Genomic DNA, 55981 nt, shown 5'->3' with positions numbered 1-55981 from the left:
ACTCGCCACGGGGCAGGACGCGCACCATCTCCTGGGCCTCGGCGCGGCCCAGTTCGCCGTCGAGGCCGCGGACGACCAGGGCGGGGCACCTGACCTGGGTGAGCTCCTCCCAGTGGGCGTCGTAGACCCAGGTCTCGCGGGAGGACAGCATCTGCTCGGGCTCGAAGACGGGGCGCCAGCCGTCGGGGGACTCGGCCATCACCTCGGCGTAGAACTCGCCGCGCGCCGGGTTGGGCCGCTCCACCCAGGGGTCGTCCTCGCCGAACCACTTGCGTACGTCGGCGAGCGTGGCGAACGGGACGGGCCAGGCCTTGAACCACTCGCCCCACTCCCGCTGCGAGGCGGCGCCGAGGGCGGAGGCCCGCATGTCGCAGATGATCACCCCGCGGACCAGGTCGGGCCGCCGCGCGGCGAGCTGCCAGGCGGTGAGGGCGCCCATGGCATGGCCGATCAGGACGGTCGGGGCGAGAGCGAGCTGCTCGAGGGCGGCCTCGGCGTCCTCGACGTACGCGTCACGGGTGAAAGCGGCCCGAGGGGGCTTGTCGCTCTGGCCGTGACCGCGCTGGTCGAGCGCGACGGCGCGGTAGCGCTCGGAGAGCCAGCGGGCGGTGGACGCCCAGTGCGAGGCTCGGCCCATCAGGCCGTGCAGTAACAGCACCCCGGGTGATCGTTTCTCCGGGGCTTGCGTGAGCTCCCTCGCCGGATCCGTCGGATCGGTCGGATCGGTTGGATCGCTTGGATCGGTCTTGGGAGGGTCACCGAACTCCCAGGCCGCAAGACGTACGCCGCCCGCCCCGGTCACGTCGATGCGCCGCGCCATTGGCACCCCCCTAGCTCCGCCCGGACCGCCCGCTCCCGCTCGAGCCGCCCTGTGAACCGTGTCCTGACTGCCGTGCCTGTCCTGTCTGTCGGTGCTGTGCCGTACATCTGTGCAGCGCACGTCCCGTGCGTCCCGTCACTCGCAGATTATCGAATGAGCATTCGACATTGGGCCTTCGGAACGGCAACACCCCTCGTTCGAGTGACCACGCTCAAGGAATGATCGCCGCCGCCAAGGGGAGATCTTCAGCGGGAGGCGGACCGCTCGGGGAAATCGGTCCGAGGGGAATGACCCTGAGAGCTCGGGGCTCCGGGTCAGCACAGGGGAGGACCGGCCCCGGCACCGAAAGGTGCCGGGGCCATCCATACGCCTACGGCACATCCGCCCGCCCCCTCAGGTCATATGCCCCACGCGACAGCCTCGCACGGGAAGCGTCGTAGCGCTGCGATTCCGCACAGTGAATCCTGGACCGACGGAGCCCCGGAAGAGACTCGGACAAGCCACAACTGCCCCACAGCTCCCGACAATCTGAGCCCCCGGCGACCGTCAGCGCTTGGCCACGAACACATGCGAGGCGACATCCGACTCCAGCTCCGCGGCCTCGCCACCGCTGCCCACCAGCACCCCGCCCGCCGACTCCGTCACACTCACCACCGAACCGGGCTGCACACCCGCCCGACGCAACGTGTACATCAGCTGCGCGTCCGTCTGGATCGGCTCACCGATACGGCGCACGACGACCGTCTTGCCGTCGAGACCCGGATCCAGCTCGGCCAGCGACACCATGCCCTCGTCCAGGAACGGATCGGCACCGTCCTTCTCACCCAGCTCCTCCAGACCCGGGATCGGGTTGCCGTACGGCGACTCGGTGGGGTGACGCAGCAGCTCCAGCACCCGGCGCTCCACCGCCTCACTCATCACATGCTCCCAGCGACACGCCTCCGCGTGGACCTGCTCCCACTCCAGACCGATCACATCGACCAGCAGACACTCCGCGAGCCGGTGCTTGCGCATCACACGCGTGGCCAGCCGCCGGCCCTCGTCCGTCAGCTCCAGATGCCGGTCACTGGCGACCGACACCAGCCCGTCACGCTCCATCCGCGCCACCGTCTGACTGACCGTCGGCCCGCTCTGGTCGAGCCGCTCGGCGATCCGGGCGCGCATGGGGACCACACCTTCCTCCTCCAGCTCGAGGATGGTGCGGAGATACATCTCCGTGGTGTCGATCAGTCCGGACATACGTGCCCCTTGATGAGATCGCCGGAAGCACGACAGCTTCCCGGCTCGTGCGCTGGCCCTGGCATCAATTCTGCCGGATACCACTGACAAGCGTGCCGCGCCGTTGAAACCAAGCGGTTACGACCAGGCGCGCGGCCGTATTGACATCCCACTGGTCCAGACCGCACGGTGATCCGCGACACGGCGACGAAGGGTTGGACGACGCATGGGCGAGACGGGCTCCGCGAGCGCTGACGGCAAGCTGTCCGGGCAGTTCTTCGACGCCGCGATCGGGCTGCTGCAACGGGTCCGGGACGAGGAGGCCGAGGCCGTCGCGACAGCCGGTGAGCTCCTCGCCGACACCGTCGCCGCCGGTGGCCGCCTCTTCGCCTTCGGCGCCGGGCACTCCTCGCTCGCCGCGCAGGACCTCGTCTACCGGGCCGGCGGACTCGCCCTCATGAACCTGCTGACCGTCCCGGGGGTCGTGGGCGTCGACGTCATGCCGGCCACCCTCGGCTCCGCCCTCGAACGCGTCGACGGCCTCGCGAGCGCCGTCCTGAGCTGCTCGCCCCTCCGCGCGGGCGACGCCCTCGTGATCATCTCCCTCTCCGGCCGCAATGCCCTCCCCGTGGAAATGGCCCTGACCGCGCGCTCCCTGGGCGTGAAGGTCATCGGCGTCACGTCGGTCGCCTATACGACGGAGACGCAGCCCCGCCACAGCTCCGGCACCTTCCTCAAGGACCACTGCGACGTCGTCCTCGACTCCAAGATCGCCGTAGGCGACGCGGAACTCACCCTGGACACCATCCCGGCCCCCTTCGCCCCCGCCTCCACGGTCGTGACCTCGGCACTGCTCCAGGCGGTGATGGCCACGGCGGCGGGAGCGCTGGCGCAGCGGGGGATCGAGCCGCCGCTGCTGCGGTCGGGGAACGTGGACGGCGGGCTGGAGTGGAACGACCGAGTGTTCGAGGAGTACGGGGACCGGATCTTCTACCGGCAGTAGTCAGAACGCAGACGACCCGCGAGCTCTGGTCCCTCCGCCTTGCGGCGAGGGAGCCGGCCGGACGTACCGGCGAGCTCGCGGGTCGGGTGACTGCGTTGAATTGGCCGGCTGCGTGCATCTCGTACACGCGGGTCCGGCACCGCACTGAATGTGGTGGCAGGCCGCTAGCCCGCAGCCACCTCGCGCGTCCGGGTTTCAGTCATTTACCCGATCACCTCCCTTCATGCGTAGACCACACCCTAGGAAGCAGTCGGGCCTCGATCAACCGGTTTTCCGGGATATTGACTCCGAGGTTTCCGACCGAGTGCTCCGGCCGTATCCGTCGCCTCGTGCCAGCAGAGTCCGACAGCGATTAGCGTTCCGTGCATGACAAAGCGACGAGCGATCATGAGTGGTTCCTCCTTCGAGGAACACATCGGGTACGCGCGCGCCGTAGTCGACGGGGACCGGGTGCACGTGTCCGGGACGACCGGGTTCGACTACGCCGCGATGACGATCTCGGACGACGTGGTGGAGCAGGCCGAGCAGTGTCTGCGGAACATCGGGGCCGCTCTGGCCGATGCGGGGTGCACCTTGGCGGACGTGGTGCGGGTGCGCTACCTGTTGCCCGACCGGGACGACTTCGAGCCCTGCTGGCCGGTCCTGCGCCGCCACTTCGGCGATGTCCGGCCGGCCGCCACGATGCTCGTGTGCGGCCTCGCCGATCCCCGGATGAAGATCGAGATAGAGGTGGACGCGCGGAGGGGAAGTGGTGACCGTGACTGATCTGCGGATAGAGCCCGTCGTGGGGGACGGCATGCTCGAGCAGTGGCGGTATGTGCACAACGTGATCGTTCCGCCGGCTGCCATGAGCGCCGAGGACGTACGTGAGCGCGGCCGGCGGTACCGGCTGGAGAACGCGTATCTCGGGGACACGCTCGTGGGGTGCTCGACCGTGCGGCCGCCGGACGGAGAGGAGGCTGTGGCGACGGTCATCGCGCGCGTGCTGCCCGATTACCGTCGGCGGGGTTTCGGGACGGCACTCTACGAGAAGGGTCTTGATCATGCGCGTGTGCTCGGCGCCCGGGTGATCGAGACATGTGTGCTGGCCGTCAATGGGGACGGGGCGCGGTTCGCGCTGGCGCGTGGGTTCGTCGAGGTCGACCGGTACGTGCTGGACGGCGAGAGCGACGAGTGGGTCGATCTGCGGCTGGAGCCGGACCGGAGAGCTGTTTAAGGGGATTCGGAGCGTTTCCGGCGTACAACGATTCCTTCAATCTTGCGGGAACCAGGTGTGTGCTGCGTCACGTTCGAGTTGAATGATTGTTAGTGAGTGAAGCAGCCGGCAGGGGGTCCAGGTGAGTGCTTCCCGGCGTAGTGGGACCACCGACGAGCTGGGGCCGGACGGTCCCGGGCCGGACGGTCCTGAGGGATCGGACGGCGGCTCGGATCTGCTCGCCGCGCTCCTCGACGGGATGGACGCGGCACTGTGTGCCTTTGACGCGGACGGTGTCGTCACCCATTGGAATCGTGAGGCGGAGCGGATCCTCGGCTGGACCGCGGCCGAGGCCGTGGGGCGGCACGGGTTCGCCGGGTGGGCGGTGCGGCGGGCGGACGCCGTGGAGGTCGAGGCGCGGCTGATGTCCGCCATGCAGGCCCCCGGGCGGCAGGTGCACGAGTTCGCGCTGCTGACCAAGGACGGCGGCCGGGTGCTCGTACGTACCCAGTCCGCGGCCGTACGCGGGCCCGACGGGAAGCCGGCCGGGGTGTACTGCGCCTTCAGCGAGGTGCACACGCAGATCGATCTGGAGCGGTCGATCGCGCTGAGCGAGGCGCTGTTCGAGGACGCCTCGTGGGGTGTCGTGCTCGTCGACGCCGATCTGCGGCCCGCCGTGGTCAACGCGCACGCGGCCCGGTCGTTGGGCATCGGGCGTACGTCGGTGCTGGGGCGGCCCCTCGGGGAGCTCCTCGCGCAGGGCGTGGAGGAGCTGGAGAGCGCGCTCACCCATGTGCTGGCCGAGGGCGCGCCACCGGCGCCGGCCGAGATCTGGGTGGGGGTGCGGACTCCGGACGGCGAGAAGCGGCGCTGCTGGCGCTGCGGGTTCGTACGGCTGGCCTCGCCGCTCGCGGAGGAGCCGGTGCCGTTGGGTGTCGGCTGGCTGTTCCAGGACGTCACCGAGGCCAAGCAGAGCGAGCAGGAGGCCTCGCTGCTGCGGTTCCGGACGAACCAGCTGCACCGGGCGGCCCGGGCGGCCGCGGAGTGCGAGGATCCGGTCGAGGCTGCAGTGGTGCATCTGGACTTCGCCCTCGCCGGGTTCGCCGACCACGCGCTGATCGACCGGGTGGCCGGGGGCGCGGTGGCCGACGGCGAGGAGACGGATCCGGTACGTCTCGTACGGGTCGCCGCGACGCCCTCCGGGGCACCTGGGCCGAGTCTGCAGGCGTCGGGCAAGGCCGGGTTGCCCGTGCGGTACGGGGAGGGGCATCCGGCGCTGCAGTGCGTGGACCGGATCGGTTCGGTGCGGGCGAGTGTGGGGTCGGTGTCGGGTGAACGGGCCCGTGAGTGGGCCGAGGCCCGGCAGTGGCCCCCGGATGTGGTGCACGCGTTGTGCGCGGTGCTGCGGAGCCGGGGGCGGACGCTGGGCGTCGTGACGTTCTTGCGGGGGTCCGGTAGGGGGCAGTTCGAGCGGGGCGACGCGGTGTACGCGGAGGACGTGGCGGTGCGGATCGCCGCGGCGCTGGATCTGGGCGGGGTGGTGGGGCGGGCGTAGGGCTGTGTCGAGCCGCTTCTTCAGGGACTCAGCCGCTCCACCCGCCAGCTCCCGTCCGCTTCCGCCACGTACCGCAGTCGGTCGTGGAGGCGGTTCTCGCGGCCCTGCCAGAACTCGATCTTGTCCGGTGCCACTCGGAAGCCGCCCCAGTTCGGGGGGACCGGGACCTGTTCGCCCTCGGGGTAGCGGGCGGTCAGTTCGGCGTAGGCGGTGTCGACCTGGTCGCGTGTGTCGATCACCGAGGACTGGGCGCTGGCCCAGGCGCCGAGCTGGGAGCCGTGGGGGCGGGTGCGGAAGTAGGCGGCGGTCTCGTCGCGGCCGGTGCGGCGGGCGATGCCGGTGACGATGACCTGGCGGCCCATGGGGTGCCAGGGGAAGAGCAGGCAGACGTACGGGTTCTGTGCGAGGTCCCTGGCCTTGCGGGAGTCGTAGTTCGTGTAGAAGACGAAGCCCCGTTCGTCGAACTGCTTGAGGAGCACCGTGCGGGAGCTGGGGCGGCCCTCGGCGTCCGCGGTGGAGACGACCATGGCGTTGGGCTCGAAGAGGTGCGCCTCGGTCGCCGCCTGCTTGAACCAGCGCGCGAACTGTTCGACGGGGGTGGCGGCCAGGTCGGTCTCGGCGAGACCTTCCATGCGGTACTGGCGGCGCATGGAGGCGGGGTCCGGGGCGGCGGCGTCTGCTGCTTCGGTCACGCGGTCATCTTGCCGTACGGATGACTCACCCACCGTTGGTGGCACTGAGTGCCGCAGACACTCCCCAAAGGTGGCACTCGGGGATATCGTGAAGTCATCCGTCGTCCACATCATGAGGAGCCGCCTGATGTCCGACTTCGACCCCGGCTTTGTCCCTGGCCTCGAAGGAGTCATCGCGTTCGAGACGGAGATCGCCGAACCGGACAAGGAGGGCGGCGCGCTGCGGTACCGGGGCGTCGACATCGAGGATCTGGTCGGTCATGTCTCGTTCGGCAACGTGTGGGGGCTGCTGGTCGACGGCGCCTTCAATCCGGGTCTGCCGCCCGCCGAGCCGTTCCCGATCCCGGTGCATTCCGGGGACATCCGCGTGGACGTCCAGTCGGCGCTCGCCATGCTCGCCCCGGTGTGGGGGCTCAAGCCGCTGCTCGACATCGATGCCGGGCAGGCGCGTGCCGACCTGGCCCGGGCCGCCGTGATGGCTCTTTCCTACGTCGCCCAGTCCGCGCGCGGGCAGGGGTTGCCGATGGTGCCGCAGCGGGAGATCGACAAGGCGCAGTCCGTCGTCGAGCGGTTCATGATCCGCTGGCGGGGGGAGCCGGATCCCAAGCATGTGGCCGCGGTGGACGCCTACTGGACGTCGGCCGCGGAGCACGGGATGAACGCGTCGACGTTCACCGCGCGCGTGATCGCCTCCACGGGTGCCGATGTGGCCGCCGCGCTGTCCGGGGCGGTGGGTGCCATGTCCGGGCCGCTGCACGGCGGGGCGCCCTCGCGGGTGCTCGGGATGATCGAGGAGATCGAGCGGACCGGGGACGCCGAGGCGTATGTCAGGCAGGCGCTGGACCGGGGTGAGCGGCTGATGGGGTTCGGGCACCGGGTGTACCGGGCCGAGGATCCCCGCGCGCGGGTGTTGCGGCGGACCGCGCGGGAGCTGGGGGCGCCGCGGTTCGAGATCGCGGAGGCGCTGGAGAAGGCGGCGCTGGCGGAGTTGCATGCGCGGCGGCCGGACCGGGTGCTGGCCACGAACGTGGAGTTCTGGGCGGCCATCGTGCTCGACTTCGCGGAGGTGCCGGCGCACATGTTCACGTCGATGTTCACGTGTGCGCGTACGGCGGGGTGGTCGGCGCACATTCTGGAGCAGAAGCGGACGGGGCGGCTGGTGCGGCCTTCCGCGCGCTATGTGGGGCCCTCGGCTCGGGATCCCCGGGACATCGAGGGATACGGGGACATCGCCGACTAGGCCAGTGTCTCGTTCAGCAGTACGGCCCATTGCGTCACGACGCGGTCCCGTCTGGCCGCGTCGTCCGTGAGGAGGTTGGCCAGGCCCAGGCCTCTTGCCATGTCCAGGAGGCCCTGGACCGTTTCCCGGACGCCGGGGCGTGACTCGTCCGCGCCGAGCAGGTCCACGGCGATCCGATGGGTCTCCCGGCCTACGCGCGCCTCCAGTTCGGTGACCTGGGGGCGCAGTTGTTCCTCGTTGGAGGCGGCGACCCAGAGGTGGAGGGCGGCGCGGAACAGCGGGCCGGTGTAGAGGTCCACGAGGGCTGAGACCACCGCGCGGCGGTCTTGTGCCGCGCCCTGCGGGAACAGGGCGCGCAGGGCGGTGGAGCGTTCCTCGGCCACGTATTCGACCGCCGCCGTGAAGAGGTCCTCCCGCGTCGGGAAGTGGTGCTGGGCGGCGCCTCGGGAGACGCCGGCGCGTTCGGCGACGACGGTGACCGTGGAGCCGGCCCAGCCGTGTTCGGCGAGGCAGGCCACGGCGGCTTCGAGGAGGCGCTGCCGGGTGGCCCGGCTGCGGTCCTGCTTGGGCACGCGTTCGGCGCGGTCGCCGATGGTGGTCACAGAAGCCATGAGGGATCCCGTCGTTCCAGGAAGGCCGTCATGCCCTCGCGCGCGTGCGGTGAGGCGAACAGCCGGGCCGAGAGCGCGGTCAGGTCGGCCGCGTCCCGGTCGAAGGTCTCCAGCACCTTAGCCGTGAGCAGCCGTTTCGTCTCGGCCAGGGCCTCGGGGGCGGCCCGGCGCAGGCCGTCCAGGATCGGTTCGAGTACGGCGTCCACGTCGTCGCCCGCCGCCGTCACGAGGCCGATGCGGGCGGCCTCGGCGGCGTCGAAGCGCTCGCCGGTGAGGTAGTGGCGGGCGAGGGCGCGGGGGTCGGTGCGGGGCAGCAGCGTCAGTGAGATGACCGCGGGGGCGAGACCGATCCGTACCTCGGTGAAGGCGAAGGTCGACTCCGTGGACGCGGCCGCGATGTCGCAGGCGGCGAGGAGGCCGAGGCCGCCCGCGCGGACGTGGCCGGTGACGCGTGCGACGACCGGCTTGTCCAGCTCCACGATCTGCCGCAGGAGCCCCACCAGGGCGGCCGGGTCCGGGGGGTCCTTCAGATCGGCGCCGGCGGAGAAGGTGTTGCCTGTGTGGGTGAGGACGATCGCGCGTACGGCGTCCTCCTTGGCGCAGTCCGCCAGGCAGGAGGCCAGCTCTCCGACCAGCGCCGCCGACAGGGCGTTGCGGTTGTGCGGGGAGTCGAGGGTGAGGGTTTCGATGCCACGCGCGCGTGTGCGGGCGATCAGTGTCATGCGCGCTCCCTGAGCTGTCGTCGGAGGATCTTGCCGGAGGCGGCCCGGGGCACCGCGTCGATGAAGGTGACCTGGCGGACGCGTTTGTAGGGGGCGACGCGCTCGGCGACGTACATCATGACCTCCCCTTCGGAGAGCTCGGTGGCGGTCGGCTGGCGGACGACGAAGGCCTGCGGGACCTCGTTGCCGTCGTCGTTGTAGACGCCGATGACGGCCGCGTCGGCGATGCCGGGGTGGGTGAGCAGGAGGGCCTCCAGTTCGGCGGGGGCCACCTGGAAGCCCTTGTACTTGATGAGTTCCTTGACCCGGTCGACGACGAACAGCCAGCCGCCGGCGTCGACATGGCCGACGTCTCCTGTGTGCAGCCAGCCGTCGGGGTCGATCATCGCGGCGGTGTCGTCGGGGCGGCCGAGGTAGCCCTTCATGATCTGCGGGCCGCGGATCAGGATCTCGCCGGGCTCGCCGACGTCGAGGTCCTTGTCGGGGTCGTCGAGGGAGACGATCCGCATCTCGGTGCCGGCGATGAGCTTGCCCACCGTCCCGGGGGGTGCCTGGCGCATGGCGGACAGGGGGACGACGTGGGTGCCGGGCGAGAGTTCCGTCATGCCGTACGCCTGGCCGACGGGTGGGAGGCCGAGCCGGGCCGAGCAGGCGGCGGCGAGCCGGGCGTCCAGGGGGGCGGCGGCGCTGACGATGTAGCGCAGGGACGACAGGTCGTAGTGCTCGACGAGGGGGTGTTTGGCGAGGGCGAGGACGATCGGCGGGGCCACGTACAGGCCGGTGATGCGGTGGTTCTGGATCGCCGCGAGGAAGGTCTCCAGGTCGAAGCGGGGCAGGACGACGACGGAGGCGCCGAGGCGCAGGGGTGCGTTCATGAGGGCCGTGAGGCCGTAGATGTGGAAGAAGGGCAGGACCGCGAGGATGCGGTCCTCGGGGCCGGCCGCCATCAGTGGTTCGAGCTGGGCGAGGTTGGTGGCGATCTGCCGGTGGGTGAGCATCACGCCCTTGGGGGTGCCGGTGGTGCCCGAGGAGTACGGCAGTGCCGCCACGTCCGTCACCGGGTCGATGGCGAGGTCCGGCTCGGGGGCCGTCGAGGACAGCATGTCGATCAGGGAGCGGTGGCCGGGTGCGCTGTCGCAGACGAAGATCTCCCGTACCCCGCCCGCGAGTTCGGCGGCCCGGCGTGCCGTCTCCAGGAGTGGGGAGACGGTGACGATCCAGCGGGCCGCGGAGTCACTGAGCTGCTTGGCGAACTCCTCGGGGGTGGAGAGCGGGTGCACGGTCGTGACGGAGGCACCCGCGCGGGTGGCGGCGTAGAACGCGGCCGGGAAGGCGATCGTGTTGGGGCTGTGCAGCGCGAGCACGTCCCCCTTGGTGACGCCCGCCTCCGCGAGACCGGCGGCGACCCGGCGGTGGAACCGGTCGAGCTGTCCGTAGGTGAGGGTGGCCCCGTCGGTCCCGTCGATCAGGGCGGGCGCGTCACCGAACTCGGCGGCGCGCGCCAACACCGCGTCGTGGATGGGGAGTTCTACGGGCTGGACGTCTGCGTACTCGCTGCGGAACACGGTTCCTCCATGGCGGCCTAGTACGACTTGGGCAGGCCCAGGGTCTGGTGGGAGACGTAGTTGAGAATCATCTCCCTGCTCACCGGTGCGATACGAGCCACGCGCGCGGCCGTTATCAACGAGGCGAGCCCGAACTCACGGGTGAGGCCGTTGCCGCCGAGGGTGTGGACCGCCTGGTCCACCGCTTTCACACAGGCCTCCCCCGCGGCGTACTTCGCCATGTTGGCGGCCTCTCCCGCGGCCACGTCGTCTCCCGCGTCGTAGAGGTGGGCGGCCTTCTGCATCATCAGGCGGGCGAGTTCGAGGTCGATGTGGGCCTGGGCGAGGGGGTGGGCGATGGCCTGGTGGGCGCCGATGGGGGTGTTCCAGACCGTGCGGTCCCTGGCGTAGGTGATCGCCTGCGAGAGGGCGTAGCGGCCCATGCCGATCGCGAAGGCCGCCGTCATGATGCGTTCGGGGTTGAGGCCGGCGAAGAGCTGGAGGAGGCCCGCGTCCTCGTCTCCCACGAGGGCCTCGGCGGGGAGGCGTACGTCGTCGAGGGTCAGCTCGAACTGCTTTTCCGCCGCCTGGAGTTCCATGTCTATCTGTCGGCGTGTGAAGCCTTCGGCGTCTCGGGGGACGATGAAGAGGCAGGGCTTGAGGCGGCCGGTGCGGGAGTCCTCCGTACGGCCGACTATGAGGGTGGCGTCGGCTATGTCCACGCCTGAGATGAAGACCTTGCGTCCGGTGAGCAGCCAGTCGGCTCCGTCACGGTGGGCCGTGGTGGTGATGCGGTGGGAGTTGGAACCGGCGTCCGGCTCGGTGATGCCGAAGGCCATGGTGCGGGTGCCGTCGGCGAGGGCGGGGAGCCACTCCTGTTTCTGGGCTTCCGTGCCGAAGCGGGCGATCACTGTGCCGCAGATCGCTGGGGAGACGACCATCATGAGGAGGGGGCAGCCGGCTGTGCCCAACTCTTCGAGAACTATGGACAGTTCGGCGATTCCGCCGCCTCCGCCTCCGTACTCCTCGGGGAGGTTGACTCCCAGGTAGCCGAGTTTGGCTGCCTCGGACCAGAGTTCTTCTCGGTTGAAGTCGCGGCCGTGGCGTTTGCCGAGGGCGGCTACTGCTTCTCGTAGTGACTTGTGCTCATCGGGTTCGATCGTGGGCATGTGGCTCCTTCGTGGGGGCTGGGCGCGCAGTTCGCCGCGCCCCTAGGCGGGTTGGACTACTGCCAGCAGTTCACCGACCGTCACCTGCTGGCCGGGCGATGCGTGAAGCTCACTCAGCGTTCCTGCTGCCGGCGCCGTGATCTTGTGTTCCATCTTCATCGCCTCCAGCCACAGAAGCGGCTGGCCCGCTTCCACGGCGGATCCCTTCGCCAGGCCGTCCGCGACCCGTACGACCGTTCCCGGCATGGGGGCCAGCAGGGAGCCCGGGGCGAGCTGGGCCGTCGGGTCCGGGAAGCGGGGCAGAGCCGTCAGGGCTGTGCCTCCCACGTACACCTGGTCGCCGTACCGCGTCACCTCGAACTTCCGCTGCACACCGTCCACTTCGAGTACGACCCGGCTGGCCTCCGCGTGGAGCACCCGGACCCCGTCCGCCTCCAGGCCCTCGCGCGTGTGGCGGTAGCGGACCTCGTGTTCCTCCCCCGCCATCGCGTACCGCTTCGTCTGCGGGGCCGAGTGCAGGTTGCGCCAGCCGCCGAAGCGGGAGCGGTCGACCGCGTCGGCGAGGGCCGCGGCCAGGGGGGCGTACGGGTCGGGGTGCGGCTGGGTGAGTTCGGGCAGGTGACGGTCGTAGAAGCCGGTGTCCATGCGGGCCGTCGTGAACTCCTTGTGGCGCAGGGAGTTCACCAGCAGGTCCCTGTTCGTGGCCGGGCCGTGGATCGTCGCCCTTTCCAGGGCGCCCGCCAGTTTGCGTACCGCCTCCGCGCGCGTGGGGGCGTACGCGACGACCTTGGCGAGCATCGGGTCGTAGTGGACGCCGATGTCGTCGCCGTTCTCGTAGCCCGTGTCCAGGCGGACGGACGGGGGGATCGAGAGGTGGTGCAGGGTGCCGGTCTGGGGGGTCCAGTCCCGCGCGGGGTCCTCGGCGTAGAGGCGCGCTTCGACGGCGTGGCCACGCGCGCGTGGGGGCTCGTCGGGCAGCGGGGTCCCTTCGGCGACGCGGATCTGTTCCGCCACCAGGTCGATGCCGAACACCGCCTCCGTCACCGGGTGTTCGACCTGGAGGCGGGTGTTCATCTCCAGGAAGTGGGCCTTGGTGCCGGAGACCAGGAACTCGACCGTGCCCGCGCCGACGTAGTCCACCGCGCGCGCCGCTCGTACCGCAAGTTCGTGCAGTTCCTCCCTGAGGTCCTGCGGGAGTCCGGGGGCCGGGGCCTCCTCGATCACCTTCTGGTGGCGGCGCTGGAGGGAGCAGTCGCGGGTGCCCAGGGCCCAGACCGTGCCGTGGGTGTCGGCGAGGATCTGGACCTCGACGTGGCGGCCGTCCTCGACGTACGGCTCGACGAACACCTCGCCGTCGCCGAAGGCGCTAGCGGCCTCGGCGCGTGCGCTCTCCAGGGCCGCGGCCAGGTCCTCGATACGGCGGACGACGCGCATTCCGCGGCCTCCACCGCCCGCGGCCGCCTTCACCAGCACCGGCAGGTCGGCCGGTGTCACGTCCCCGAGGGGCGCAAGACCCATCAGTTCCTTCGCACGTGTCTTGGACGCCATCGCCTCGATCGCGGACGGTGGCGGGCCGATCCAGACCAGGCCCGCGGCCAGGACCGCCCGTGCGAAGTCGGCGTTCTCGGAGAGGAAGCCGTAGCCTGGGTGCACGGCGTCGGCGCCGGAGGCGATCGCCGCCTTCACGATCAGGTCGGCGCGCAGGTAGGTGTCGGCGGGGGCCGCTCCCGGGAGTCGTACGGCCGTGTCCGCCACGCGCGTGTGGAGGGCGTTCGCGTCCGGGTCCGAGTGCACCGCGACGGTTCGGATTCCCGACTCGGCACAGGTGCGGAAGATCCGGCAGGCGATCTCGCCCCGGTTGGCGACGAGCACAGAAGTGATCACTGAAGGGTTCCTCACATCCGGAAGACGCCGAAGCCGCCGCGGGCGCCCTCGTAGGGCGCGGTGTGGATCGCGGACAGGCACATTCCCAGTACCGTCCGGGTGTCGCGGGGGTCGATGACGCCGTCGTCGTAGAGCCGCCCGGACAGGAACATGGGCAGCGACTCGGACTCGATCTGCTGCTCCACCATGGCGCGCAGGGCGGCGTCGCCCTCTTCGTCGTAGGGCAGTCCCTTCGCGGCCGCCGACTGGCGGGCGACGATGGAGAGCACGCCGGCGAGCTGCTGGGGGCCCATCACGGCCGACTTGGCGCTGGGCCAGGCGAAGAGGAAACGGGGGTCGTAGGCGCGGCCGCACATGCCGTAGTGGCCGGCCCCGTAGGAGGCGCCCATGAGGACGGAGAGGTGCGGGACCTTCGAGTTGCTCACCGCGTTGATCATCATCGCGCCGTGCTTGATGATGCCGCCCTGTTCGTACTCCCTGCCGACCATGTAGCCGGTGGTGTTGTGCAGGAAGAGCAGCGGGATGTCGCGCTGGTTGGCCAGCTGGATGAACTGGGCCGCCTTCTGGGACTCCTCGGAGAACAGGACGCCCTGGGCGTTGGCCAGCACGCCCACCGGGTAGCCGTGCAGCTCGGCCCAGCCGGTCGCCAGGCTCGTCCCGTACAGGGGCTTGAACTCGTCGAAGTCGGACGCGTCGACGATCCGGGCGATCACCTCGCGCGGGTCGAAGGGGGTGCGCAGGTCGCCCGGGACGATGCCGAGGAGCTCGTCGGCGTCGTACTTGGGCGGCGCCGCGGGGCCCGGATCGCCGTACGCCTTGCGGTGGTTGAGGCGGGCCACGACCCTTCGGGCCTGCCTGAGCGCGTCCTGCTCGTCCATGGCGAAGTAGTCCGCGAGGCCCGACACGCGTGCGTGCATCTCGGCGCCGCCGAGGGACTCGTCGTCGCTCTCCTCGCCGGTGGCCATCTTGACGAGGGGCGGACCGCCGAGGAACACCTTGGCCCGCTCCTTGACCATGATCACGTGGTCGGACATGCCGGGCACGTAGGCGCCGCCGGCCGTGGAGTTGCCGAAGACGACGGCGACGGTGGGGATTCCGGCGGCCGAGAGCCGGGTCAGGTCCCGGAAGATCGCACCCCCGGGGATGAAGATCTCCTTCTGGGAGGGCAGGTCCGCGCCGCCCGACTCCACGAGGCTGATGCAGGGCAGCCGGTTGGCGAGGGCGATGTCGTTGGCGCGCAGGGCCTTCTTCAGCGACCACGGGTTGCTGGCGCCGCCGCGTACGGTCGGGTCGTTCGCGGTGATCAGGCATTCCACGCCCTCGACGACCCCGATGCCGGTGACGAGGGAGGCGCCGACCGTGTACTCGCTGCCCCAGGCGGCGAGCGGCGACAGTTCCAGGAAGGGCGTGTCCGGGTCGAGGAGCAGTTCGATGCGCTCCCGGGCGAGCAGCTTGCCACGCCCCCGGTGCCGCTCGACGTACTTCTCGCCGCCGCCCGCGAGAGCCTTCGCGTGCTCGGTGTCCAGCTCCGCGAGCTTGGCGAGCATGGCCTCGCGGTTGTCGCGGTAGTCCGGACCTGCCGTGTCCAGGCCGGAGTCGATGACGGTCACAGGAGGGCCTCCGGGATGTCCAGGTGGCGGGAGCGCAGCCATTCGCCGAGGGCCTTGGCCTGCGGGTCGAAGCGGTGCTGGGCGGCGACGCCCTCGCCGAGGATGCCCTCGACGACGAAGTTCAGGGCGCGGAGGTTGGGGAGGTCGTGGCGGGTGACGGGCAACTCGGCTGTTTCCGGGAGGAGTTCACGGAGGTGCTCGACGGTGAGGGTGTGGGCGAGCCATCGCCAGGCCTCGTCCGTCCGGGCCCAGACCCCGATGTTGGCGTTGCCGCCCTTGTCGCCGCTGCGGGCGCCCGCGATCAGACCGAGGGGGGCCCGGCGGGTGGGGCCTTCCGGCAGCGGTTCGGGCAGGGGTGGTGTCGGGAGATCCTCGAGTACGGCGGTCTCCGGGGCCGGTACCACGGGGAGCCGTCGTCCGTCGTGGAGGACGGCCACATGGTCCACGGCCCCATGGGGGACGTACACATCCTCGAAGACCCCATAGGGCGAGCCCTTCCCCGGTGGCGCCAGCACATGGAACCCGGGGTAGCTCGCCAGGGCCAGCTCTACGGCGGCCCCGCTGAGCGCGCGTCCGACGACCTCCTGGTTCGCGTCTCGGACGACCAGTCGCAGCAGGGCGCCGGCGGTTTCCTCCGTCGCGGCGTCCGGGCGGTCCGTGCGGACCAGGTCCCAGCGCACGTCGGTGACCTTGGCCAGGTGGGTCTCCATCTGCTCCCGCACCAGCGCGGCCTTGGCCTCGATGTCCAGGCCGGTCAGGACGAAGGCGACCTCGTTGCGGAAGCCGCCGAGCCGGTTGAGGCCGACCTTGAGGGTGGGGGGCGGGGCCTCGCCGCGCACACCGGAGATCCGGACGCGGTCGGGGCCGTCCTGCGTGAGGCGGACCGTGTCCAGGCGTGCGGTGACGTCGGGGCCGGCATACCGGGCGCCCTGGGTCTCGTACAGCAGCTGGGCCGTCACCGTGCCGACGTCGACGAAGCCGCCGGTGCCGGGGTGCTTGGTGATGACAGCGGTGCCGTCCTGGTGGAGTTCGGCGAGGGGGAAGCCGGGGCGGCGGACGTCTCCCTCCTGGAAGAACGCGTAGTTCCCGCCGGTCGCCTGTGTCCCGCACTCCAGGACGTGCCCGGCGACGACGGCCCCCGCGAGCCGGTCGTGGTCCGTCGGTCCCCAGCCGAAGTGGGCGGCGGCGGGCCCGGTGACCAGGGCCGCGTCCGTCACCCGGCCGGTCACGACCACGTCCGCGCCGTCGCGCAGACAGGCCGCTATGCCGAAGCCGCCGAGGTAGGCGTGGGCGGCGAGGCTGCCGGGGTGGAGGGGGGTGAGGTCGTCCCCCTCGACGTGGGCGACGCGGACCGGGAGCCCGAGTTGGTCGGCCAACTCCCTTATACGGTCAGCGAGTCCGGCCGGATTTAGCCCGCCCGCGTTGGTGACGATCCGCACGCCCCGCTCGTGTGCGAGGCCGAGGCACTCCTCGAGTTGGCGCAGGAAGGTGCGGGCGTATCCGGCCCCGGGGTCCTTCAGCCGGTCGCGGCCCAGGATGAGCATGGTCAGCTCGGCGAGGTAGTCGCCGGTGAGGACGTCGAGTTCACCACCGGTGAGCATCTCGCGCATCGCGTCGAAGCGGTCACCGTAGAAGCCGGAGGCGTTGCCGATACGGAGGGTCATCCGGCAACTCCCCCTGCCGGGTCGCCGGGAGGCGTTCCGCCCGCCGGGCTGCGGGAAGCCGTTCCCTCCGCCGAGTAGGCGGGAGGCGTTCCCTCTGCTGGGCCGGTGGGAGGCATTCCCTCCGCCGGGCCGGTGGGAGGCATTCCCTCCGCCGGGCCGGTGGAGGGAGTTCCCTTCGCCGGATCGCCGGAAGCCGTTCCCTTGGCCGGGCCGGTGGAGGCCGTTCCCTGTGCCGGGCCGGTGGAGGCCGTTCCCTCCGCCGGACCGCCGGAAGCCGTCCCCGTCTCCGGGCCAGTAGAGGCCGTTCTCTCCCCCGGACCGCCGGAAGTCGTTGCCTCTCCCGGTCCGGTGGAAGTCGTTCCCTCCCCCGGGCCGGTGGAGGCCGTCCCCGCCCCCGGGCCGGTGGAGGCCGTTCCCTCCCCCGGACCGCCGGAAGTCGTTGCCTCTCCCGGTCCGGTGGAAGTCGTTCCCTCCCCCGGGCCGGTGGAGGCCGCCCCCGCCCCCGGGCCAGTAGAGGCCGTTCCCTCCCCCGGACCGCCGGAAGCCGTTCCCTTTGCCGGGCGTCCGGTGCCGGGTGGGCCCGCGAAGGCCTGGGCGATGTCGAGCCACTGGTCGGCGTCCTCGCCCTCCGCGCGCAGGGCCAGGTCGGCGCGGTGGGCCCGCTGGGTGACCAGGAGGCAGAGGTCGAGGGCGGGGCCGGTGACGCGGTCGCCGGCGTTCTCGGGGCCGAAGGTCCACAACTCGCCGGAAGGTGCGGTGAGTTCGATGCGGAACTCCTCGAACGGCGGGGTCAGTCCGTGCACCCCGAAGGCGAAGTCGCGGGTGCGGACGCCGAGGCGGACGATGTGCCGGATCCGGTCGGTCGGCTCACGGATCACCCCCAGCGCGTCCGCCACGTCCAGACCGTGCGCCCAGGTCTCCATGAGACGCGCGGTGGCCATGGAGGCGGTCGACATGGGCGGGCCGTACCAGGGGAAACGGGCGCCCTCGGGTGCCGTACGGAGGGCCTCCGCCAGGTCCTCGCGTCCCGCCCGCCAGTAGGCGAGCAGCCTGGACGGAGGCTTGCGGGCGACCTCCTCGGCGCCCTCGTCCACGAAGTCCCCGGGGGCGGCGAGCGCCTTCTCGACCTCGCGGGAGAAGGCCGCCCGGTCGGTGACGGCGAGCAGGGAGGAGTGGTCGGTCCAGGCGAGGTGGGCGATCTGGTGGGCGACGGTCCAGCCGGGGGCGGGGGTCGGCAGCGACCACTGCTCCTGGCTCAGTCCGGCTACCAGCAGGTCGAGCTCCTCGCTCTCCGCACACAGGTCGTCGATGACGGGCGTGGGATCTGCCATGCGGCGAGAATGTCAGCGACTCCGGAAACAAGCAAGCGTGCTTGCATTAATTTTGGGATGCCGCTGCCCCGGTGCGCGCGTCCCCGAAATTCGGGGGCGCCCGCGCCCTCCCCCGCAGTACGGTCCTCCGATGATCGATGACGACGGTTACTTCGGAGAGTCCGTCGCGGCGACGTACGACGAGTCGTCCGCGGGGATGTTCGCGCCGGACGCGGTCGAGCCCGCCGTGGACGTGCTGGCGGAGCTCGCCGGCGAGGGCCGGGCCCTGGAACTGGGCGTCGGCACCGGGCGGATCGCGTTGCCGCTGGCGCGCCGCGGGGTCGAGGTGCACGGCATCGACCTGTCCCGGGCGATGACGGACCGGCTGCGGGCCAAGCCCGGCGGCGGGGCGGTCGGGGTGACGATCGGGGACTTCGCGTCGGCCCGGGTGCCGGGCACCTTCTCGGTCGGCTACCTCGTCTACAACACGATCATGAACCTGACGACCCAGGACGCCCAGGTGGACTGCTTCCGCAATGTCGCGGCCCATCTGGCACATGGTGGGACCTTCGTCGTGGAGGTCATGATCCCCCAACTGCGGAAGCTTCCGCCGGGGCAGAACGCCGTGCCGTTCCACGTCGGCGAGAACCGCCTCGGCTTCGACACCTACGACGTCGCCACCCAGGCGATGGCCTCGAACCACGTCAGGGTCGAGGACGGCCGGGGCTCCTTCCGGACCATCCCTTTCCGGTACGTCTGGCCCGCGGAGCTGGATCTCATGGCGCGGCTGGCCGGGATGCGGCTGCGGGACCGGTGGGAGGACTGGAGCGGCGCGCCCTTCACGAACGAGAGCGAGTCGCACGTCTCGGTGTGGGAGAAGGTCGCGGACTGATCGGCCGGCTCGTACGAGCGGCTCGTCGTGGCCGTCCGTCTCGGTGATACGGCCGCTGTCGACGGCATCACGCGGTAACGCGTCGCGGGCAGGTCCGGGGCGTGGGTGGGTGTGACGGTCGTGCGGCCCGTCAACAGTTGGTACGGGGCGTCGACGCGGCGGGTGGGTTGGGCGAGGACCAGCACCGGGCCGTCCCGGTCCTGCGCGACACAATCCGCGCTGACGTCGCCCGGGCCGGGTGGACCGACTGGGTCGAGCGAACAGGCACTCGCCGAGGCAGCGGGTGGGTCGGGCGAGGACCAGCACCGGGCCGTCCCGGTCCTGCGCCACACAGTCCGCGCTGACGTCACCTGGACCGACCGGGCCGAGCGAACAGGCACTCGCTGAGGCGGCCCGCGCGGCCTGCGCCCACGCCTCATCGCGGGACTCCCCGACGGACTACGACACTCCGGTCGACCCCGACTCGGTCAGTCGACCGGTGGGAGCGTTGCCTTGCCACGTCCCACCTGCGTCCGGACCGCTCCCATGCTCGCCGCGATCACGAGGGCGACGGCGAGCGCCTGAACCGCGGACAGGGCCTGGTCGAGGATCAGGAAGCCCGCGAGGGCGGCCAGGGCCGGCTCCAGGCTCATGAGGATCGCGAAGGCGGAGGCGGGCAGGGTGCGCAGGGCGAGGAGTTCGAGGGTGTAGGGCAGGACGGAGGACATCAGGGCCACCGCCGCGCCGAGACCCACGGTCACCGGGTCGAGGAGCCTGGTGCCGGACTCCGCGATGCCGAGCGGCAGGAACGCCAGCGCGCCGACCGCCATCGCCAGGGCGAGGCCGTCGGCCTGCGGGAAGCGGCGGCCGGTCCGCGCGCTGAAGACGATGTACGCCGCCCACATGGCGCCCGCGCCCAGCGCGAAGGCGACGCCTGCCGGGTCCAGGTCGCCGAAGTCCCCGCCGCCCAGGAGGAAGACACCGGCGAGCGCGAGTCCGGCCCAGACGGTGTTGACGGCGCGCCGGGAGGCGAGCACCGAGAGGGCGAGCGGCCCCAGGAACTCCAGGGTCACGGCGGCGCCGAGGGAGATGCGGTCGACGGCCTGGTAGAAGAGGCCGTTCATCGCGGCGAGGGTGAGGCCGAAGACGACGACCGTGCCCCAGTCGGTGCGGGAGTGCCCACGCAGCCGGGGGCGGCAGACGACGAGCAGGACGAGCGCGGCAGCCAGCAGTCGCAGGGTCACGACCCCGAGGGCGCCCGCCCTCGGCATCAGGGTCACGGCCAGCGCCGCGCCGAACTGCACGGAGACGCACCCGGCGAGCACCAGGCCGACGGGACCGAGGGAGCCGGATCGGCGGGGCCCGCGGGTGGGCGTGGCGGTCATCGGAGTCGGTGACGACGTCGGGACGCTGCTGGAGGTGGTCACGGGGCTTCCAGGGATCGGCTCGGGGTTCGTCCATCGTGGTGCACTACTCGGTCCACGATAGTGGACCGAGTCATGTGCGTAAACCCGATATACACCTGTCCATGGTGACTCAGCGGTCGCCCCCGGACAACGGCAGCCGCAGCTTCCCCGTATCCGAAGACGCCGCCCTCGGCGGGGTCGTGAAGGCACGTGTCGGCGGGACACATGACGGGGTCCTTCGGACGGCTGATCCTGCCGTCGGCCCGGCAGGAGCTGCGTCGGCATCGCCGTGTCTGCACAGGCATAGGCGTTCGCTTGAAAGTATGATTACTCGATCGACCAGCGGCGCGCCGCCCTTCCAACGGACCGGATATCAGGTGCTGTTGGGGGAGACCCCGACCAAGAGTTCCAAGGCACGCACTCCTGACCGGCGCAGCCCCGCAGCAGCGAAAAGGAATCCACGGTGTCTGACGAAGAACGGCTGATCGCCGGCCGATACCGCATCCTCGACCGCATCGGCCAAGGCGGTATGGGCACCGTCTGGCGCGCCCACGACACCGTCCTCGGGCGCAACGTCGCCGTCAAGAGGCTCCACCCCCAGCCGCATCTGTCCGAGGACGAGCTCGCCACCCTCTTCGAGCGCACCCGCCGAGAGGCCCGCAGCGCCGCCCGGATCAGCCACCCCAATGTCGTCGTCGTCCACGACGTGGTGGACGACGAGGGCCTGCCCACCATCGTCATGGAGTACGTGCCTTCCACCACCCTCGCCGACGTGATCCGAGCGCACGGCCCGGTCCCGCCCGAAGAGGCCGCAAGGATCGGGCTCGGCGTGCTCGCCGCACTGCGGGCGGCGCACCGGGCCGGGGTCCTGCACCGGGACGTGAAGCCCGCCAACGTGCTGCTCACCGAGGACGGCCGGGTTGTCCTGACCGACTTCGGTATCGCCCAGGCCTCCGACACCTCGACCCTCACCGTCACCGGCCAACTCGTGGGGTCGGTCGACTTCATCGCCCCCGAGCGTCTCGCCGGCGCCGTACCGGGCCCGGAGGCCGACTTATGGGCGCTGGGCGCGACGCTCTTCCAGGCGGTCGACGGCCACTCCCCGTTCCTCCGGGACACGGTGACGGAGACCATGTACGCCATCGCCCTGGGCCCGCTGCCCGAGGTGCGCAAGGCCGGACCGCTCACCTCGCTGATCCAGGGGCTGATCGCCAACAAGCCCGATGAGCGGCTGTCGGCCGAGGAGGCCGAGCGTCTCCTGCGGACGGCAGCCGCCGAAGGGCACTCCTCCGTCGCCGCGCCGGCCGTATCGGCGGTCGACGCCGTGCACCCGGAGCCCGGCAACGCAACTCCCGAGCGGCAGCCGGAGCCTGAGACGGAGCGGGATCACGGAAAGCGGGTGGCATCCGCTGCCGGGGCCGTTCCGGACGGCCCACCGCCCACCTCGACCGGGCGGCGGGCGCAGCCGCGCTCGGGTCGTTGGAGGAACCCGGTCGTGATCGGCGCAGCGATCACCGCGGCGGTACTGATCGCGATCGCGCTGCTGGTCACACAGACGGTGGAGAAGGACGGTACCGGTGTCCAGGCATCGGACGGCGTCACCGCGGCGGGTGGCAAGACCGCGCCGCCGCCCCAGGGCGCGGCCCCGTCCGTGACGCCCTCCCCGTCGGACTCCCCGAGTGCCGGTGCCACGTCGCCGACGCCCGGGGCCGTCTCGCCGTCCAGGTCGGCAACCGAGGCCGCGGGAGTCGGCACCGGGGCGGATGCCGGAACCGAGGCCACGCCCACGACGAGCCGATCCAGCGCACCGGTAGCTTCGACGGGCCGTGCACTGGTGGTCGCCGCCTCAGGGAAGTGCCTGAGCCGTGGCAACGGGTCGGACGGGGTGCAGCTGTACCAGGACACGTGCGACGGCTCGGCGGCGCAGCAGTGGCAGCTGGGTTCCGGGGTCGTCCGGTCCTCGGGGAAGTGCATGACCGTGGCCGGGGGAGCGACCGACGACCGCACCGCGATCCAACTGGCCGGCTGCGACGGGAGCGGCAGCCAGCAGTTCCGCCTCGACGGCACGGAGTTGCTGGCCGAGCAGTCGCAGAAGTGCGTGGACATCTTCGGAGGCGCGTCCGGAACGGTGGCGGTCCTCTGGGAATGCAACGGGAGGGACAACCAGATCTGGACGCTCGGCTGACCGCTCCGTCAAGGTCCCTCAGCCCGCGCGCGGCCCCCGCACCATGAAGACGTCCACCGCGTCCTCGCTCTCCACGGTGAAGCCGTGGCGCTCGTACAGGCGTCGGGCCGCGCTGCCCTGGAGGACGTTCAGGCGGACGGGTTCGCCGTCTGCGTCGGTCCGCGCGAGCAGGCTGCGCAGGACGGCCGAGCCGAGGCCGTGGCCCTGGAGTTCCGGGGCGATGAAGAAGTGCTCCAGCCAGTGGCCGTCCGCGGCCGGCCGCAGTGCGACACAGCCCGCGAAACGTTCCTCGGCCATGATGATCGACATGTGCCGCTCGACGAAGGCGTCCCGGAACCGCTGCCGTACCCGGTGCTCGTCGAACCGGCCCAGCCGCTCCAGGTCGGGGCGCAGCACGACGGCGCGCAGTTCCACGATGACCTCGGTATCGGCCGGCGTCGCGGCACGCAGCGTCCAGTCGGTGAGACGGGTGTTCGTTTCCACCACGGCAGTATCCCAACGGGGCCTACGAGCCCGTCCTCCCGTCCCGCGTCCCGAACGCCTCCAGCGCCTCCTCGTCCGTCGCCCGCGCGTTGAGGTAGTAGTCCGCCCACTCCCCGATCCCCGGCCAGTCGCACTCCGCGACGAGTCGTTCGACGGCCACCGGGATGTCGTACGGCGTCACCCGCAGACCGGTGCCGGGCCCGATCAGGCACCAGTGGGCGCCGGCACGCCCGTACGGCATGCCGACGCTGCCGGGTGATCGGTGGGCGACGCCCGCCCGATCCCCTCACGGCCCGCCCACCGCATCGGCCCGTTCACCGCTCCGCAGCGCCTCCGCGAGTACCTCCGCCAGGTGCCGCCCCCGCACCCCGGCCAGCTGCTCCAGCTGCGTGCGGCAGGAGAATCCGTCGGCCAGCATCACCGCGTCCTCGGGTGACTGCCGTACCGACGGCAGCAGTTGGTCCTCCGCGCAGGACCGCGACACCTCGAAGTGGCCTTTCTCGAAGCCGAAGTTGCCCGCGAGGCCGCAGCAGCCGCCGGCCAGGTCGCCGGTGAGTCCCGCGGCCTCGCGCAGCCGGCGGTCGGCCATGTCGCCCAGGACGGCGTGCTGATGGCAGTGGGTCTGGCCGGCGACGGGCCGGTTCAGGGCCGGTGGCCGCCAGCCGGGGGCGAGTTGGCTCAGCGCCTCCGCGAAGGTGAGAACCCGGGAGGCGAGCCGGGCGGCCCGCGGATCGTCGTGCAGCAGTTCCGGCAGGTCGGTGCGGAGGGCGGCCGCGCAGCTCGGTTCCAGGACGACGACCGGGAGCGAGGTCTCCAGCACCGGGGCCATCAGGTCGAGGGTGCGGCGCAACACCGTACGGGCGCGGTCGAGTTGCCCCGTCGACACATACGTCAGGCCGCAGCAGACCCGGCCCCGGCCGCGCAGGAGGGACACCGGGTCGAGGGCGACCGTCCTGCCGTCGCCCACCGGCGCCTTCTCCAGGTGCACGGTGGGAGGGAGCACCACCCGCAGCCCCGCCGCCTCCAGCACCCGTACGGCCGCCTGTCCCACGGACGGTGAGAGATGCTCCGTGAAGGTGTCCGGCCACAGGACGACCGGATCCCCACCGGCGCCCCCGGCCTTTCGCCTGTCCCACCACCGGCTGAACGTCTCCGTCGCCACCTCGGGGATCCGCCGCTCGGGTGCGATCCCGCCGAGCCGTTTGGCGACGCCCGCCAACGGCCGTAGCGAGGCGAGGAAGTTGACCATCGCGGCCGATCTCGTACGGTCCACCAGGCGCAGCCACACCGGCAGCCGGCCCATGCTGTAGTGGGACGCCGGGCGCCGTCGTCCCGCGTAGTGGTGGTGCAGGAACTCCGCCTTGTACGTGGCCATGTCGACCCCGACCGGGCAGTCGGTGCGGCAGCCCTTGCAGGACAGGCACAGGTCCAGCGCCTCACGCACCTCCTCCGACCGCCAGCTGTCGGTCACCACCTCGCCGGCCAGCATTTCGTGCAGCAGCCGGGCCCGCCCGCGCGTGGAGTGCGCCTCCTCGCCGGTGGCCCGGAAGGACGGGCACATGACGGCGGACCCGGACGCCGATGTCGTACGGCATTTCGCGACCCCGACGCAGCGCCGTACGGCGGCGGAGAAGTCACCGCCGTCGGCCGGGTAGCCGAAGGCGACCTCGACCGGTTCGCGGGGCAGGACGGAGAAGCGGAGGTTGGTGTCGAGGGGCGCCGGGCGGACCAGCATCCCCGGGTTGAGCAGGTCGTCCGGGTCCCAGATGGCCTTCGCCCGCTCGAAGAGGGCGACCATCTCCTCGCCGTACATCCTCGGCAGCAGCTCGGCGCGCGCCTGTCCGTCCCCGTGCTCTCCGGACAGCGACCCGCCGTGCGCCGCCACCAGGTCGGCGAGTTCCTCGGAGAAGCGCCGGAAGCGGGCGATGCCGGGCCCGGTGAGCAGGTCGAAGTCGATGCGGACATGGATGCAGCCGTCGCCGAAGTGTCCGTACGGAGTGCCGCGGAGGCCGTGCGAGTCGAGCAGTCCGCGGAAGTCCCGCAGATACGCGCCGAGCCGCTGCGGCGGCACCGCGCAGTCCTCCCAGCCGGGCCATGCCTCGGAGCCGTCCGGCATCCGGGTCGCCGTACCGCTGGCGTCCTCGCGGATGCGCCACAGGGCCCGCTGCCCCGCCGGGTTGGTCACCACGAGCGCGTCGAGGACGTCGGCCGCCCGCATGACGTCCTCCGCACGCGCGTGTGCCTCGGCCGGGGAGGAGCCGCCGGTCTCCACGAACAGCCAGGCGCCGCCCCGCGGCAGCGCGACCGTCGAGGGCACCAGGTCGGCCGCCATGCCCTCCACCGTCAGGGGGCGGTGCACCAGCAGCCCCGCCGCCGCCTCGGCGGCCGCGCCTTCGTCCGCGTACCCGAGCACCGCGAGCGCACGCGCGCGTGGCGCCTCCACCAGCTTGACGACGGCCCCGGTGAGTACGCCCAGGGTGCCCTCGCTGCCGCAGAAGGACCGGGCGACGTCGGCCCGGTGTTCCGGCAGGAGGGCGTCCAGGGCGTATCCGGAGATCCGGCGGGGCAGCTCGGGGAAGCCGGTCCGCAGCCGTGCGAGCTCCCCGTCGACCAGCTCCCGCAGTCCCGTCGGCGCCCCGGCCCACTCCTGTCCGAGCCGCAGCCGCTCACCGCGCGCGGTGACGACGTCCAGCTCCGCCACGCTGTCCGCGGTCGTCCCCCACGCCACCGAGTGCGAGCCGCACGAGTTGTTGCCGATCATTCCGCCGAGCGTGCACCGGCTGTGGGTGGAGGGGTCGGGCCCGAACCGCAGCCCGTGCGGGGCGGCGGCGTCCTGGAGCCGGTCGAGCACGAGCCCGGGCTGGACGACGGCGGTACGCGCCTCGGGGTCGAGCGCGAGAACCCGGTTCATGTGCCGGGTGAAGTCCAGCACGACCCCGGTACCGGTGGCCTGTCCGGCGATGGAGGTGCCGCCGCCGCGGGGGACGACGGGCACGCCATGGGTACGGCAGACCTCCAGCACGGCGGCCACGTCGTCGGCGTCCCGGGGGGCGACGACCCCGAGAGGGACCCGCCGGTAGTTGGACGCGTCCATGGTGACCAGGGCCCGGGAGGTGACGTCGAAACCGACCTCGCCCCGGACGGCCTTGCGCAGATCGGCCTCAAGATCCGTCATGACTCCAGCAAACCAGTCCGGTCAACACCGCCGCGTCTCACCCGACGGATACGTTTCGACCAGGTTTCCCCCAGCGGCTACGCTCCCCTCGTGGCTGAGATCCAGATTCCCGCTGACATCAAGCCCGCCGACGGTCGTTTCGGCGCGGGCCCCTCCAAGGTGCGGACGGAAGCGCTGGACGCGCTGGCCGCAACCGGTACCTCTCTCCTCGGCACCTCCCACCGCCAGGCCCCGGTCAAGAACCTGGTCGGCAGGGTGCGCGAGGGCATCAGTGAGCTGTTCTCCCTCCCCGAGGGCTACGAGGTCGTCCTCGGCAACGGCGGCTCCACCGCGTTCTGGGACGTCGCGACGCACGGCCTGATCGAGAACAAGTCGCAGCACCTGACCTTCGGCGAGTTCTCGTCGAAGTTCGCGAAGGCGTCCAAGCTGGCCCCCTGGCTGGCCGAGCCGACGGTGATCTCCAGTGAGCCGGGCACCCACCCGGAGCCGCAGGCCGAGGCCGGCGTGGACGTGTACGCGTTCACGCACAACGAGACCTCCACCGGTGTCGCCGCCCCGATCAAGCGGGTGGCCGGCGCCGACGAGGGCGCGCTGGTCCTCGTGGACGCCACCTCCGGCGCCGGCGGCCTCCCGGTCGACGTGTCCGAGACGGACGTCTACTACTTCGCCCCGCAGAAGTCCTTCGCCTCCGACGGCGGCCTGTGGATCGGCGTGTTCTCCCCGGCCGCGATCGAGCGCGCCGAGCGGATCCACTCGTCCGGCCGCCACGTCCCTGAGTTCTTCTCGCTGCCGACGGCGATCGACAACTCCCGCAAGAACCAGACGTACAACACCCCGGCCCTCGCCACCCTCTTCCTCCTCAACGAGCAGCTGGAGTGGATCAACGGCCAGGGCGGTCTCGCGTGGTCGACGGCCCGCACGAAGGACTCCTCGACGCGTCTGTACAGCTGGGCGGAGGAGTCCAAGCACGCGACCCCGTTCGTCACCGACCCGGCCAAGCGCTCCCAGGTCATCGGCACGATCGACTTCTCGGACGAGATCGACGCCGCCGCGGTCGCCAAGGTCCTGCGCGCCAACGGCATCGTGGACACCGAGCCGTACCGCAAGCTCGGCCGCAACCAGCTGCGCGTGGCGATGTTCCCGGCGATCGACCCGGCGGACGTCGAGGCCCTGACGAAGTGCGTGGACTACGTCATCGAGAAGCTGTAACACCCGCTTCCGCTACGACGACGAGGGCGCCCGGCGAACACCGGGCGCCCTTTCTCGCGCTTACGGCTACTCCTCGACGAACAGCTCTTCGGCGCTTGCCACGGTCAGGGAACGGTCGAGCCAGGTCTCCAGAACCTCCAGATCGACGCAGGCCATCACCTTTTCCTGCACGGACTCGGAGACTTCGACACCCCGCGTGCGAAGGACCCGGAGGATGGCCTTGGCCTCGCCCTTCGCCTCACCATCGGCGTGGACCTCGAGCCACGTCTCCTCCATCACGCTGCCCAAGCCAGGGAAGTTCGGGGTGTACACGGCCATCAGTTCCCTCCAATGATCGCGGCTGGGACCTTCGTCCAGACCGGCCTCGATGTATTCCGCCCAGTCCGCGTTCGGCCCCAGCACCGGTGCCACCGCGTCCAGTATCGCAAGGATGCCCGGATCCTTGGCGTTGATGAGAATGGAGAAAGTGGTGAGCGCCAAGTCCTTCGCCGCCTCCTCCGGGTCGGTGATCGGACGCACGCCGATCGGCCCCAGAACCAAGGGGAACACCTCCATGCTCGTGTGGAAACTGCGCCCGATTCGGATGGGGCCCCTCGCCCACTCCGCCGTTTTCTTGTCCCGGCACACCACCAGCAGAATCGGCGGCAACCGGTACTTGGCATACATGTGCGCCAAGTAGTACGCCCAGCTGTTGTGCTTGTCCGGGTCCGGCTTGCTCTGCGACTCGACAGCGAGCAGAAACCCGCCTTCGTCGTCGGCCGTACGGACCCGGAAGAAGCTGTCCACCCGACGCTCCAACGGCCTGATCTCGGTGAGATCGGTGTCGAGGGGCTCGATCGAGCTGTACTCGGGGAACCTGACGCCCGCCTCCGGCACGAGACGGGCCAGGAGGTCCGGCTCCTGTCGGAAGATCCGATGCACGGCGTCATGTTGTGAACTGACCATGCGACGGAACGTAATCGAGCGAACACACGCCCCACACCCGTCCGCCTGCATGATCAACCGTTCGAGTGAACATGCCCCCGACCACGAAAGTAGCGCTTCACGAGGTCGTGTTGAACAACTTCCAGTGGCCCTGGGAGACCACCTCTACGGCGCCGTCCACCACCTTGATGGCGGTCTGCTCGTCGATCGCGTACGCCGGACCCCCGATTCCGGCCGCCCACCGCTCCGCCTCGGCCATGGTGTTCTCGGGACAAGCCGGATGATCCAGGTGCGGGAAGATCGAGAAATCGACCAGGCCCAGAGCGCTGTCCTCTCCGGAGGTCGGCTTCCAGCCCACGAAGTGCTCCCCGATGCGGGGTGTCATCACCATGCTGCCGGCGCTGAGTCCCACGTAGACCATGTCGGGCAGCGACGGCAGGAGTTCGGCGAGCCCGGATTTCCGCATCCAGTGGCCCAGGTACAGCGCGTCACCGCCGTTGACCAGCAGGGCGTCGGCCTCACGGACCCAGGAGACCCAGCGCGCCTTCTCGACGCCGGGAAGCGCGGTCAGCTCCAGCACGCCCACCGACTTCCATCCCAGTCCGGTCATGGGGTGGGGGGATCGTCCGCTGATGAATCGCCATGGGCCGCCCGGATCGGCGTCGGGGGCCCCGTACCCCGCGGTGGGGACGCACAGGGCGCTGGACTCGGCGATCGGCTTGCCCAGGAGGTCGACCAACGCGTCCTGGATGCGCGCGTTCTTAACGCCGGAGTCGGTGAGGAGAAGCTTCATCATGTCCTTCCGAGGAATGACGCGTAGATCCCAGGTCGGCAACCATCCTCAACGAGTCCCCATTGCAGGGGAAGTCCAGGCGACGGGGGCGGGACGGGCAACTCGAAGGTCAGGCTTCGTGCTGCTGCCGAGGAGGGCCTGGGCAAGCAGCGGGTGGGGGAGAAACCCGCCGCCCTATTCGCGGCTTCGCCGGCTGAGGCTGAGGAGAGCAGCTCCGGGGCTTTGCCTTGTTGAAGGGGCGCTCGGCAGCCACCGAGCGCCCCCGTCACACAGACCTCACGACGCCGTACAGCTCACACTCGGTACGCCCCCACCTCCCGGTGCTCCCCCGAACCCGAAGCTCGCCGAACCGCCCACCGCGACCGCCCCGTTGTGCGCGGCGTTCGTCGCGGTCACGGTCGAGCCGGTCTGGGTGTACGACGCGTTCCACATGGACGTCACCTGTTGCGAGCCGGGCCAGGTCCAGGTGACCTTCCAGGAACCGAGCGCCACGGAACCCGAGTTGGTCACCTTCACCTCGGCGTTGAAGCCGCCGCCCCAGTCGCTGCTGACGGAGTAGGCGGCGGTGCACGCCGCCGTACTCCCGCCCGGGTCACCGGGGTCGCTCCCGCCGCCCGGGAAGCCCGGCGCCTTCACACTCGCCAGGTATCCGTCCTTCACGGTGTCCACGGTCTGCCAGTCGTCCTTCAGGATTCCGCCCGTGTCACCGGAGTTGGGGTTCCACGACCAGAAGGTCCAGTGGAAGGAGTCGGCGCCGTACGTCGATGTCGGCCGCAGATACGAGACCAGCGCAGCCAGCCACTTCTGGTCCACGCTCGACTGCAGGGTGGTGCCGAACTCGCCCACCCACACCGGGGCGATGTTCTGCTTGAAGATGTATCCCCAGTAGTTGTCCCAGATCCCCGGCATGTTGGCGGGGAACGACGGATCGCTGAACCAGCTCTGCTGGGCCACGCTCGTCGCGTAGTCGTGGGCGGAGTACACGACCCGGTTCGCGACACTCAGCTGCACCGGGTACTGGGCGACGCCCATCAGGTTGCCGCCCCACCAGCCGGAGACGCCGTTGAAGGTCTGCACGCCCTCGACGAAGATCAGCAGGTCGGGATTGACCCCCAGCACCGCGTTGCCGGCCCGCTGAGCCGCCAGCCGCCAGTCCACAGAAGTGTCCCCGCAGCCCCAACAGGCGGGATCGTGGGGCTCGTTGTGCAGGTCGATGCCCACGACCGTGTCCTGGCCCTGGTAACGCGTCGCCAGCGCCTTGAGGTTGGCGATCCACGTCGACTCCGGGACCGCGGCCGTGTACCAGAGCGCCGACTGGCCGCCGGAGTCCGGGCGGTGCCGGTCGAGGATGACCTTGAGGCCGTCCCGACCGGCGTACGACACGATCCTGTCCAGGACGCCGAGGGAGTTCAGCCCCTGGAGGTCGGCGTTCTTGCCGCTGGAGAAGTCGATGCTGTTGGGGACCGCCCCCGACTTGAAGATGTCGTCGCTGTACGGGATGCGGAGGGTGTTGTAGCCCAGCGACTTCATCTGGTCGATCATGGACTTGTAGTCGCGGGACCAGAGGCCGTGCACGACACGGTTGTCGGTCTCGAAGCCGAACCAGTTGATCCCGGCGATCCGGACCGGCTGCCCGGAGGCGTCCAGGATCTGGCGGCCGCTGGTGTGCCAGTAGCCGGCGCCGGCCGACTCGGCGGCGTGGGCCGACTGAAGACCAGCGGTCCCCAGCGGTAACAGACACGCCGCCGCCACCGCACACAGCGCTCTTCGCAAGCTGCGGAACATGTTCGCTGCTTCCTCTCGGGAGGCGCGGGCCCGGAACTCGATGGGAGCGCTCCCATCACCCTGCACCCCCATGGAAGTCACGTCACATGAACACGTCAAGACGCTCGACGTCACCTTGTTGGTTCGACGTCACCGGCTGAGCATCGCCACAGCACGACGGGCCACACGCCGGCCATCAGCAGGGCGTGGGGCGGAGCGCAGCTCGGGCAGGACGACGGCGGACTTCTCCGCGACCCAGGGCCCTTTCGTCAAGAAGGTCATGGCCACCGGCCGCTACCCGCCCGGATCCCGGACGGGCTCGAGGTGTTCGCGGCCGGCCGGCGCGAGGGCTCACGAACGCCGGAACAGCCGCCGGAGTCCGAAGAGGGCGACGACGGCCCCCAGGGCGAGGGCACCGATCTTGACGGTGCGGTCGGAGTTCCCGCCGTCGCTCCCGGAGGCCGAGGAACTCCCGCTCCCGGAAGGTGACTTGGACCCGCCGTCCCCGGGTGCGTCCTGCGCCTCCACCTCGCTGTCCGCGCCCTCCATGCCGAGCAGGAGCTTGGTCCCGTCCGGGGAGTAGGAGGCGGACTCGCCCTGCCCGAGCGGCACGCTGATCCGCCCGCCGCGCTTGATGTCGCCGCCGTTCCAGTCGTACCAGATGCCGCCGAGATACCCGCGTACGACGAGCTGTTTGCCGTCGGGCGAGAAGGCGGCGTCGGTCGCCCACAGGTCGACGGGCTTGACGGGCTTGAAGACGTTCGTCCCCGAGGGGGAGAGGGTTGCGGGCCCCTCGTAGAGATGCCCGCCGTCCTCGTGCTTGTCGATGATGTAGACGCGCCCGGTCTTCGGGTGGACGACCATCGACTCGGCGTCGCGCGAGCCGTCGGTGTACTTCACGACGTACTGAGTGGCCTTGACGGACTGGTCCTTGAGGACCTTCGGCTCGGGCAGCTTGTAGATCCACACATAGGGCCAGGTGACCCCGTCGTTGTCGCCGATGTCGCCGACCCAGATCTGGTTGTCGGGCCCGATGGCGATGGCCTCGACGTCACGCGGGGTGCCCACACCGGTCATGGTGATCCTGGCGACGGTCTTGCCGGTGGAGCTGTCGACGGCATACAGGTACGCGCCGGTGTCCTGGTCGTTGTGGGTCCAGTAGATGCCCGGGTGCTGCCGCGAGGCGGCGAGCCCGCTGGACTCGGTGATCCGGGGGTCGCTGATGGTGAAGCCCTTGTCCCCCTTCCCGTCCCCGTCGGCGGCGGAGGCGGGCACACCGGCGGGCAGGGTGAAGGCGCCCACGAGCAGGGTCCCGGCGAGAAGGGCGAAGGGTCGACGCATGCCCCAAGACTGCCATCCCGACAGGTGTGGGAAGGGACGCGGCCGACAGGGCCCCGGGGAAGGCGTGGCCGGACTCACATGCCGCCGCTCCCGCCGATGATCCATCATGAGCGGATGCTCAGATTCATGCCGGTCGGCGATTCGATGACGATCGGAAGCGCGGGCGAGCACACCTGGCGTTACCGGATGTGGCGGCACCTGCGTGACACCCACGGCGGCCCCTTCGCCCTCGTGGGCCCGCGCGAGACGCTGTACGACAAGGCGGCGGACGCCCCGACGTCGTACGAGTACGCCGATCCCGACTTCCCCCGGGCCCACCTGGCCGGCTGGGGCGAGGGCTGGCTGCACATGGCCCCGCTGATCGGCGACGCGGTGCGGGCACACCGCGCGAACGTGCTGCTGGTGTCGCTGGGCCTGATCGACCTGGGCTTCTACACGAACGCGGAGCAGACCTCGGAGAACGTCCGCGCCTTCGTCGCCGAGGCCCGCCGGGCCGACCCCCGGATCCGGATGGCCGTCCTCCCGGTGATCCCCAATGTCCGGGCGGAGTCGGACACACCCTTCGCGACGGAGGTCACCCGCTTCAACGAGCTTCTCGCCAAGGCGATCGCGGACCTGGACGAGCCGCGTTCCCCCCTGCTGTGGGTCTCGCCCCCGGAGTCGTACGACATCCACCACGACACCTACGACGGCACCCACCCGAACGCGAGCGGCGAGCACAGGATCGCGGCGGCCTTCGCGGAGGCGATGTATCAGGCGTGGGACCTGGGCGCGCCCTACGAGGCCCGCTGATCCGGCACGTCGAGGCGCACACGAACGGGGCGGCGCACTCCGACGAGGTGTCGGTGTACGCCGCCCTGGGGTGGGACGGGGTGCGGGAGCCGGCCCGCGCTGTCATGGCCGTTACTTCGGGTCGGCGTTGAACTTCGCGGTCGACCAGCGGTAGCCGAGTACCGCGAGGCCGAGGCACCAGGCGACGGCGAGCCAGCCGTTGTGGCCGATCTCGGTGCCCAGGAGCAGTCCGCGCAGGGTCTCGATGGCCGGGGTGAAGGGCTGGTACTCGGCGATCGGCTGGAACCAGCCGGGCATCGCGTCGACCGGGACGAACGTGCTGGAGATGAGCGGCAGGAAGATCAGCGGCATCGCGTTGTTGCTCGCGGCCTCGGCGTTGGGGCTGATCAGGCCCATGCCGACGGCGATCCAGGTGAGTGCCGTGGCGAAGAGCACGAGCAGTCCGAAGGCCGCGAGCCACTCCAGGACGGTGGCGTCGGTGGAGCGGAAGCCGATGGCCACGCCGACCGCGCCGACCAGGACCACGCTGACGACCGACTGCAGCACACTGCCGACGACGTGTCCGACGAGCACCGAACCGCGGTGGATCGCCATGGTCCGGAAGCGGGCGATGATGCCCTCGGTCATGTCGTTGGAGACGGAGACCGCGGTGCCGATCGTGGTGGAGCCGATGGTCATCAGCAGCAGGCCCGGGACGAGATACGCGATGTAGTCGGAGCGGTCGCCGCCGCCGATGCCCGCGCTCATGGTGTCGCCGAAGATGTAGACGAACAGCAGCAACAGCATGATCGGCGTGAGTAGCAGGTTCAGGGTGAGGGAGGGGTAGCGCCGGGCGTGCAGGAGGTTGCGGCGCAGCATCGTGGACGAGTCGCGTACGGCGAGGGGGAGGTTGCTCATCGGACGGTCTCCTTGGGCTGGTCGGTGATGTCGACGCCGCCGGTGAGGGCGAAGAAGACGTCGTCGAGGTCGGGGGTGTGCACGGTCAGCTCGTCGGCCTCGATGCCGGCCGCGTCGAGCCGGTCGAGGATCGCGCGCAGCTCGGACTGGCTGCCTCCACTGGGGAGTTGCAGGGCCAGTGACTCGTCGTCCGGAGTGGCGTCGCCCAGTGCGGAGGCGGCGTTCCGGTAGGCGTGGGGGTCGGTGAAGCGGAGCCGGACGTGTCCGCCGGGGACCAGGCGCTTGAGCTGTTCGGCGGTGCCCTCGGCTGCGATCCCGCCGTTGTGGAGCACCGCGATGCGGTCGGCGAGTTCGTCGGCCTCCTCCAGGTACTGCGTGGTGAGGAAGACGGTGACGCCGTCGGAGACCAGCTCCCTGATGATCTGCCACATGGTGTGCCGGGAGCGGGGGTCGAGGCCGGTGGTCGGTTCGTCGAGGAAGATGATCCGCGGGTCGCCGACCAGGGTCATGGCGATGTCGAGGCGGCGCTTCATGCCGCCGGAGTAGGTGGAGGCGGGTTTCTTCGCGGCCTCGGTGAGGTCGAAGCGCTCCAGCAGTTCGGCGGCGATCCGCCGTCCCTCGGCCTTGGGCAGGTGGTGCAGGTCCGCCATCAGGAGCATGTTCTCCTCACCGGTGATCAGCCCGTCCACGGCGGAGAACTGGCCGGTGACCCCGATCGCGGCACGCACGCCCTGCGGGTCGGCGGCCAGGTCGTGGCCGCCGATGTGGATGCCCCCGGTGCCCGGGTCGGCGGAGATGAGCGTGGAGAGGATCTTGACGGCGGTGGTCTTGCCGGCGCCGTTCGGGCCGAGGAGGGAGAAGATCGTGCCGGCCGGCACCTGGATGTCGATGCCGTCGAGGACGGTCTTGTCCCCGTAGGACTTGCGCAGGCCGTTCGCCGCGATGGCCAGGTCGGTCATGGTGGGTGCTCCTTGTGAGGGCTGCGGGTCAGAGGCTGCGGGCGGTGATGTCGCCGTGCGCGGTGGTGGCGCGGATGGCCAGGCCGGCCTGGGCTCCCTCGGTGTTCTTGAGGGTGTTGTGCACACGGCCGTAGGAGGTGCCGGCGTCGAGGGAGGCGGAGGCGGCGGTGCCGACGGTGATGTCGCCCGTCTGCGTGCTCAGCACGACCGAGCCGGTGACGGCCTCGGCGATGGTGATGTCGCCCTTCTGGGTGCTGATCTGGGCGGGTCCGGTGAGACGGCCGACGGTGATGTCGCTGTCGGCGGCGGTGAGGCGGATGCTCGCGGCCTCGTCGATCTTGACCGGGCCGTGGGCACCCTGGAAGACGACGTCCCCGAGGCGTCCGACGGCGCGGAACTCGGCGGCGGCGGTCTTGGCCTCGACGTGGGAGCCGGCCGGGAGCTGGAGGGTGATCTCGACGGAGCCAGAGGATCCGAAGTACTGGTTCTTCGCGGCCGGGGCGGCGATCCGCAGGACACCGTCGTCGCCGTGGGTGACCTCGATCTGCTCGGCGGCCCGGGTGTCGCGGCTCTTGGCGGGGTCGGCGGGCCGGATCTCGACGGTGGTGTCGGTGCGGTCGGCGGCGATGACCTGGACGCGGCCGGCGGGGAGGTCGATGACGGCGGTGACGGGGGTGGTGGTGTCGAACTTCTGCATCAGATGCTCCTGCGTTGGTTGCTGTTTCCGATGGACGAAAAGCTACGTTGCATTCACGAGTTCAGCAACATAGTCGTTGCGAAGTATCGTTATCAGCGCAGGTAGTTGCAGTAATTTCATTGCAACGGCTCTAAAAGCAACGCAACGTCAGACAGTCCCGCGTTGCAATGGAATGCAAGCGAACGCTATGCTGCGGGCACCAGGGACCACGAAGGAGACCGCGATGCCGGGAGGCAGGCTCACCCAGCAGGAACGTCAGCAGATCGCGCTGGGAGTGGCCGACGGCCTCGCCTACGCGGAGATCGCCCGCCGCCTCGAGCGCCCCACCTCGACCATCACCCGCGAGGTCATGCGCAACGGCGGCCCCACCGCCTACCGCGCCGAACTGGCCCACCGCGCCACCGAACGCCGCGCTCACCGCCGCCAGCAGGCCACACCCCGAGGGACGCAGAGCACCGAACTGCCCCATGGCCGCGATCCCGAGGCGGTGCGCGAGTACGAGGAGACGTTCACCACCGTCCTCATGCAGACGGGCGCGCCCAAGATGATGTCGAGGGTGCTGACCTGCCTCTACACCAGCGACACCGGCAGCCTCACCGCCGCCGAACTCGTCCAGCGCCTCCAGGTCAGCCCGGCGTCCATCTCGAAGGCCATCAGCTACCTCGAGAACCAGGGCCTGGTCCGCCGGGAACGCGACGAACGGCGCCGCGAGCGCTATGTCGCCGACGACGACGTCTGGTACCAGTCCATGATCGCCAGTGCCCGCGGCACCATCCAGCTCGCCGAGACGGCCCGTCAGGGCGTGGGCGTCCTCGGCCCGGGCACCCCGGCCGCCACCCGCCTGGAGAACATCGCCCGCTTCCTCGACTTCGTCTCCGAAAGCCTCACCCGCGCCGCGGACCAGGCCCGCGAGGTCCTGCACACGAAGCCGGAGACATCCTCGGACAGCGCTACCTGAGCGGCTGACGCCCGATGGCGTCGACGAGGAAGCCGACGCAGGGCCGGACACCGGCACCCAGCGCGTCGCCCCAACGCTCCTTCTCCTCCCCGAGGTAGACGGCCCGGGCGTGGGCCAGGACGGCCCGGTGTTCGGACGGCAGCCGCTCGAGTGCCCAGTCGGCGGCGGCGTCCTTGGAGCGGATGCTGTCCGTGGCGAGGGTGGTCCAGATACGGGCGAGGGTGAGCAGGACGTTACGGGTGTCTTGGTCCAGGTCGCGCAGGAGCTGCGGCACGCCGGCGACGATCGCGCGCCTGAGGTCCACGAGGGGTACGGGGTCGAGGAGTTGGCCGGGCGGAGGCCCGTAGAGGGCCGTGTCCCCGGCCAGGGTCATGGTGAGCAGGGGAGCGAGATCGGGACTGGACTCGGGCCCGGGAAGCACACCCCGCTCGTACTCCTCGCGCAGCCACTCGCCGTAGAGGAAGTCGCAGACGGGCGGGTACCGCCACGGCCGTACATCGTCCTGTACGACGACGATCAGCTCGACGGGCCGAGCGCCCGGAACGCCGGACACCCGCATCAACTCGCTTACCAGGGCCCGGCGTTCGTCACGGGTCAGGGACCTCCGTACGACGACCAGCACGTCGATGTCGCTGTGCGGGCGAAGACCGGCGAGGACGGCGGAGCCGTGGAGGTAGATGCCGAGGGGGGTGTCGGAGAGAGTGCGGTGGACGATGCGCGCTACCGCCGGGGCGCCGTCGTCGACTGGCATGTGCGTCATCCCTCCGTGTCCTGGTCACCGTGCGTATCGTTGTACTGCGCGGCTGTGCTTGTCCATGGAGCAGCCGGGGAGGAGCGCCACGATGACCGTCCTTGAAGACAGGATCGAGATGGCCCACGAGAGCGAGGAGCTCACGCTCGACGCACTGTTCGAGCGCCTTGAGCACATGCCCGTCCCCGAGGGATACAAGGTCGAGATCGTCGAGGGGGCCGTCTTCATGTCGCCGCAGCGGGACACGCACTGGGAAATCATCCTGGACATCGTCGAGCAACTGCGCACCAAATACCCGCGCAAGCGCGTGAAGTCGGATGTCCGCGTCGACTATCCGGGGCACCTCAATGGCTTCGCCTCCGACGTGACGCTGGTGGCCGAGGGCGCCGAGAAAGACAGCAAGGGGCTGTGGCAGTCCAAGGACATCGAGTTCGTCGCCGAGGTCATCTCAAAAGGCACGGCCGCCAATGACTACGGCCCCAAGAAGGTCGCCTACGCGCTCGCCGAGGTCCTCGTCTACCTCGTCGCCGACCCCTACCAGGGCAAGTGTCACCTCTACACCCAGCCCAAGGACGGCGAATACCTCACCGAACTGTCCGTCGCCTTCGGAGCCGACGTCGACATGACCACCACCCCTCTCGAACTCACCCTCAAAACCGATGAGTTCCCCCGCGACTGACTGACAGAATCCGCCGTATGGCGATCATTCACAACACCACCGTCAAGCCCACCAAGCTGGAACTGCTCACCACCTGGCTGCCCACCCGCCCGTGGTACACCGGCACCGGTACCCCCGAGTTGACCAAGGCCGGCGGCTTCCGGCTGGACGACCCGGAGGGCGAGGTCGGGATCGAGTTCATGGTGGCCGTCGACTCCTCCGGCCCCGAGCCCGTCGCCTACCTGGCCCCCCTCACCTACCGCGCCGCCCCGCTCCCCGGCGCGGACCACGCCCTCGTCGGCACCATGGAACACGGCGTCCTGGGCCCCCGCTGGGCCTACGACGGCATCCACGACCCGGTACTGCGCACCGAACTCCTCGCCCTGTTCGAGGGCCGCGCCCAGGCCATGGCACAGAGCATCAGCGACACCCCCGACCACGAGGTCGCCCACTCCTACTCGGGCCCCGCCCTGGCCACCGGCCCCGCCGAGGTCACCGAGGACCAGGACGGCACCGAGCTCGCCCTCCCCGACGGCACGGTCCTCCGCCTGCACCGACGCCCGCGACCCACGGCCCCCGAGGGCGCGAACGGCCATGTCTCCGGAGCCTGGGACGCCCCGGACGGCACCCGCACCCGAGCCGCTTTCGCCACCCTGCACACCCCCTGAGACCGGGGATGTCACAGCGGAGGCGGCTGTCTCGTCCCGAGGGGTGCAGGCAAGCCTCGATCAAGGAGTGGACGATGAACCTCGCGCTGTGGATCGCCGCCGGACTGCTGGCCGCGGTGGCCCTGACCGGTGGTGTCACCAAGACCTTCGTGCCCAGGGAGAAGCTGGCCGCGGCCCACGGCGGCGGATGGACCGGCGAGGTCGGCACGGCCTTCGTGAAGACCCTCGGCATCCTCGAACTCCTGGCCGCGGCCAGCCTGGTCCTGACCGCCGCACTCGACATCGCACCGGTGCTCGTGCCGGTGACCGCCGTCTGCTGGATCCTCCTGATGGTCGGCGCGATGATCACCCACGGCCGCCGGGGCGAGTCCGCGTTCGTGGTGCTGAACCTGGTCTATCTGGCACTCGCGGTGTTCGTCGCATGGGGCCGTTTCGGCCCCGAGTCCTTCACCGGCTGAGAGGAGCCGAGGAACGGCATGAGCAGGACCGAGGAGTTCCAGGAGCTACGGCCACTGCTGTTCTCGATCGCCTACCGGATCCTCGGCAGCGTCGGCGAGGCCGAGGACGCGGTCCAGGAGACCTGGCTGCGCTACGAGGCCACCGCGACCGAGCCCAGGTCGGTGAAGGCCTACCTGTCGACCACGGTGACCCGGATCGCGATCGACGTACTGCGCTCGGCCCGCGTCCGCCGGGAGGAGTACGTGGGCGCATGGCTCCCCGAGCCACTCCTCGACGACCCCTACGCGGACCCGGAGCGGGCGGCCGAACTGGCCGAGTCGGTGTCGATGGCGGCCCTGTTGCTGCTGGAGCGTCTCAGCCCGCTGGAGCGCGCGGCCTTCGTGCTCCGGGAGGTCTTCGACTTCGGCTTTCCCGAGGTGGCGGCGGCGGTGGGCCGTTCGGAGGCGGCATGCCGGCAACTCGTGTCCCGGGCCCGGCGTCACATGGCGGCGGGCCGCCCCCGCTTCGAGGCGGACCGGGAGGAGCGCGAAAAGCTGGCGTCACGCTTCTTCGAAGCCCTCCGCGAAGGCGACGTGGACGGCCTGCGGGGACTGCTCGCCGCCGACGTGTCGATGGTCGGCGACGGCGGCGGCAAGGCCCCGCAGTTGGCGAGGGCCGTCACAGGCGCGCAGAACGTGGCCCGGCTGCTGGGCTCGGTCTTCCCCCGGATGGCCCGGATCGAGGTGACCTTCGAGCCGCACGAACTCAACGGCCAGCCGGGCGCGATCTTCCACGACCGCGACGGCAAGGTCCTCCACACCCTGGCCCTGGACATCCTCGACGGCCGCGTCCAGACGATCCGCACGGTGATCAACCCCGAAAAACTCGGCCACGTGGGCCCGGTGGCGAACGCGTGGGCGATCCACCGCGAGGTCCAGGCGGGCCGGCCTTCCTGACCTTCCTCTCCCACAACACCGACCGACCCGGCGTCAGAACCCCACATCCGCCCCCCGGTACGTCGGCACCCGCCGCACCCCGCTCGCCCGCTCGTACGCGTAGGCGAGCCGCAGCAGCACCGGCTCGCTCCACGCCGTCCCCATGAACGTCAGGCCGACCGGCAGCCCGAACGCGAACCCCGCCGGCACACTGACCGCCGGATACCCGGCGAGAGCCGCGGGGGTGGACGCGCCGCCGCCGTACGTGTCCCCCCGGATCAGGTCGATCTTGGCCGGGGGGCCGGACGTGGGCATCACCAGGGCGTCCAGACGGTGTTTGCGCAGGACGGCGTCGATGCCCTCGGCCCGCGACAGCCGACGGTTCGTGGCCAGCGCCTCCCGGTACTCCCGTGCCGAGAAGTCCAGCCCCTGCACCGCCTCCAGCCCGTCCTGCCGTACGTAACGCAGCTCACGGTCCGCGTGTGCGCGGTTGAAGGCGATCAACTCCGCCAGGTCGCGCGGATGTTCACCGCCGGCCCCGGCCAGATATGTGTTCAGCGCGCGCTTGAACTCGTAGGCCTGGACGACCATCGAGCCGGGCAGGTCCTCCAACTGCTCGGCCGTGGGGATGTCCGCGGGGTCGACGATCACCGCTCCGGCCGCGCGAAGCACTCCGATCGCCCGTTCCGCGATCTCGTCGGCGTGATCGCTGTAGCCGTAGTAGACGGTCCGCGGGACACCGATACGTGCCCCGCGCAGTCCGTCCGCGTCCAGGAAACGGGTGTAGTCGCGGTGGAAACGGCCCCGGCTCGCCGCGGTCGCCGGGTCCCTGCCGTCGACCCCCACCAGCGTGCCGAGCATGATCGCCGCGTCCCGGACCGTGCGGGCCATCGGACCGACGCTGTCCTGACTGGGCACACCGGGGATCACCCCGCCACGGCCGACCAGTCCGACCGTGGGCTTGACGCCCACGACACAGTTCGCCGACGAGGGGTCGATGATCGAGCCGTTGGTCTCGGTGCCGATGCCGGCGACGCACAGGTTCGCCGCGACGGCGACGCCGGTGCCGGAACTGGACTCGTTGGGCGAGCGGTCCAGCTTGTACGGGTTGCGGGTCTGGCCGCCGCGCGCGCTCCACCCGGCGTGGTGGGTGAGCGACAGGCCGCCCGCCCACTCGCTGAGGTTGGTCTTGCCGAGGATGACGGCACCGGCGGCCCGGAGCCGGGCGGCGACCGTGGCGTCCCGCGCGGGGCGGAGCCCTTCCAGGGCGAGGGAGCCGGCCGTGGTGTGCATCCGGTCCGCGGTCTCGACCAGGTCCTTCAGCAGCACGGGCATGCCGTGCAGCGGGCCCCGGGGGCGCCCGCCCGCGTCCAGCCGCCGCGCCTCCCGCAGCGCGTCGGGATTGACCTCGATCACCGCGTTCAGGAGTGGATCGATGCGCTCGATCCGCTCCAGGTAGTAGCGGGTGAGCCGCTGCGCGTCGAGCCGTCCCCGGGCCATCAGTCCGCGCAGTTCGGTGATGCCCAGCTCGTCGAACTCCCCGGACCCGACATCCGCCGCCTGTGCCGGGGCCGCGCCCAGCCAGGGGGCGGCCGCCGCCGCGGTGCCGAGCGCCAGCACGCTCCGCCGGGTGGCGCGCGTTCCCTCCGTATGCCTCATGCACGGCACGTTAGAGACGAAACCGCCCCAACTCCCTCCGGCTGTCCCCCGATTCCACAGGGGAGCAATCCCCCCGAAGCAGGTGCTTGCCTTGAGCGCACTCGAAGGCGTTGGCTGAGGGGTCATGAAGTACACGCAGCTCGGACGCACCGGACTCAAGGTCAGCCGACTCGTCCTCGGCACCATGAACTTCGGCCCGCAGACCGACGAGACCGACTCCCACGCGATCATGGACTCGGCTCTCGACGCGGGAATCAACTACTTCGACACCGCCAACGTGTACGGCTGGGGCGAGAACAAGGGCCGTACCGAAGAGATCATCGGCAACTGGTTCGCGAAGAGCGCCGCCAACCGCGACAAGGTCGTCCTCGCCACCAAGGTCTACGGCAACATGGCCGCGGACGGGCAGGCCTGGCCGAACCACGACAAGCTGTCGGCGCTGAACATCCGCCGTGCCGTCGACGCCTCGCTCAGGCGGCTTCAGACGGACTACATCGACATCTACCAGTTCCACCACGTCGACCGCGCCACCCCCTTCGAGGAGATCTGGCAGGCCATCGACACCCTCGTCCAGCAGGGCAAGATCCTGTACGTCGGGTCCTCCAACTTCCCCGGCTACAAGATCGCCCAGGCCAACGAGATCGCCGCCCGGCGGGCCGGCACCATCGGCCTGGTCAGCGAGCAGTGCCTTTACAACCTCGCCGAGCGGCGCGCGGAGATGGAGGTCATCCCGGCCGCCCAGGAGTACGGCCTCGGTGTGATCCCCTGGTCACCGCTGCACGGCGGTCTCCTCGGCGGGGTCATCAAGAAGGAGGCCAAGGGCGGCCGCCGCGCCTCCGGCCGTGCCGCCGACACCCTCGCCGACCCGGCCAAGCGCGCCCAGATCCAGTCGTACGAGGACCTGCTGGAGAAGCACGGCCTGGAGCCCGGCGAGGCGGCCCTGGCGTGGCTGCTGACCCGCCCCGGCGTGACGGGTCCGATCGTCGGCCCGCGCACGGCCGAGCAGCTGGAGTCGGCGATCAGGGCGGTCGAGCTGGAGCTGAGCGAGGAGGTCCTGGCAGGCCTGGACGAGACCTTCCCGGGCCCGGGCCCGTCTCCGGAGGCCTTCGCCTGGTAGCGCTCTCAAGGGGCGCGGGGCGGAGTCGACACGGGGCTCCGCCCCTACCTGCCAAGCGCCGCGGCAAGGAGAACAACGACGAACATCATCACGAGCACACCGGCCATGATCCGGTTCCGGGTCTTCGGGTCCACGCGTCGAGCCTAACCGGCCCCGCCCAGCGCCCAGCGGCCGACCACCTCATAGCGGGGCTGCTCCCCCGGCACTCCGGACTTCGGAAGGTTGCTCCGCACCAGCGCCAGCTCGTCGACGGTCCAGGTGCGGCTCGTGAATCCGTCCAGAACCGAGAGGTACGGCCGTACATCCACCGCCTCCCGGCTGCGGGCCACGGTCAGGTGGGCCTTGTACCGCCGGTGCTCCCCCATCTCCACCCCCGCCTTCCGTGCCGCCGCCTCCGCCCGCTCCGCCAGCAGCCGCAGCACCGGCAGATCACCGAAGGCCCCCGCCCACAACGCCCGCCCGTGCCCGAACTGCCCGCCCCCGCGCAGGGCCAGCGGGAAACACGGGGTCCGCCGAGCCGCCCGCTCCAGCCGCGCAGACAGTTCCGGTACGACGGCCTCGTCGACCTCGCCGTAGAAGGCGAGGGTGAAGTGCCAGCCGGCAGCGCCGGTCCAGCGCAGCTCGGACGCTCCGGGGAGCCGCCTCAACTCGGCGACCTTCAGCGCGAGTTCGTCGGACACGTCCTGCGGAGGCAGCACCGCGGCGAAGAGTCTCATGGAGATCAGCCTGTCACCATGAGGGCATGGAGATCAGCATCAGGGACGGCGGACCCGACGACATACCCGTGATCCTCGGCATGCTCGACAGCTGCGTGGAGTGGCTGGTCGCGCAGGGACGTCCCGGCCAGTGGGGGACCGAGCCGCTGTCCGGGAGCCCCAGGACTTTGGAGTCCGTCGCCCGGTACATCGACGAGGGCAGGGTGTTCATCGCCGAGGCCGACGGCGTCCCGGCCGCGACCCTCACGATCACCGACTCGCCCGGCGCCTATCTGGCTCATCTGCCGCCGCCCGGGGAGCCCGAGCGGTACATCCACTGGCTCGCCTCGGACCGCCGCTTCAAGGGCCACGGCGTGGGCAGCGCCCTGCTCGCGCACGCCGCCGAGGAGACCCGGCGCGCGGGTGTCGCCCTGCTGCGGGTGGACTGCTACGCGGGCGACGACCGCAAGCTGGTCGCCTACTACGAGGCCAACGGCTTCGCCCCGACGGAGACGTACACCGCCGGGGCGAACAACGACTGGCCGGGTCAGGTACTGGCCATGCGGGTGCTGCCGTAGAGCTCAGGCCGCGGCGGCCAACTGCTCCCGCGCCTCGCGCGGCACGAACCGGACGTGCGGGTGACCGTGGTTCCAGCCCACCGACAGGCGCAGGTTGCCGACCCTGGCCAGGACCAGGCCGATCGTGACGGCCGCCGCCGCGGCGATCGCGCCGCCCGACGCGAGGCCGGCGCGGACGCCGTACGCGTCGGTGATCCAGCCGGCGATCGGCGCGCCCACCGGCGATCCGCCCATGAACACCATCATGTACAGGGCCATCACGCGGCCGCGCATGGCCGGGTCGGTGCTCATCTGGATGCTGCTGTTGGCGGTGACGTTGACCGTCATGCCGAACATCCCGATCGGGGCCATGAGCAGGGCGAACAGCCACAGTGAGGGGGCCGTCGCAGCCACGATCTCCAGCGTGCCGAAGGCCACCGCGCCCGCCACCAGCACCCGCATCCGGGCGGTGCCGCGCCGGGCCGCGAGCAGGGCGCCGGCGAGGGAGCCGACGGCCATCAGCGTGTTGAAGAGGCTGTAGGAGCCGGCGCCCGCGTGGAAGACGTCGTCGGCGAAGGCGGACAGGTAGACGGGGAAGTTGAAGCCGAAGGTGGAGACGAACCCGGCCAGGACGATGGTCCAGATCAGCTCGGGGCGTCCGGCCACGTAGTGCAGGCCCTCCCGTAGCTGTCCCTTGGCGCGCGGGGCGCGCTCGACGACGTACAGCTCCCGCGCCCGCATCATCATCAGGCCGATGAGCGGGGCGACGAAGGACAGGCCGTTGGCGAGGAACGCCCAGCCGGTGCCGACGCCGGTGATCATGACGCCCGCGACCGCGGGGCCGACCAGACGGGCCGACTGGAAGTTCGCGGAGTTCAGGCTGACCGCGTTCTGCAGCTGGTCCGGGCCGACCATCTCGGAGACGAAGGACTGGCGGGCCGGGTTGTCGACGACGGTCGCGAGACCCACGACGAAGGCGGCGAGGTAGACGTGCCAGACCTGGACCTGGCCGCTCAGGGTGAGGGCGGCGAGCGCGACACCGGTGGCGCCCATCGCGGACTGCGTGAACAGCAGCGCGCGGCGCTTGGGCAGCCGGTCGACGAGGACACCGCCGTAGAGGCCGAAGAGCAGCATCGGCAGGAACTGCAGGGCCGTCGTCACGCCGACGGCGGTGGCGGAGCCGGTGAGGCTGAGCACCAGCCAGTCCTGGGCGATGCGCTGCATCCAGGTGCCGATGTTGGAGATGACCTGGCCGACGAAGAACAGGCGGTAGTTCCTGACCTTCAACGAGCTGAACATCGAGGACTTGCGGGGGTCGTGGGTGGTCGGTGCGGGGGCGGAGTGTGCTCCGGGTCCCGTACTCAAAGTGCGTTCGCCTCCTCTTTGTGGCTTACAGGTGTGCGAGTTTCTCCAGCACGGGGGCGGCGGCGCGCAGTTTCGCCCACTCGTCCTCGTCGAGGCCGTCGACCAGGGTGGCCAGGAAGGCGTTCCGTTTGGCGCGGCTCTCCGCGAGCATGGCCTCGGCCTGCTCGGTCTTCGTGACGACCTTCTGGCGCCGGTCATCGGGGTGCGGCTCCAGCCGGACCAGTCCCTTGGCCTCGAGGAGCGCCACGATGCGGGTCATCGACGGCGGCTGGACGTGCTCCTTGCGGGCGAGCTCGCCCGGGGTGGCCTTGCCGCAGAGGGAGAGGGTGCCCAGCACCGACATCTCGGTGGGGCTGAGTGACTCGTCGACCCGCTGGTGCTTGAGCCGACGGGACAGTCGCATCACGGCTGATCGCAGGGAGTTCACGGCGGCAACGTCGTCGCCATGGGTAAGATCCGGCATCTCTTTAGCGTAACTCATTACCCTCGCTAAACAAGCTCGCGCGCACGGGGATTCCCGTGACTCCGGCCACTGAAACCCGATCTTCACCCGTACGAGTGAGTCGACGGCGGAATGTGAACGCTGCTCGGCGTGGGCGGCGACCCTCGTCCTCATGGGGACCAGCGTGCTCAGCCTGCGGATAGACGGGGAGCTGCTCGAGCGGCTCCGCGACCATGCGGCCAAAAGGGGGATGAGCGTTCAGGACTATGTGATCCGAACGCTCATCCGGGACGACTTCGACGAGCGGTTCCAGACCGCCGTCGACGAGACCGAGAAGTTCTACGGGGTCACGTGAGGGCGGGTCACGTCAGGCCCAGCGCCGGCATCAGGTAGTAGAAGCCGAACACCGCGGCCACGACATACATCGGCACCGGGACCTCCCGGCCCCGTCCGGCCGCCAGCCGCAGCACCACGAAGGTGATGAAGCCCATGCCGATGCCGTTGGTGATCGAGTAGGTGAACGGCATCATCACCATGGTGATGAAGGCCGGGATCGCGATGGTGTGGTCGGCCCAGTCGATGTCCTTGACGTTCCCCGCCAGGATCAGGAAGCCGACCGCCAGCAGGGCCGGGGTCGCCGCCTGGGACGGGACCATCGTCGCGACCGGCGTGAGGAACAGCGCAAGGGTGAAGAGACCGCCGGTGACGAGGTTTGCGACACCGGTGCGGGCACCCTCGCCGACTCCCGCCGTCGACTCGACGAAGGCCGTCGTCGCCGACGAGGAGCTCGCGCCGCCCGCGGCGACCGCGAGACCGTCCACGAAGAGCACCTTGTTGATGCCGGGCATCTGCCCCTGGGCGTCGGTGAGCTTGGCCTCGTCGGAGACGCCCATGATCGTGCCCATCGCGTCGAAGAAGCACGACAGCAGGACCGTGAAGACGAAGAGGATGCCGGTCAGCACGCCGACCTTGTCGAAGCCGCCGAAGAGGCTGACCTTGCCGATCAGACCGAAGTCCGGGGAGGCGACCGGGTTGCCCGGCCACTTCGGGACCGTGAGCCCCCAGGACGGGACCTTGGCGACCGCCTCGATGATCATCGCCACGACGGTCATGGTGACGATCGAGATCAGGATCGCGCCGGAGACCTTGCGGACGATGAGCGCGAGGGTCAGCAGGGCGCCCAGGATGAACACCAGGACCGGCCAGCCGTTGAGGTGGCCGTCGGCGCCGAGCTGGAGCGGGACGGTGGTCTGCGCGACGTCGGGGATGCGGGAGACGAAGCCGGAGTCCACGAGCCCGATCAGCATGATGAACAGGCCGATACCGATGGAGATCGCCTTGCGCAGCCCGAAGGGCACCGCGTTCATCACCCGCTCGCGCAGACCGGTCGCGACGAGCAGCATCACGATGAAGCCCGCCAGGACCACCATGCCCATCGCGTCCGGCCAGGACATCCGGGGCGCGAGCTGGAGCGCTACGACCGAGTTCACACCGAGGCCCGCGGCCAGCGCGATCGGGACGTTGCCGATCACGCCCATGAGGAGCGTGGTGAAGGCCGCGGTCAGGGCGGTCGCGGTGACCAGCTGACCGTTGTCCAGCTGGTGGCCGTACATGTCCTTGGCGCTGCCGAGGATGATCGGGTTCAGCACGATGATGTAGGCCATCGCGAAGAACGTGGCGAAGCCGCCCCGGATCTCCCGGGGCAGACTGCTGCCCCTCTCGGAGATCTTGAAGTAGCGGTCGAGGGCGGTCGGCATTGGATGTTCCTACGAGCAGAAGTGGACAGACGCAAACTGTTTCAGTATGAACGTATAAGGCGGACCATGACCATCTCCGCGCGTAGATGTGATCGCCTCGTAAGCTGTCCCCATGGCCGGTTTTTTTTCGGGACCCATCAAGCACGAGGCGCCGGAGCCCCTGGAGGGCCCCGTGGTCGCCACCGTCACCGGTGGCACGATCATCTGGTTCGTGCTCTTCCTCGTGCAGCTTCCCTTCTACGGCTGGTTCGCGGATCACGACCACACCTGGTGGCTGTGGACCTGCCTGGCCGGGGGCGTGCTCGGGCTGTACGGCACCTGGTACGTGCGCAAACGGGACGCGGCGATCAGGGGGGCGGCCGGCACCGACTCCGCCGCCACCCCTGCTGCCGAGTGACGAGCGTCCCCTAGTACCACGGCATCACTCGCCCGTTCCTGTCTCCTCCCCAGGTCGGAACTTCCGGTCACTCGGCGGGTGAAGCCGCAAAACCGCACGTACCGTCGAGTGCATGACGCACACCAACGCGGGCGCCGAACTCGACCCTGTGCACCCGACGACACTGCGGGCACGGGCGGCGGGCGGACTCAGCGCCGCCGAGGTCGCCGAGCGGGTGACGCGGGGCCAGGTCAACGACGTGCCGGTGCGCAGCAGCCGGAGCCTGGCGGAGATCGTCCGGGCGAACGTCTTCACCCGGTTCAACGCGATCATCGGTGTGCTCTGGCTGGTCATGCTGTTCGTCGCGCCGTTCCAGGACAGCCTGTTCGGATACGTCATCCTCGCCAACACCGGGATCGGCATCATCCAGGAGTGGCGGGCGAAGAAGACCCTCGACTCCCTCGCGGTGATCGGCGAGGCCCGGCCGACGGTACGGCGGGACGGGACCGCGTCCCAGGTGAGCACCTCGGAGATCGTCCTCGACGATCTCATCGAGATCGGGCCGGGCGACAAGGCCGTGGTCGACGGGGTGATCGTCGAGGCCGACGGACTGGAGATCGACGAGTCACTGCTGACCGGCGAGGCCGACCCGGTGGTGAAAAGGCCCGGCGACCAGGTGATGTCCGGGAGCTTCGTGGTCGACGGCGGCGGCGCCTTCGAGGCGACCAAGGTCGGCCGCGAGGCATACGCCGCCCAGCTCGCCGAGGAGGCCTCCCGCTTCACCCTGGTCCACTCCGAGCTGCGTTCGGGCATCTCCACGATCCTCAAGTACGTGACGTGGATGATGGTCCCGACCGCGATCGGCCTGGTCATCAGCCAGCTGTTCGTGAAGGACCACGCCCTCAAGGACTCCATCGCCCGGACCGTCGGAGGGATCGTGCCGATGGTCCCGGAGGGGCTGGTCCTGCTGACCTCCGTCGCCTTCGCCATCGGCGTCATCCGGCTTGGCCGGAAACAGGCGCTCGTCCAGGAACTCCCGGCCATCGAGGGCCTCGCCCGCGTCGACACGGTCTGCCTCGACAAGACCGGCACGCTGACCGAGGGCGGCATGGACGTCACCGAGCTCAGGCCGCTGCAGGGGGCCGACGAGTCGTACGTACGAAAGGTCCTGGGCGCCCTCGGTGAGTCGGACCCGCGGCCGAACGACTCCCTCCAGGCGATCATCGACGCCTACCCGGACGTCGAGGAGTGGCGCTGCACCGAGTCGCTCCCCTTTTCCTCCGCCCGCAAGTACAGCGGTGCCTCCTTCAGCGAGGGCGACGGCGAGTCCAGTACGTGGCTGCTGGGGGCGCCGGACGTGCTCCTGCCGCCCGGTGACCCCGCCCTCGCCGACACCGGGCGGCTCAACGAACAGGGACTGCGGGTGCTGCTGCTGGCCCGGGCCTCCCGCGACCTCGACGATCCCGAGGTCGCCCGGGGAGCGCGGCCGACCGCCCTCGTCGTACTGGAACAGCGGCTGCGGCCGGACGCGGCCGACACCTTGCGGTACTTCGCCGACCAGAACGTCCGCGCCAAGGTCATCTCCGGCGACAACGCGGTCTCCGTCGGGGCGGTGGCGGCCAAGCTCGGGCTGAACGGCAGTGTGGTCGACGCACGTCAGCTGCCCGCCGAGCCGGAGGCGCTGGCGAAGGCGCTCGACGAGGGCACGGTGTTCGGGCGGGTCACCCCGCAGCAGAAGCGGGACATGGTGGGGGCGCTGCAGTCACGCGGACACACCGTCGCGATGACCGGTGACGGGGTCAACGACGTGCTCGCCCTGAAGGACGCCGACATCGGGGTGGCGATGGGCTCCGGGTCGGAGGCCACGCGGGCGGTCGCGCAGATCGTGCTGCTCGACAACAGTTTCGCGACGCTGCCGTCCGTCGTCGCAGAGGGACGACGGGTCATCGGCAACATCACCCGGGTCGCGACGCTGTTCCTGGTGAAGACCGTGTACTCGGTGCTGCTGGCGATCTTCGTGGTGTGCTGGCAGGTCGAGTACCCCTTCCTGCCGCGGCACCTGACCCTGCTCTCGACGCTGACGATCGGCGTTCCGGCCTTCTTCCTGGCCCTCGCGCCCAACAAGGAACGCGCGCGACCGCACTTCGTGCGGCGGGTGATGCGGTACTCGGTCCCGGGCGGGGTGGTGGCGGCGATCGCGACCTTCGTGACGTACCTGATCGCCCGTCACCACTACACGGGCACCGGTGCGTTGGACGCGGAGACCAGCGCGGCGACCCTGACCCTGTTCCTGATCTCGATGTGGGTGCTGGCGATCATCGCCCGCCCGTACACCTGGTGGCGGCTCGCGCTGGTGGCGGCGATGGGTCTCGGGTTCGTCCTGGTCCTGATGGTGCCGTGGCTGCAGGACTTCTTCGCGCTGAAGCTGGTGGGGATGACGATGCCGTGGATCGCGGTCGGCATCTCGGTGGTGGCGGCGGCCACCCTGGAACTCCTGTGGAGGTGGGTGGACCGCCGCGTTCCCGCTTGAGTCCTACTGGACGTCGACGTAGTCGCCCGTCGCGCTCGCGCCCGGCGTCGTCGTCGTGCCCGCGAAGCTGTAGCGGTAGTAGCCGTCGACCGTCGCCGTGGTCGTCGTCTTCAGGGTGCCCGTCGACGTCGTCTTGATGGTCTTGAGCGTCGTGTAGGTGCTGCTGCCCTTCTTGCGGAACTGCAGCTTCACCGGCTGGGTCGAGTAGCCCGCGTACGTGTTGCTGTCCCAGTTGGCGCGGGCGAGCTTGCCCGTGACGGTGATCGTCTTGCCCTTCTTCACCGGCTCCGGGGAGGCGTTGACGGTGAGGGTGGACCTGCGCTGGAGGTGCGTGGTGCCGAGGTCGCCCTGCCAGGTGACACCGTCTCCGGTCTCGGTGGCCGCGACGGCTCCCAGCTTCCAGGTGCCCGCCTCGCTGCTGAACAGGTCGAGGTCCTCATCGGAGGACTTCGGCCGGAACTGGATCTTGGCCGTGCACTTCAGGACCGTGGAGGAGGAGACCGTGCACGTGCCGGCGTCGTCACCGCCGAGAAGATCGTCGGAGTTCGGGCCGACGGTGGCGCCACGGTAGAGGACCGGCGCGGTTCCGAGCGTGTTCGGGTCCAGGCTCGCGGGCTTGGTCACGGTGTAGGTCGCCGAGACCGTGACCGTCGCCGTCGAGCCGACCACGATGTTCTTGCCGCTGTTCACCTTGAGCTGGGAGAAGGTGACCGCGGGCCCGGCCGGGGCCGCCTGGGCGGCCGGCACGGCGAGGGCGGAGAGTGCCACGGCGCCGGAGGCGGCGAGGACGAGGGCGCGTATGCGCATGTGCGTTCCCCATGAGGAGAGAAGGATCTCGGAGTCTGATGACTCAGTCCGTAGATCCGCGACTCACGCGACTGGTTGTACGCGTGGGGCGTGATTTTGTCGGCACATGCGCAACGCTTTACTTCCGGCCGACTTACTTGACGTCGACGAAGTCACCCGCGGCGTTTACCGCCGGGGTGGTGGAGGTGCCCGCGAAGCTCCAGCGGAAGAAGCCGTCGACCGTGGCCTTGAGCGTGGTCTTCAGGTCGCCCTTGGTGTTGGTCTTGACGGTCTTCACGGTGGTGTAGGTGTTGGAGTCCTTCTTGCGGAACTGCAGCTTCACCGGCTGGGTCGAGTAGCCGGCGTACTTACGGGTCTCCCAGTTGGCCCGCGTCAGCTTGCCGGTGACCGTGATGGTCTTGCCCTTCTTCACCGGCTCGGGGGCGGCGTTGGCCGTGAGCTTGGAGAGGCGCTGGACCTTGTGGGTGCCGTAGGAGTCGTTCCAGTAGTCGCTGCCGGCCTCGTCGGCGGCGATCGCGGCGGCCGTCACGTGCCAGGTACCGGCCAGCGTGTTCATGTACAGCTCACGGCCGACGTCGACCGTGATGGTGAGCTTGCAGTTCGAGGTCGTGGCGCTGACTGCGGTGCAGGTGGCGTTCTGCTCGTTCGGGGCGAACACGCCGTCGTGGTGGGCCAGGTCCTTGCCGTGCCACAAGTCGATGTACGCGTCCTGGATACCGGCGGAGTGACTGGCGGTCAGCGACACGGCGAACGTCTTGACGCCCGTCGTACCGAACACGATGCTCTTGCCGCCGTTGATCTTCACGTCGGAGACGACCGGCAGTTCGTCGTCGGCGGCGGCGCTCATCGCGGCTCTGGAGACGCCGAAACGCTCCGCGGCCGTGGGTTTGTGCAGGCCCCCGCCGCCGGCCTGCGCGGCCGGGACGGCGAGGGCGGAGAGGACGAGGCCGCCGGAGACGGCGGCCACGATGGTGCGGATACGCATGCGTTCCCCCAGGACTGGTCGTGGAGCCTGGCGGCTCGTGGGGTCAGATGCGAGACCGGGCTGAACCGTTGCAGCAGACCGGCCTGATTTTCTACGAGCCGTCAGTCCCGGGCGTCATACCTTCGGCCACATGGTCTTGCCCGCGGCGAGTGCGCCCTTGCCGTCGCCGGCGTACAGGCGCAGGTCGCCCGCGGTCGTCACGCCGGCGAGATCGCCCTTGCCGTCGCCGTCGAAGTCGCCGCCGAGGACGACGCGCATGCCGCCCCAGGTCTTGTCGGACCACATCGAGCGGGCCTTGTCGAAGGTGCCGTCGGCCTTGCCCGGGTAGAGGTGCAGCGCTCCGTCGGCGGCGACGGCGGCGATGTCGTCGCGTCCGTCACCGGTGAAGTCGGCCGTGGCGATGAGCTTCTTCTTCCACGTCTTGTCCGGCCACATGGACTTCTTCTGGTTGACGAGGTTGCCGGCCGCGTCCCGCTTGTAGGTGTAGAGGGAGCCGTCGGGCCACTGGAGCAGGAGGGTGTCGCGTCCGGCGGTCCCGGTCCGCAGAGCGGCGACCGGCAGGCCGTCCTTCCACATGGCATCGCTCCAGAGCGAGCGGTGCTCCCAGAGCGAAGTCTGGAAGCGCCCCCAGATGACGCGCTGCTTTGCCAGGGTGAGGTCCCCGTCCTTCTCGACGGCGACGACTTCGAGGCCCTTCGAGTCCGCCAGGAAGTCACCCGCGATCAGCTGCCGCTGGGTGGAGCGGCCCAGGGCGCCAAGCCCGCTGCCGAACTGCAACGTGCCGTCGGGGCGACCGTGGAAGAACTGCGCGGAGCCGTTCGTCATGAGCGCCGCGATGTCCGTACGGCCGTCACCATCGAAGTCAGCCGCGGTGAGGGCGTTGGTGAGCTGCTTCTGGCGGCTCGTCAGCCGGACCTGCTGGACCCAGTCCGCGATGTCGTCGACACGGGTGGCAACGGCACCGGTGCGGGTCTCCGACGAGTTGAGGCAACCGCCGTCCCAGGAGGCGCTGACGACGCCGATGACCTGGCCGGATCCGTTGAGCACGGGCCCGCCCGCGTCGCCCTTGCACAGGGCCGCCCCGGCAGCGGCGGGCGAGACGGAGAGGGTCGTCGGGTTCACGAGGTCCACGGCGAAGGTGCTGACGTGGGCTCGTTCAGGGGTCCACGCCAGCTTGGTCCGGCCGAAGCCGACCGCTCTGAGCGGGTCGCCCTGGGCCGGTGCGGCGTCGCTGACCTGCGCGGACGCGATGCCGGGGAAGGGGCCGCCCAGCGCGTCGTCGGCGGACACCGGGTTGAAGCGCGCCAAGACCAGGTCACGACCGGCGTAGGGGACGATTTCCTGGACCTTCTGGGTGCGCTGCGCAGCGGCTGTCGGCTTGTTGCCGTCGGCGGTCACCACGGCGGGAAGGGGCGGTACGCCCTTGGCGAGCGTGGTCGCCTGCTGGGGATCGGGGGCGAAGCAGCTGGCGGCGGTGAGGACCCACTGGGGGTCGACCAGAGTGCCGGAGCAGGCGCGTTCGTTGTCGGTGCCACCGGCGACATGGACCTTGACCGTGTACTGGTCGCTGTCGTCCGCGAGCTGGTCGCCTACGACGGACTGGGCCGGGGCCGCGGCGAGCAGACCGGTCGTCAGACCGGCGGCCGCGAGCCCGGCGGCCCACATCATGCGCGTTCCGCGCGGACGGGCGTCTTTCACGTTTCCCTCGAATCCCGGGGTCTTGTTGGCTGTGGGGCGCATGGGCACGGCGGTCAGCCCGTGACCCGGAGCTCGACGAGCACCGAGGGGGCGCCTCCGGCCGCCTCGCCGACGGACTCGAACCCTCCTTGGGGCACGGCGACCGTGGTGGTCTTGCCCGCCGCGGTCAGGTCGGCGCTGATCGGGTGGTCCGCGGCTTCCACGGCGAAGACCTGGGGAAGCTCGAGGGTGAGGCGGCCGCTCTTGCCTGGCGCCGTGAAGCAGTAGGTGCCTGCCCGGCCCACGGAGTCGTCCCTGCGGGTCAGGACCCGAATCTGCTGGGCGGCCCCGTCGCAGTCGGCCAGCAGTATGCGCCCGTCGCCCTTCTTCAGCTTGATTCCTTTTTCTGCCAGGATTTGGTCGGCTCCGGGATAACCGTAGTCCTCGACCGCGAAGGGCGGATTCGAATCCGCCTGGGATGGTGGCGGGTCATCGGCGGAAGCCACAGAAATACCGGCGAGCGTGGCGCACGCGGCCACGATTCCGGAGGCAACGAGATTTCGGGCACGAAAAGGCACCGAGAATTCCCTTCAAAAAATACGCATGACTGGGCCGCAGCCGTCCACGGCTGCTGGATACACCCTGATCAGCCGGTCACGCACAAGCGCACCGGGCCCCCGTTTACCCCCTGAAGATGCAAGTCCGGATGAAGCCTCAGCTGGTCAGGCCGGGCATGTCCGAAGCAAAGTCGGAGCACAGCATATGCATAGGCAGGGTCAACGTCAATACGCATACAATAAATCCGCATTGCCCCATATGACCGAACCCAAAAAATCCTTCCTCCCGCTTCATGAAAGGGGAGTTATGCTTACCCGTCGACCATTCGGCGACTCACATTTCGGGGGTCGTCGCCGATTACAGACAGGTACCCAGTGAATCGAAGAACTGACCAGTTCGATGCCACCGGAATATCAAAACGCCTGATACACAGGACTGTGCTGGGTGTGCTGCCCATGGCGATCGCCATGGGCCTGCTCGGCGCCGCTCCGGTGGCAGCCGCCGACTCCCCCGCCGACGACGGCGGCACGGCGAGCGGCGCGTACACGGATCGCGGCCGGGTGCTGCAGCTGTGGAAGGCGGGCGGGCCCGGCCTGCGGGCCGCCGCGGAGGTCGCCCTGACCGGTGGCGACGACGACATCCGGCACTTCCTGAACGACGTCGCGACCGAGACGGCGTACCAGGACGACCGCGTGCAGACCGCGCAGATCGCGGGCCTCGGCGGACGCGGTCTCCAGGAGGCCGCCCGCAAGGCGCTGAGTGGCAGCCAGGGGGACCTGGACACCTTCCTGAAGGACGGCTGGAAGGCACCGCTGGAACAGGACCAGCGCGTCCGCATCGCCCAGATCATCGACGCGGGCGGGCCCGGCGTGCAGGAGGCCGGCCGCGCCGCGCTGGCCGGCACGCCTGACGACATGGCCGACTTCCTCAACGACGGCCAGTACACGGAGCGCGAGCAGGACGAGCGGGTTCAGCTCGTGCAGATCGTCAGCACGGGCGGAGCCAACGTCCGGGCCGCCGGCCGGGTAGCCCTGGAGGGCACCGCCGCGGACATCCGCGAGTTCCTGCAGGTCGGCCAGTACGTGGCCCGGTCACGGGACCAGGAACGCGCCACCATCGCCCAGCTCGCCGCTCAGGCGAAGGAGGCCGGACGGCAGGCGCGTGCGGAGACGGAGGCGGCCAAGGACGCCTCCGCGCGGGCCGTCGCGGCCTCGGCGCTGGCCAAGGAGGCCGCACAGAAGGCCGCGGCCGAGACAGAGGCCGCCCGCAAGGACTCGGTCCGGGCCGCGTCCGCCGCGTCCCGCGCGGCGACCGC

Annotated in this window: 51 protein-coding genes and 1 pseudogene (1 of these 52 cut by a window edge); 20 read left to right on the top strand and 32 right to left on the bottom strand. The window is 70.3% G+C overall.

What is annotated here, in order from left to right:
- A protein-coding gene (locus tag BFN33_RS43780; protein WP_069765804.1) for an alpha/beta fold hydrolase crosses the window boundary here: on the bottom strand, positions 1–820 show its 5' portion. Its footprint begins 119 nt before the window's first position; only the first 820 of its 939 coding nucleotides appear in the window; it begins with the start codon at positions 818–820; its stop codon lies off the left edge, out of view.
- 546 nt (positions 821–1366) lie between these two features.
- The gene (locus BFN33_RS43775) at positions 1367–2059 is read right to left on the bottom strand and encodes a metal-dependent transcriptional regulator (RefSeq protein ID WP_057608532.1); all 693 of its coding nucleotides are present in this window, start codon (positions 2057–2059) and stop codon (positions 1367–1369) included.
- Between the two features lie 205 nt (positions 2060–2264).
- Here BFN33_RS43775 and BFN33_RS43770 point away from each other — a divergent pair, with 205 nt between their 5' ends.
- The 4 genes from BFN33_RS43770 (at position 2265) to BFN33_RS43755 (ending at position 5791) form a co-directional block, all read left to right on the top strand.
- Positions 2265–3041 carry an SIS domain-containing protein gene (locus BFN33_RS43770; protein WP_069765803.1) on the top strand — a complete coding sequence of 259 codons (777 nt, stop codon included), beginning with the start codon at positions 2265–2267 and terminating at the stop codon, positions 3039–3041.
- Between the two features lie 366 nt (positions 3042–3407).
- Complete coding sequence (locus BFN33_RS43765) at positions 3408–3806, top strand: RidA family protein (protein ID WP_069765802.1); 399 nt, start codon at positions 3408–3410, stop codon at positions 3804–3806.
- Positions 3799–4257, top strand: a complete 459-nt coding sequence (locus tag BFN33_RS43760) for a GNAT family N-acetyltransferase (protein WP_370743378.1) — start codon at positions 3799–3801, stop codon at positions 4255–4257. The genes BFN33_RS43765 and BFN33_RS43760 overlap by 8 nt, the downstream gene beginning before the upstream one ends.
- 121 nt (positions 4258–4378) lie before the next feature.
- Complete coding sequence (locus BFN33_RS43755; RefSeq protein WP_069765801.1) at positions 4379–5791, top strand: PAS domain-containing protein; 1413 nt, start codon at positions 4379–4381, stop codon at positions 5789–5791.
- 20 nt (positions 5792–5811) lie between these two features.
- Here BFN33_RS43755 and pdxH read toward each other — a convergent pair whose 3' ends face one another.
- The gene (pdxH, locus tag BFN33_RS43750; RefSeq protein ID WP_088245514.1) at positions 5812–6441 is read right to left on the bottom strand and encodes a pyridoxamine 5'-phosphate oxidase; all 630 of its coding nucleotides are present in this window, start codon (positions 6439–6441) and stop codon (positions 5812–5814) included.
- Positions 6442–6610: 169 nt separating this feature from the next.
- Here pdxH and BFN33_RS43745 point away from each other — a divergent pair, with 169 nt between their 5' ends.
- Entirely contained in the window at positions 6611–7723 is a 1113-nt protein-coding gene (locus tag BFN33_RS43745) for a citrate synthase 2 (protein ID WP_069765799.1), read from the top strand.
- On the opposite strand, the gene BFN33_RS43740 is transcribed toward BFN33_RS43745, so the two are convergent.
- From BFN33_RS43740 to BFN33_RS43705, 8 genes and pseudogenes are all read right to left on the bottom strand, one after another.
- Positions 7720–8334, bottom strand: a complete 615-nt coding sequence (locus BFN33_RS43740; protein ID WP_069765798.1) for a TetR/AcrR family transcriptional regulator — start codon at positions 8332–8334, stop codon at positions 7720–7722. The genes BFN33_RS43745 and BFN33_RS43740 overlap by 4 nt on opposite strands.
- Complete coding sequence (locus tag BFN33_RS43735) at positions 8322–9056, bottom strand: enoyl-CoA hydratase family protein (RefSeq protein WP_069765797.1); 735 nt, start codon at positions 9054–9056, stop codon at positions 8322–8324. The genes BFN33_RS43740 and BFN33_RS43735 overlap by 13 nt, the downstream gene beginning before the upstream one ends.
- Positions 9053–10621 carry a 4-coumarate--CoA ligase family protein gene (locus BFN33_RS43730; RefSeq protein WP_069765796.1) on the bottom strand — a complete coding sequence of 523 codons (1569 nt, stop codon included), beginning with the start codon at positions 10619–10621 and terminating at the stop codon, positions 9053–9055. The genes BFN33_RS43735 and BFN33_RS43730 overlap by 4 nt, the downstream gene beginning before the upstream one ends.
- A gap of 17 nt (positions 10622–10638) precedes the next feature.
- Positions 10639–11769, bottom strand: coding sequence for an acyl-CoA dehydrogenase family protein (locus BFN33_RS43725; protein ID WP_069765795.1), 1131 nt, complete (start codon positions 11767–11769; stop codon positions 10639–10641).
- Positions 11770–11811: 42 nt separating this feature from the next.
- A complete protein-coding gene (locus BFN33_RS43720) occupies positions 11812–13653 on the bottom strand; it encodes a biotin carboxylase N-terminal domain-containing protein (protein WP_069765794.1) in 1842 nt (613 codons plus the stop codon).
- Between the two features lie 11 nt (positions 13654–13664).
- Positions 13665–15305, bottom strand: a complete 1641-nt coding sequence (locus BFN33_RS43715) for an acyl-CoA carboxylase subunit beta (protein WP_370743376.1) — start codon at positions 15303–15305, stop codon at positions 13665–13667.
- Entirely contained in the window at positions 15260–16927 is a 1668-nt protein-coding gene (locus BFN33_RS43710) for an acyclic terpene utilization AtuA family protein (RefSeq protein ID WP_069765792.1), read from the bottom strand. Before BFN33_RS43710 ends, BFN33_RS43715 begins: the two co-directional genes overlap by 46 nt.
- Positions 16928–17469: 542 nt before the next feature.
- A pseudogene (locus BFN33_RS43705) lies at positions 17470–18258 on the bottom strand (TIGR03084 family metal-binding protein); the annotation flags it as partial.
- A gap of 130 nt (positions 18259–18388) precedes the next feature.
- Between BFN33_RS43705 and BFN33_RS43700 the strand changes: the two are divergent.
- On the top strand, positions 18389–19129 hold the full coding sequence (locus BFN33_RS43700; RefSeq protein WP_069765791.1) for a trans-aconitate 2-methyltransferase: 741 nt from the start codon (positions 18389–18391) through the stop codon (positions 19127–19129).
- 467 nt (positions 19130–19596) lie between these two features.
- On the opposite strand, the gene BFN33_RS43695 is transcribed toward BFN33_RS43700, so the two are convergent.
- Positions 19597–20535: an EamA family transporter gene (locus BFN33_RS43695; protein ID WP_069765790.1), complete on the bottom strand. Its 939-nt coding sequence runs from the start codon at positions 20533–20535 to the stop codon at positions 19597–19599.
- A 442-nt stretch (positions 20536–20977) separates the two neighbouring features.
- Between BFN33_RS43695 and BFN33_RS43690 the strand changes: the two genes are divergently transcribed.
- The gene (locus BFN33_RS43690) at positions 20978–22699 is read left to right on the top strand and encodes a protein kinase (RefSeq protein ID WP_069765789.1); all 1722 of its coding nucleotides are present in this window, start codon (positions 20978–20980) and stop codon (positions 22697–22699) included.
- 18 nt (positions 22700–22717) lie between these two features.
- On the opposite strand, the gene BFN33_RS43685 is transcribed toward BFN33_RS43690, so the two are convergent.
- Genes BFN33_RS43685 through BFN33_RS43675 form a run of 3 tightly spaced genes read right to left on the bottom strand, consistent with a single transcriptional unit; the run spans position 22718 to position 26357 of the window.
- A complete protein-coding gene (locus tag BFN33_RS43685) occupies positions 22718–23182 on the bottom strand; it encodes a GNAT family N-acetyltransferase (protein ID WP_069765843.1) in 465 nt (154 codons plus the stop codon).
- 22 nt (positions 23183–23204) lie between these two features.
- Positions 23205–23423 carry a hypothetical protein gene (locus BFN33_RS43680; protein ID WP_069765788.1) on the bottom strand — a complete coding sequence of 73 codons (219 nt, stop codon included), beginning with the start codon at positions 23421–23423 and terminating at the stop codon, positions 23205–23207.
- A gap of 45 nt (positions 23424–23468) precedes the next feature.
- A complete protein-coding gene (locus BFN33_RS43675) occupies positions 23469–26357 on the bottom strand; it encodes an FAD-binding and (Fe-S)-binding domain-containing protein (RefSeq protein WP_069765787.1) in 2889 nt (962 codons plus the stop codon).
- Positions 26358–26447: 90 nt separating this feature from the next.
- Between BFN33_RS43675 and serC the strand changes: the two genes are divergently transcribed.
- On the top strand, positions 26448–27566 hold the full coding sequence (gene serC / locus BFN33_RS43670; RefSeq protein WP_069765786.1) for a phosphoserine transaminase: 1119 nt from the start codon (positions 26448–26450) through the stop codon (positions 27564–27566).
- 66 nt (positions 27567–27632) lie between these two features.
- Here serC and BFN33_RS43665 read toward each other — a convergent pair whose 3' ends face one another.
- The 4 genes from BFN33_RS43665 to BFN33_RS43650 form a co-directional block, all read right to left on the bottom strand.
- Positions 27633–28568: a hypothetical protein gene (locus BFN33_RS43665; RefSeq protein WP_141758060.1), complete on the bottom strand. Its 936-nt coding sequence runs from the start codon at positions 28566–28568 to the stop codon at positions 27633–27635.
- A 40-nt stretch (positions 28569–28608) separates the two neighbouring features.
- Positions 28609–29283 carry a Type 1 glutamine amidotransferase-like domain-containing protein gene (locus tag BFN33_RS43660; RefSeq protein ID WP_069765842.1) on the bottom strand — a complete coding sequence of 225 codons (675 nt, stop codon included), beginning with the start codon at positions 29281–29283 and terminating at the stop codon, positions 28609–28611.
- 276 nt (positions 29284–29559) lie between these two features.
- On the bottom strand, positions 29560–31068 hold the full coding sequence (locus BFN33_RS43655) for a cellulase family glycosylhydrolase (protein ID WP_069765784.1): 1509 nt from the start codon (positions 31066–31068) through the stop codon (positions 29560–29562).
- A 330-nt stretch (positions 31069–31398) separates the two neighbouring features.
- On the bottom strand, positions 31399–32388 hold the full coding sequence (locus tag BFN33_RS43650; RefSeq protein ID WP_069765783.1) for a hypothetical protein: 990 nt from the start codon (positions 32386–32388) through the stop codon (positions 31399–31401).
- A gap of 114 nt (positions 32389–32502) precedes the next feature.
- On the opposite strand from BFN33_RS43650, the gene BFN33_RS43645 reads away from it, so the two are divergent.
- The gene (locus BFN33_RS43645; protein ID WP_069765782.1) at positions 32503–33180 is read left to right on the top strand and encodes a GDSL-type esterase/lipase family protein; all 678 of its coding nucleotides are present in this window, start codon (positions 32503–32505) and stop codon (positions 33178–33180) included.
- A 111-nt stretch (positions 33181–33291) separates the two neighbouring features.
- On the opposite strand, the gene BFN33_RS43640 is transcribed toward BFN33_RS43645, so the two are convergent.
- Genes BFN33_RS43640 through BFN33_RS43630 form a run of 3 tightly spaced genes read right to left on the bottom strand, consistent with a single transcriptional unit; the run spans position 33292 to position 35733 of the window.
- Positions 33292–34077, bottom strand: a complete 786-nt coding sequence (locus BFN33_RS43640) for an ABC transporter permease (RefSeq protein WP_069765781.1) — start codon at positions 34075–34077, stop codon at positions 33292–33294.
- On the bottom strand, positions 34074–35036 hold the full coding sequence (locus tag BFN33_RS43635) for an ATP-binding cassette domain-containing protein (RefSeq protein WP_069765780.1): 963 nt from the start codon (positions 35034–35036) through the stop codon (positions 34074–34076). Before BFN33_RS43635 ends, BFN33_RS43640 begins: the two co-directional genes overlap by 4 nt.
- Positions 35037–35064: 28 nt before the next feature.
- A complete protein-coding gene (locus tag BFN33_RS43630) occupies positions 35065–35733 on the bottom strand; it encodes a DUF4097 family beta strand repeat-containing protein (protein WP_069765779.1) in 669 nt (222 codons plus the stop codon).
- A gap of 223 nt (positions 35734–35956) precedes the next feature.
- Here BFN33_RS43630 and BFN33_RS43625 point away from each other — a divergent pair, with 223 nt between their 5' ends.
- Positions 35957–36691 (top strand): helix-turn-helix domain-containing protein, encoded by a 735-nt coding sequence (locus BFN33_RS43625; RefSeq protein WP_069765778.1) that lies wholly within the window; start codon positions 35957–35959, stop codon positions 36689–36691.
- On the opposite strand, the gene BFN33_RS43620 is transcribed toward BFN33_RS43625, so the two are convergent.
- Positions 36684–37442, bottom strand: coding sequence for an aminoglycoside adenylyltransferase family protein (locus BFN33_RS43620; protein WP_069765841.1), 759 nt, complete (start codon positions 37440–37442; stop codon positions 36684–36686). The genes BFN33_RS43625 and BFN33_RS43620 overlap by 8 nt on opposite strands.
- 91 nt (positions 37443–37533) lie before the next feature.
- On the opposite strand from BFN33_RS43620, the gene BFN33_RS43615 reads away from it, so the two are divergent.
- The 4 genes from BFN33_RS43615 (at position 37534) to BFN33_RS43600 (ending at position 40162) form a co-directional block, all read left to right on the top strand.
- On the top strand, positions 37534–38121 hold the full coding sequence (locus tag BFN33_RS43615) for a Uma2 family endonuclease (RefSeq protein WP_069765777.1): 588 nt from the start codon (positions 37534–37536) through the stop codon (positions 38119–38121).
- Positions 38122–38138: 17 nt separating this feature from the next.
- Positions 38139–38768, top strand: a complete 630-nt coding sequence (locus tag BFN33_RS43610) for a 1,4-alpha-glucan branching protein (RefSeq protein WP_069765776.1) — start codon at positions 38139–38141, stop codon at positions 38766–38768.
- 74 nt (positions 38769–38842) lie between these two features.
- On the top strand, positions 38843–39226 hold the full coding sequence (locus tag BFN33_RS43605) for a DoxX family protein (protein WP_069765775.1): 384 nt from the start codon (positions 38843–38845) through the stop codon (positions 39224–39226).
- Positions 39227–39244: 18 nt separating this feature from the next.
- Positions 39245–40162 carry an RNA polymerase sigma-70 factor gene (locus BFN33_RS43600; RefSeq protein ID WP_069765774.1) on the top strand — a complete coding sequence of 306 codons (918 nt, stop codon included), beginning with the start codon at positions 39245–39247 and terminating at the stop codon, positions 40160–40162.
- Between the two features lie 33 nt (positions 40163–40195).
- On the opposite strand, the gene BFN33_RS43595 is transcribed toward BFN33_RS43600, so the two are convergent.
- Positions 40196–41800: an amidase gene (locus BFN33_RS43595; protein ID WP_069765773.1), complete on the bottom strand. Its 1605-nt coding sequence runs from the start codon at positions 41798–41800 to the stop codon at positions 40196–40198.
- A 124-nt stretch (positions 41801–41924) separates the two neighbouring features.
- On the opposite strand from BFN33_RS43595, the gene BFN33_RS43590 reads away from it, so the two are divergent.
- Positions 41925–42917, top strand: a complete 993-nt coding sequence (locus tag BFN33_RS43590; RefSeq protein WP_069765772.1) for an aldo/keto reductase — start codon at positions 41925–41927, stop codon at positions 42915–42917.
- A 143-nt stretch (positions 42918–43060) separates the two neighbouring features.
- Here BFN33_RS43590 and thpR read toward each other — a convergent pair whose 3' ends face one another.
- Positions 43061–43633: an RNA 2',3'-cyclic phosphodiesterase gene (gene thpR, locus BFN33_RS43585; protein ID WP_069765771.1), complete on the bottom strand. Its 573-nt coding sequence runs from the start codon at positions 43631–43633 to the stop codon at positions 43061–43063.
- A gap of 26 nt (positions 43634–43659) precedes the next feature.
- Between thpR and BFN33_RS43580 the strand changes: the two genes are divergently transcribed.
- Positions 43660–44190 carry a GNAT family N-acetyltransferase gene (locus tag BFN33_RS43580; protein WP_069765770.1) on the top strand — a complete coding sequence of 177 codons (531 nt, stop codon included), beginning with the start codon at positions 43660–43662 and terminating at the stop codon, positions 44188–44190.
- Between the two features lie 3 nt (positions 44191–44193).
- On the opposite strand, the gene BFN33_RS43575 is transcribed toward BFN33_RS43580, so the two are convergent.
- A complete protein-coding gene (locus BFN33_RS43575; protein ID WP_370743375.1) occupies positions 44194–45534 on the bottom strand; it encodes an MFS transporter in 1341 nt (446 codons plus the stop codon).
- Positions 45535–45559: 25 nt separating this feature from the next.
- On the bottom strand, positions 45560–45997 hold the full coding sequence (locus BFN33_RS43570) for a MarR family winged helix-turn-helix transcriptional regulator (RefSeq protein WP_069765768.1): 438 nt from the start codon (positions 45995–45997) through the stop codon (positions 45560–45562).
- A 151-nt stretch (positions 45998–46148) separates the two neighbouring features.
- On the opposite strand from BFN33_RS43570, the gene BFN33_RS43565 reads away from it, so the two are divergent.
- Complete coding sequence (locus tag BFN33_RS43565; RefSeq protein WP_030317890.1) at positions 46149–46331, top strand: hypothetical protein; 183 nt, start codon at positions 46149–46151, stop codon at positions 46329–46331.
- 7 nt (positions 46332–46338) lie between these two features.
- Here BFN33_RS43565 and BFN33_RS43560 read toward each other — a convergent pair whose 3' ends face one another.
- Positions 46339–47733 (bottom strand): NCS2 family permease, encoded by a 1395-nt coding sequence (locus BFN33_RS43560; protein WP_069765767.1) that lies wholly within the window; start codon positions 47731–47733, stop codon positions 46339–46341.
- Between the two features lie 112 nt (positions 47734–47845).
- Between BFN33_RS43560 and BFN33_RS43555 the strand changes: the two genes are divergently transcribed.
- Both BFN33_RS43555 and BFN33_RS43550 read left to right on the top strand, forming a co-directional pair.
- Complete coding sequence (locus tag BFN33_RS43555) at positions 47846–48130, top strand: DUF2530 domain-containing protein (RefSeq protein ID WP_069765766.1); 285 nt, start codon at positions 47846–47848, stop codon at positions 48128–48130.
- A 112-nt stretch (positions 48131–48242) separates the two neighbouring features.
- Positions 48243–50639 carry a cation-translocating P-type ATPase gene (locus BFN33_RS43550; RefSeq protein WP_069765765.1) on the top strand — a complete coding sequence of 799 codons (2397 nt, stop codon included), beginning with the start codon at positions 48243–48245 and terminating at the stop codon, positions 50637–50639.
- Between the two features lie 3 nt (positions 50640–50642).
- Here the strand turns inward: BFN33_RS43550 and BFN33_RS43545 are convergent, their stop codons facing one another.
- The 4 genes from BFN33_RS43545 to BFN33_RS54935 form a co-directional block, all read right to left on the bottom strand.
- Positions 50643–51446, bottom strand: a complete 804-nt coding sequence (locus BFN33_RS43545; protein WP_069765764.1) for a hypothetical protein — start codon at positions 51444–51446, stop codon at positions 50643–50645.
- A gap of 133 nt (positions 51447–51579) precedes the next feature.
- Complete coding sequence (locus tag BFN33_RS43540) at positions 51580–52431, bottom strand: DUF5707 domain-containing protein (protein WP_069765763.1); 852 nt, start codon at positions 52429–52431, stop codon at positions 51580–51582.
- 114 nt (positions 52432–52545) lie between these two features.
- Positions 52546–54171 carry a trypsin-like serine protease gene (locus BFN33_RS43535; RefSeq protein ID WP_079141326.1) on the bottom strand — a complete coding sequence of 542 codons (1626 nt, stop codon included), beginning with the start codon at positions 54169–54171 and terminating at the stop codon, positions 52546–52548.
- 11 nt (positions 54172–54182) lie between these two features.
- On the bottom strand, positions 54183–54614 hold the full coding sequence (locus tag BFN33_RS54935) for a hypothetical protein (RefSeq protein ID WP_256123032.1): 432 nt from the start codon (positions 54612–54614) through the stop codon (positions 54183–54185).
- Between the two features lie 507 nt (positions 54615–55121).
- On the opposite strand from BFN33_RS54935, the gene BFN33_RS43525 reads away from it, so the two are divergent.
- A partial coding sequence (locus BFN33_RS43525) for an ALF repeat-containing protein (RefSeq protein WP_256123031.1) occupies positions 55122–55981 on the top strand: 860 nt, incomplete at its 3' end.

Origin of the sequence: Streptomyces sp. LUP47B, from assembly GCF_001746295.1 — a bacterium.
Classification (GTDB): domain Bacteria; phylum Actinomycetota; class Actinomycetes; order Streptomycetales; family Streptomycetaceae; genus Streptomyces.
This window is presented reverse-complemented; position numbering and strand designations above follow the sequence as displayed.

What these genes read in the sequence shown, in the direction of transcription:
- BFN33_RS43620 (WP_069765841.1), bottom strand. Translation starts at nt 37,442, where the DNA reads ATGCCAGTCGACGACGGCGCCCCGGCGGTAGCGCGCATCGTCCACCGC.
- BFN33_RS43590 (WP_069765772.1), top strand. Translation starts at nt 41,925, where the DNA reads ATGAAGTACACGCAGCTCGGACGCACCGGACTCAAGGTCAGCCGACTC.
- BFN33_RS43570 (WP_069765768.1), bottom strand. Translation starts at nt 45,997, where the DNA reads ATGCCGGATCTTACCCATGGCGACGACGTTGCCGCCGTGAACTCCCTG.
- BFN33_RS43535 (WP_079141326.1), bottom strand. Translation starts at nt 54,171, where the DNA reads ATGCGCCCCACAGCCAACAAGACCCCGGGATTCGAGGGAAACGTGAAA.
- BFN33_RS43645 (WP_069765782.1), top strand. Translation starts at nt 32,503, where the DNA reads ATGCTCAGATTCATGCCGGTCGGCGATTCGATGACGATCGGAAGCGCG.
- BFN33_RS43545 (WP_069765764.1), bottom strand. Translation starts at nt 51,446, where the DNA reads ATGCGCATACGCGCCCTCGTCCTCGCCGCCTCCGGCGCCGTGGCACTC.
- BFN33_RS43630 (WP_069765779.1), bottom strand. Translation starts at nt 35,733, where the DNA reads ATGCAGAAGTTCGACACCACCACCCCCGTCACCGCCGTCATCGACCTC.
- BFN33_RS43700 (WP_069765791.1), top strand. Translation starts at nt 18,389, where the DNA reads ATGATCGATGACGACGGTTACTTCGGAGAGTCCGTCGCGGCGACGTAC.
- BFN33_RS43770 (WP_069765803.1), top strand. Translation starts at nt 2,265, where the DNA reads ATGGGCGAGACGGGCTCCGCGAGCGCTGACGGCAAGCTGTCCGGGCAG.
- thpR (WP_069765771.1), bottom strand. Translation starts at nt 43,633, where the DNA reads ATGAGACTCTTCGCCGCGGTGCTGCCTCCGCAGGACGTGTCCGACGAA.
- BFN33_RS43640 (WP_069765781.1), bottom strand. Translation starts at nt 34,077, where the DNA reads ATGAGCAACCTCCCCCTCGCCGTACGCGACTCGTCCACGATGCTGCGC.
- BFN33_RS43740 (WP_069765798.1), bottom strand. Translation starts at nt 8,334, where the DNA reads ATGGCTTCTGTGACCACCATCGGCGACCGCGCCGAACGCGTGCCCAAG.
- BFN33_RS43675 (WP_069765787.1), bottom strand. Translation starts at nt 26,357, where the DNA reads ATGACGGATCTTGAGGCCGATCTGCGCAAGGCCGTCCGGGGCGAGGTC.
- BFN33_RS43680 (WP_069765788.1), bottom strand. Translation starts at nt 23,423, where the DNA reads ATGCCGTACGGGCGTGCCGGCGCCCACTGGTGCCTGATCGGGCCCGGC.
- BFN33_RS43765 (WP_069765802.1), top strand. Translation starts at nt 3,408, where the DNA reads ATGACAAAGCGACGAGCGATCATGAGTGGTTCCTCCTTCGAGGAACAC.
- BFN33_RS43565 (WP_030317890.1), top strand. Translation starts at nt 46,149, where the DNA reads ATGGGGACCAGCGTGCTCAGCCTGCGGATAGACGGGGAGCTGCTCGAG.
- BFN33_RS43735 (WP_069765797.1), bottom strand. Translation starts at nt 9,056, where the DNA reads ATGACACTGATCGCCCGCACACGCGCGCGTGGCATCGAAACCCTCACC.
- BFN33_RS43560 (WP_069765767.1), bottom strand. Translation starts at nt 47,733, where the DNA reads ATGCCGACCGCCCTCGACCGCTACTTCAAGATCTCCGAGAGGGGCAGC.
- BFN33_RS43710 (WP_069765792.1), bottom strand. Translation starts at nt 16,927, where the DNA reads ATGACCCTCCGTATCGGCAACGCCTCCGGCTTCTACGGTGACCGCTTC.
- BFN33_RS43540 (WP_069765763.1), bottom strand. Translation starts at nt 52,431, where the DNA reads ATGCGTATCCGCACCATCGTGGCCGCCGTCTCCGGCGGCCTCGTCCTC.
- BFN33_RS43595 (WP_069765773.1), bottom strand. Translation starts at nt 41,800, where the DNA reads ATGAGGCATACGGAGGGAACGCGCGCCACCCGGCGGAGCGTGCTGGCG.
- BFN33_RS43600 (WP_069765774.1), top strand. Translation starts at nt 39,245, where the DNA reads ATGAGCAGGACCGAGGAGTTCCAGGAGCTACGGCCACTGCTGTTCTCG.
- BFN33_RS43555 (WP_069765766.1), top strand. Translation starts at nt 47,846, where the DNA reads ATGGCCGGTTTTTTTTCGGGACCCATCAAGCACGAGGCGCCGGAGCCC.
- BFN33_RS43625 (WP_069765778.1), top strand. Translation starts at nt 35,957, where the DNA reads ATGCCGGGAGGCAGGCTCACCCAGCAGGAACGTCAGCAGATCGCGCTG.
- BFN33_RS43550 (WP_069765765.1), top strand. Translation starts at nt 48,243, where the DNA reads ATGACGCACACCAACGCGGGCGCCGAACTCGACCCTGTGCACCCGACG.
- BFN33_RS43610 (WP_069765776.1), top strand. Translation starts at nt 38,139, where the DNA reads ATGGCGATCATTCACAACACCACCGTCAAGCCCACCAAGCTGGAACTG.
- BFN33_RS43725 (WP_069765795.1), bottom strand. Translation starts at nt 11,769, where the DNA reads ATGCCCACGATCGAACCCGATGAGCACAAGTCACTACGAGAAGCAGTA.
- BFN33_RS43745 (WP_069765799.1), top strand. Translation starts at nt 6,611, where the DNA reads ATGTCCGACTTCGACCCCGGCTTTGTCCCTGGCCTCGAAGGAGTCATC.
- BFN33_RS43715 (WP_370743376.1), bottom strand. Translation starts at nt 15,305, where the DNA reads ATGGCTGCGCTCCCGCCACCTGGACATCCCGGAGGCCCTCCTGTGACC.
- BFN33_RS43580 (WP_069765770.1), top strand. Translation starts at nt 43,660, where the DNA reads ATGGAGATCAGCATCAGGGACGGCGGACCCGACGACATACCCGTGATC.
- BFN33_RS43655 (WP_069765784.1), bottom strand. Translation starts at nt 31,068, where the DNA reads ATGTTCCGCAGCTTGCGAAGAGCGCTGTGTGCGGTGGCGGCGGCGTGT.
- BFN33_RS43660 (WP_069765842.1), bottom strand. Translation starts at nt 29,283, where the DNA reads ATGAAGCTTCTCCTCACCGACTCCGGCGTTAAGAACGCGCGCATCCAG.
- BFN33_RS43775 (WP_057608532.1), bottom strand. Translation starts at nt 2,059, where the DNA reads ATGTCCGGACTGATCGACACCACGGAGATGTATCTCCGCACCATCCTC.
- pdxH (WP_088245514.1), bottom strand. Translation starts at nt 6,441, where the DNA reads ATGCGCCGCCAGTACCGCATGGAAGGTCTCGCCGAGACCGACCTGGCC.
- BFN33_RS43650 (WP_069765783.1), bottom strand. Translation starts at nt 32,388, where the DNA reads ATGCGTCGACCCTTCGCCCTTCTCGCCGGGACCCTGCTCGTGGGCGCC.
- BFN33_RS43605 (WP_069765775.1), top strand. Translation starts at nt 38,843, where the DNA reads ATGAACCTCGCGCTGTGGATCGCCGCCGGACTGCTGGCCGCGGTGGCC.
- BFN33_RS43635 (WP_069765780.1), bottom strand. Translation starts at nt 35,036, where the DNA reads ATGACCGACCTGGCCATCGCGGCGAACGGCCTGCGCAAGTCCTACGGG.
- BFN33_RS43615 (WP_069765777.1), top strand. Translation starts at nt 37,534, where the DNA reads ATGACCGTCCTTGAAGACAGGATCGAGATGGCCCACGAGAGCGAGGAG.